Below are 46,607 nucleotides of genomic sequence, written 5' to 3' on the forward strand. Positions count from 1 at the left end.
GCCTGTTTGTTTGTGACAATAGTGTATAATTCTCCATTAGACAAGGCTGTTTCATCAATACTCAAATGGCTACCTACATTATCACAGAATAACATCCAATCTTCTGCATGTTCTTTTTGGGACCATCCGCTATAGTCACTAATGTGTTCTTTGTACTGGTGTTGAAGCTGTTTACCATCAACTTGGAAATACTCACCAAGATGATAACAACTGATGGGATAATTATCCAAATATTCCTTTTAAAAAAAGACCGAATTCCGTAGTCATTCGAGCTCCTTTTATTACTAAATCCCAATCTCTGCTAATGATATCTCCTGTCTTCTTAACTGTCCAGCGACGCCTCTTAATTCGTAAAGCGACTTTTTGCCCACGGATTGGAAAGTCTTGGATGCTTACCTCTGGAAAGAAACCTTTAGATTCAAGGTCTTCTTTCTGATAACCCGAGGGTACAGTATTCTTTTCTTCAAGATAAATCTGAAGCTCTTTGTGCTCCTTTTCAACTTTGGTCAATTCGAAATATTCCAGAATGCCTTCTGGTAAGAAAAAACTAATGAGACTTTGTTCGGATGGATTCAAGGGAAATTAGTATTGGTTTACAATGCAAAGAAAAGAAATTATTCGATGCCCCCAAATATTTGACTTGACCCTAAAAGACACAAGACTAGGTAAGTACAGGGGCATATTGCATATGACCTTTTGAGACAACAAATAGCAAAGCTACTTCTTGAACAAGTAAGATGTGGCGCTAATTTTTCTATTAGCGGGTGACTTAAGTCCTAATGATTACCCACATCTTTTAAAAAGTTGAAATGAAGATGTGATTATTGATAAAATAGGCTTAAATCGCCTTTCAAACTGAGCTTTTGTCGCATCTTGTCACAGACTGAATACCTGAAACTCTTATTCCTAGCGAGGGACTTAAGTCCCTCGCTAGGAATAAATCCCTTGATTATCAACTATTTATATGCTTGTGGGTAATCATTAGACTTAATTCACCCGCTAATAGAAAGGATGAGTTCATAATTATCTTCTAGTCTTTAAGTCCAACATCCTTTAGTCCAACATTCATCCAGTCCTAAAGTCCTTTTTCAATGCCCACCACCACTCGCTGGTATTTCCAATCCTTCTTTTATCTTCTCAGATTTCATCAGCATGGTGGCGCCGCAAGCTAGTAGTAAAAAGACACCTGCAAAAGTGATAGCCTTACCAGCATCATTATTTAAAAAGTGTTCTAATACATAGCCAAAAGTTAGGTTCTGGATAATCATAGGTATCACAATCATCATGTTGATAATTCCCATATATACCCCATAACGTTCTTTAGGAATCTCTGAAATTACCATTAAATAAGGTATCCCCATCATACTTGCCCATGCTATTCCAAAGCCTGTCATGGGGGCAAATAATAAATATTTGTTTTCAATATGTGGAAAGATGAGTAAGCCAACCCCTGCTATTAATAAACAAATTGTGTGGACTGACTTCGGTGTGAATCTTTTAGCAAGCCCTACCAAAGCAAATGCCGATAGGAAAGTGGCAATATTATACCAACCGTTGACCAAGCCAGTCCAACCTACTGCCTCTTGATATAACTGTTTGTTATCGTTTGGAGTAGTATGCCAAACCGACTGTGCAATGCTTTTAGAAGCATTCTGCCAATAGCAAAATAAAGCATACCATTGAAATAAATAAACAAGTGCCAATTGCCACATTATCTTTGGCATATCTTTAATAGCTTCAGCGATTTCAATAAAAGGAGAAAAGATGCCCCTGTTACTTTGTTTGATATGCGCTAATTCTTCAAGAGTTGGCGGAATTTCAGGCGTTTTAGCCATAGACCAAAGCACAGAGCTTATCGAGCAAACAGAACCCAGAAAAAATGAGCCAAATACCCAATAAGGAATACTGCCATGTTCGCCAGTAATGAATTTCTGAAAAATGAATAAGGATACATTGGCTAAGGTAATGCCAAGGCCAGTAAAAAAACTTTGAGAGAGAAATCCTGTAGCTTGCTGATCGGCGGGTAATTTATCAGCAATAAAAGCCCTATAGGGTTCCATTGCTGTATTATTTCCTGCATCAAGTATCCATAATAACCCCGCAGCCATCCATAATGAACTACTAAAGGGATAAATAAACAAAGCAATGCTACATAATAAAGCTCCTATTAAAAAATAAGGTTTGCGTCTTCCCCAACGTGGATGCCACGTTTTATCGCTCATTGCTCCGATAATTGGTTGGATTAAAAGACCCGTCATAGGTCCCGCTAAATTGAGAAGGGGTATTTCATCAGGACTAGCCCCTAGAAAATCATAAATGGGATTGATGGCACTTTGTTGCAAACCGAAACTGTATTGAATGCCAAAAAAACCGACATTCATGTTAATGATTTGAGAAAATGATAACCTTGGTTTGGTAATGTTCATAAATTATGATTGATAAAAATGGTCAATATTACTTGCAATAATACTAATTAATTTAGAATAATTTATATTTAATCATGATGGAGTCATTAATTATTTCCATCTCTTGAACAGATACAATATTTTTGAATTTAGCAATAAGAACATCAGTATGATACTAATGGTATGAAGATTGCTTGAAGTATCTTATGGGGATAATTGCTTAACTTTGATATATGCTACTTTTCACTTTTCTTTTTTCTTTACTGAGCACTTCTTTTAAGCCTATTCAGGCGGATTCTATTGTGGTGGTGAATGAAATTGTTCTTAATGGCCATCATAAAACAAAAGAGAGTATTATTTTTCGTGAATTGGACTTTAAAATAGGCGATACATTATTCATCAATGATGTCAATAAGCGTTTAGAAATCAATAGACGAAAAATTGTTAATACTAACCTCTTTATTTCGGTTGAAATTCATCATCAAATTACTGAAAATGGGCAATTGAATATCCAGATTCAACTGCAAGAGCAATGGTTTTTGTTAGGGTATCCTGTTTTTCTATTGGCTGATAGGAATTTTTCGGAGTGGTGGGATAGAGGACATGATTTTAATCGTACCATTTATGGAATAGATTTAATCCATAGTAATTTTAGAGGACGGGCTGAGAGACTTTCACTACATCTAGAAAATGGCTTTACAAAACGTGTAGATGTTGGGTATAGAATTCCATACATCAACAAAGCCCAAAAAACAGGAATGGGCTTTAGCATATCATATATGACAAATAATAACGTGGCTTTTAGGAGTTTGAACGATACGTTGTTTTATTTCAGAAGTAGTGGGCATACCATGCGAGAACGCTTTTCTACGGCTATTTTTTTGAAAAAAAGAATAGGTTTTTATGATAATCATACTATTGAACTAAGGTATAATAGTATCGGCATCAATGATACTATCAGGAAACTGAATCCTAATTATTTTGCTAACCATGGAACCCTACAACGTTATGCCCAGCTTAGTTATTCCTTTAATCATGATTTCAGAGACAACGTAGCATATCCCTTACGTGGAAAACGCTATGGAATATTAATTAATAAATTAGGTATTTTACCTAACGATGACATTAATCAGCTAGAAATTACGGGCGACTATTCTTATTATAGACCGCTATCTAGAAAGTGGTTTTTCGGGATGAGTATTGAAGCGAAAATATCGTTTCCTGATCGTCAACCCTTTTATAATACCCGTGGCTTGGGGTATGGGAGTCGCCTTGTAAGAGGGTACGAATTGTTTGTAGTAGATGGCAGTAAGTATTTTTATGGCAAGCAGACACTGAGATACGAGCTTTTTAATAAAAGAATCAATTTGAAATTCCTTAAGACAAAGCAGTTTAATAAAATACCTATTGGTTTATATCCAACGCTTTTTGGTGATTATGGATATGTTGAAAATCGCTTTTCGGACGAAAACAAAAGTAAGCTTGCGAATAAGATGCTCTATAGCTATGGTTGTGGGCTAGATGTAGTAACCTACTATAATTTAGTAGTTCGCTTTAATTATGCCATTAATAGCTTTAATAAAGGGCACTTTGTGTTCAATATAGGACGAGAGTTTTAGGAAAAAACTGTTAAGTACTAATTTTTTCTATTAGCTGGTGACTTAAGTCACCAGCTAATAGAAAAGGCTTTATTAAAAAGATCAACAAAATCAGAACTTAATCGATTTTAGGAGGGCTATAAAAGACAAAAGGAGACGTTAAAAACATCCCCCTGTGCAAATTAATAGTTCTACACCTATTATCTTTAATATTTTTGAAGATTAGGAATTAAAAACGTGGGGCAACAAAGTTCACCCCCGTTTCATAAATACCTAACCACTAATTTCTTTTTAACTGATTCGAGAATATCCAAAGTGTTTTCTCACTCTATCAATAAACTCTTTCTTTTTTCTTCTCGAAATAGAAATTTTACTACCATCCCTTAATTGTACAAACATTTCTTCTTTAATGTCAAATTGAGAAACGTAGTTCAAGTTGATTGTAAAAGACTTATGAATCCTCACAAACATTTCGGCATCTAATTTAGGCAAAAAAACTTTCATTGTACGAGAAACTAGCAATTTTTTTCCATCAGTGAAGTAAAACATGGTATAATTGCCGATTGCTTCTAAGTGACTAATGTCTTTCCAAGCTACAATAATGTTCTTTTTACAAGAAATCGATAAAATAATGTTCGATTCATTACTAAGAATATTTTCTCTTTTAAAATGTAAATCACGACTTAAATTATTGATTAAATATGTATTGTTTGTTAACGATGGACTTGCCATGATAGTTATTTAGTTAAGGTTATTCCATAAATTGATTCTATAGCATGGTTGGTTTCTTGATTACAAAGGTGGGGACTAATTTAACTATTGTCAATCACATGAAAGGATGATATTGATTATACAATTCTTTCATGAATAGCCTTCGCAACGGCCTCTGTTTGTGAATGAACGTGAAGCTTATCATAGATTTTTTTGATGTGCGACCGCACAGTGTCTATGCTAATACTACATTTATCGGCAATCATTTTATAACTATTGCCTTTTACTAAAAGATTTAATATTTCGCCTTCTCGTTCTGTTAATTTATAATCGTTGTTTTCCGTAATTTTTTGTTGAGCAGGCAACATCTGCAAAATTTTACGGGCAATACTCGAAGTCATGGGCGCACCGCCATTATTGGCATCCTGAATTGCTTCAAGCAATTTAATAGGAGGAGTCCTTTTTAATAAATAACCCACTGCTCCTGAACAGATTGCCTCAAAAATGTTTTCATTATCTTCAAACACCGTAAACATGATTACATTTACTTGTGGTGCCAATTGTTTGATTACTTTGAGTCCCTTTAATCCATTTGCAATAGGCATATCAATATCCATTAATACAACATCTGGCCTTAAATCAATGATTTGTCGGGCTACTTGCTCACAGTTTACAAAGGCACCGATAAGTTCAAAACCAATTGACCCTCTGAGTAATACAGAAAGGCTTTCTCTTAAATCGGGGTTATCTTCATAAATCACGATTTTAATGGATGGCTGGTTCATTGGTTGCGTAAAATTTAGAGACATGACGTTGACGCTATTGGTTTTGAATAAATGCTTGATTAAGGAGGATACTATTTTACTACTAAGTTTATTGTAAATTTACAAAATATATTTATCAGGTGGTATCACATGATTGGGTGAGGAAACTTATATCATCAATCAGAATGTGGTAGCTACTCAGAAAGTTTTTGTATTTTTGTATTTAGAAATCTTAATACATACAATTCGTGAAAAAATATAATCTTTACTTCCTTTTATTATTTATACTATTGATTGCTTGTCAAGATAAAAAAGAAAGTACTCAAACCGAAACAAGCAGTCCCGTAAGTAGTGCGGCTGGCTCGTCGTCTGCTTTAGAAAATTATAGCTCAATTTTTCAGGCAATTCTTAAAACCGATGCTGGCATGGCTCGTGGTGTGAAAATAGGGGATAACATTGATACAATTAATGAAACAACTTTGCCTTCTGAAACGCCAGCTGAAAATGGAAAAAGCTTTACGGAGTATTTTGATGATACAGATTTAAACTTTGCTGATATTTTGTATGTAAGGAGTGAACAAAACAAAGTAGAGGCTATTACAATTGATGTATATATCGAACGTCAAACGGCCGTAGATAGCCTAATGACTGAGTTTAAAGGTTATTTCAATACCAAATATGGCAAAGGAACTAGCACCGAGAAAGCTACGACTTGGCAATTGGCTGATGGCAAAAATAATTTATTACTTCAAAATGTAAGTACTGAAAAAGACCCAGGCTTAAAGATAATTTTCGCCAATAAAGAAAATAAGATTTTACAGTAAGAGATATAAGCAAAAACAGCCTTTAGAAGTTTCTAAAGGCTGTTTTTATTTGTAACCAATAATGAAAACTATATTTTCATTACCCATCCACGTGTATCATCTTTTTTACCTAAACGAATGTCATTGATTTCCTCAAATACTCTTTTAGAGAATGCGTCGTCTTTGCGTTCTGGTAATTGGTAATCAACACCTTCGTAGCCAATCGTTGCGATAGGGGCAATTACAGCGGCCGTACCAGCACCAAATGCTTCAGTTACTTTACCAGACTGAATGCCTTCTACCAATTCTTTTACAGAAAGTTGTCTTTCTTGAATTTCCATTCCCCATTCTTTAGCTACTTGTAAAATTGATTTACGCGTAATACCATCAAGAATTGTATCGCCAGTCGGAGCCGTTACTAAAGCACCATCTATTACAAACAAAAGGTTCATCGTTCCTGCTTCTTCCACAAAAGTATGCGTAGCGGCATCTGTCCAGATAATTTGGTCATAACCAGCATCCATCGCTAATTTAGTTGGATACAACGACCCACCATAATTACCTGCATTCTTAGAAAAACCAACACCACCATGGGCAGCACGAATATATTGTGTTTCAACACGTACACGTAGAGGCTTAGTATAATAAGAACCTACTGGGCAGTTGAAAATAATAAATTTGTATGTTTTTGATGGACTAACGCCAACGTATTCATCCGTAGAGAACATAAAAGGACGAATGTACATCGAACAACCCTCTTTCGCAGGAATCCAGTCGGCATCCAAGCGTAAAAGTTGTGAAAGACCTTCCATAAAAATATCCTCTGGAATTTCAGGAATACACATACGGACAGCAGATTTGTTGAGACGTTTCCAGTTCTCTTCTGGACGAAAGACCAGTATTTCACCCGCTGCATTTTTGTAGGCTTTCATGCCTTCAAAAATCGCTTGTCCGTAATGAAGAGACATCATCGCTGGAGAATATGAGATAGGCCCATAAGGCACAATTTGTGGCGTTTGCCATTCTCCATCTTTAAAGTCGACCACCAACATGTGGTCGGCAAAAGAACGCCCAAAAACAAGGTTGTCAAAATCAACCGCATCAATCCTAGATTTTTCAATCTGATGGATATCAATCTGCAAGGTATCTGTCATATATATATACTATTTGTTATTCTAATATTAAAGTCATGAATCTTGAGTCTTGAGTCAAAAGTCAAGCGTTTAAGGTCTAAAGTCAAGAGTCAAATGTACTTAAGTCCAATGTCTAAAATCTAGTATCTTAAAGCCCTAATTCCTATAATCCTAAAGTCTTATATCTTAAGTCTAACATCTAAAATCTCTACTCTAGAGTCTTAAAGTCCTAATTCCTCCAGTCCTAAAGTCTTAAATCTTAAGTCTAAAATCTAGCACCTAAAATCTTGTGTCCTCCAGTCCTAAAGTCCCCTAATCCTAAAGTCTCAAGAAGAAACCCTCGGCTTCCAAGCTACCTCCTCTATCTCAAGCTCCTTTGCCATCATCCTGCACAATACAAAAATATAATCAGATAGTCTGTTTAAATACCTGATGACTAAATCGTTTACCTCAGATTCCTCCGAAAGTCTAAGCACAATTCTTTCCGCTCTTCGGCAAACTGTTCTGGCCACATGTCCAAACGAAACAGATTGGTGTCCTCCTGGTAAAATAAAATATCGCATAGGTTCTAAATCATTATCCATTTTGTCCATTTCATTTTCCAGTAGCTCAATGTCACTTTCTAATAAATCAGGCAAACGCTTTTTGGTTTGTTCAGGCTCAGAAGCCAGTATTGAACCAATGGTGAATAATCTATCTTGAATTTCCTTTAAAATATTTTTACGCTTTTCATTTACCGTTTGATCACGCACCAAACCAATGTATGAATTTAATTCATCCACTGTGCCATAAGCTTCAATCCGCAACTCGGTTTTAGATACTCTTGTGCCACCAACTAAAGAAGTTGTCCCTTTATCGCCAGTTTTGGTATAAATTTTCATAATGTTACTCATATTCAAGGCTTTCTAGCCCTTGAAGTCGTTCATTTTACAAAGCTAATTTTTTTTGAGAAGTTTTACTCATTAATCCTTAAAAAAATAATTGTCATAACAAGTATTTTTTAGGGTTAAAAAGATGATGTTTAGTCTAAAGAACGATTTTTATTCTTGATTAATCAGTCATTTCATTAGAAATCCTGCCTTTTCTAGCGTAATTTTGCACCCTGAAACAACCAATATCAATGAGTATAGAATTTTTCATTTCCAGAACTTGGCGTTACTTATCAATTTTAGCCTTCATCCTTGTCTTATTATTTACCTACCGTGGCTTGCCAGACACCACTGCCGTGCATTTTGGGCCAAATGGTAGAGGAGATGGCTTTCTTCCCAAAAACGAAGTTTTCTACCTTTTTGGAACAGTTATGTTCGTTTTCAATATATTATCAATTTTGTTAGCCAATAGCGTAAAACGTGTTCCCGCAACTGCCTTTGCTTGGATTCCGAACAAAGTATGGTTGAAAGAGGGTGAACAACTAAAAGTTGCAATAGTAAACTGGCTAAATTTTTTGCCTGCCATTGTGAATACTTTTTTATTGCTTATTCTCAGAGCATTATTGATTCTAAATGATGAACGAACTTATAAAACAGATTATTCTTATTTATTAGTATTAGGGATTACTTTGATAACCGCTTGGCTGTTTTATCTGCCTATCAAATTGTTATTTACAAGTCCAAAAATTGAAGTAGAAGAAGATTAATTGATGGATATTCAAGATTTAAAACTTGCTGATTATACATATCATTTGCCCGACGAGAGAATTGCCAAATTCCCCTTAGAAAAGCGTGATGAATCTAAATTACAAGTATATCAGCAAGGTAATATTACCCATACCGTTTTCAAGAAAATCAATGAGTATTTACCCCAAAATACCCTCTTGGTTTTTAACAATACTAAAGTAATACCTGCCCGAATTCATTTCCAGAAATCAACTGGGGCTGTCATTCAAATTTTTTTATTGCATCCCATTGCTCCCACGTCAGTCATTAATTTAGCGATGGAGGCCAGTGATGAATGTGTGTGGGAATGCATGATTGGAAATAGAAAACGTTGGAAGAAGGAAGATGTTTTAGAGAAGATACTAAACATTGCAGGGGAAACTATCGAGGTAAAAGCCGAATTGTATGATGTTGAAAACAACCAAGTGAAACTATCTTGGCGAGTAATTTCAGAAGATACTACCATTCCTAACCCGAAGTTTGTTGATATTATCCAAGCCTTGGGCGAAATACCATTACCACCATACCTAAACCGAGAAGCCGAAGCAGCAGACTACGAAACGTATCAGACTGTTTATAGCGAGAAAAAGGGAGCAGTTGCCGCACCTACTGCGGGCTTGCATTTTACTGATGAGGTACTACAGAATCTTTCGGCACAGGGCATCAAAGAGGAGTTTATTACGCTTCATGTGGGTGCTGGTACTTTTCAACCCATCAAAGTTGAAAATATCGTAGAACACCGTATGCACAATGAACAAATTGTGTTTACCAAAAAGAATATTGAAGTCTTATTAGCAAATATTGGCAGTACTATTCCCGTAGGAACGACATCAATGCGAGCTTTAGAGAGTTTGTATTGGTATGGTGTAAAACTGACTAGGGATATTTCAAGCGATTTTTTCATTGAAAAATTATATCCTTATCAGCACGTTGTGGAGGATTTACCAAGTACAGCTTCGTCTTTAAAGACAATTTTATCGAAAATGGAAGCTTTGGGCGAAACAGAAATTACGGGCGAAACCGAAATATTTATTTTCCCTGGCTATCAGTTCAAAATCTGTAAAGGTATTGTTACCAACTACCATCAGCCCGAAAGTACGCTGATTCTACTCATAGCAGCTTTAATTGGAGAAGACTGGCGAAAGGTGTATAAAGAAGCCATGATAAACGATTATCGTTTTTTGAGCTATGGGGATTCATCTTTGTTGTTGCCGTAAACCTTTTATCTCTAGCGAGGGACTTAAGTCCCTCGCTAGAGATAAAAAAATCTAAAAAAAACTTCCTTATTCCTATTAAGGAAAGATTAGCCCCTACACATAACTTAACCACCAATACCTCTGATTTTTTTGCTTGTAAGCCCCATACCAACGACATATTGGGTAAGTAGCCACTACTATCACAATCCACAATAAATACACAAAGCTTAGACTGAAACCGTAACCTTGCAATCGCGGCGACATATAAACCCATGTATCTAAAACCATGGCATCAGCACCAAATCCCGTTAGGCTTGCTGCCAACATCGCCAATGTGTGGATGACATAAATATGTAGAATATAATAAAACATCGATACCTTGCCGTAAACCAATATTTTGTTCCAGAATACCCCTTTGGCATTTTCAAGAAAAGCTAATAGTAAAAGTGCAGGGCCAATCGTCAATAAGATGTATAATAACGAAGGCGGATATTTGCTTACATTAATAAACGAAAGCAAAAGATTAATACCACTAGCCTGAGTATCCCACAAACGAGTGTCTCCATATAAATTCGTACTGCGAATAATAATAAACAGCACTATACTAAGCCATCCGTATGTTAACAAAATTTTTCTACGCGCTTCTGCTTTAAATTTAGACGTGTAAATTACCCCAAAAACATATCCCAAAGCCATCACACCACCCACGGAACAACTGGATATCCGATATAAATAACGTGGTCAGGAATCCAGTTAAACATTCTTTGTTGGTGGATAAGCGACCAAATAAAAGCCAGAAAATTATCCTCTTTAATGGTAACACCATCTAAAAGGTTATGTCCAAAAATCATGAGTAAGCTCCCTCCAATAATCCAAGGCATAGGTAAATAAACAATAGCCGAAAGCAACACCATGCTTAAACCTATCGCACCGATTACCTGAAAAGAAATAATGCCAAAATTGGGGTTAAAGAACCAAGCAATATTCATAACGGTTAATTCTAAGATAATCAACCAAATACCTCTTTTTAATAAATAGTTTGATAATTCGCTAAGTCCTTTTTTCTGACCGACTTGGTATGCTGATGTTCCCGCCAAAAAAATAAAAATTGGCGCACAGTAATGTGTAATGATGCGGGTTAAAAATAGTAAGGGATTGGTTTTGCTTAAATCTGTAGGGTCGAATAAGTATGCATCAGCGTGAAAAAAATCACGCACGTGGTCTAACGTCATAATAACAATGACGATGCCTCTTAATAAATCTATCGACTCAATTCTCCGATTTTGTTGTATAGTTTCCATCTTTATCGTGAAAAATAAAATTATCTTTTGGAATTTTGTTGAAACAAAGATACCTTGCTGATATAAGATAAATGCTTTGTAAACCATTGAACTTGATGGTAATAACCTTTGATTCAATGTTTATTTAATTAAAATACCTTCGATTATGGAGTTAGATAAATTGCATTGGAATATTTTAGCTTTATTACAGGAAAACGCTCGTTTTTCCTTTGCCGAAATAGGCAGAAAAGTAGGACTTTCGGCACCAGCCGTTGCTGAGCGTGTTCAGAAGTTAGAAGAAATAGGTGTCATCAAACGTTTTGGGGTAGACCTCGACTTCGGAAAGCTGGGTTATTCCCTAAAGGCAAGTATTTTATTTAAAGCACAAAATGGCAAAATGCAATCTTTTTTGGCACACATCAGCCAAATGCCCGAAGTGTATCAATGCGATAGAATTACAGGCGAATATTGTTTGGTGATGAAAGTAATCGTAAAACATCCCAATGATTTAGAAAACATCATTAATCAATTCTCAGAATATGGCGAACCTACCACTTCTGTCATCTTATCGAGTCCTGTTGAATATAAAGTGGTAAAACAGGGTTCTTGACATCAATAACCGTATTCGTCGCCCCAATCTTGGCGGAGTTTCTGTTTGATTTTCTCCTCAGCAGGATTTTGTTGAGGCTCAAAGAATTTTGTGCTTTTTACTTCGTCAGGCATAAATTGTTGTTGTACAAAATTGCCTTCATAACCGTGAGCATACTTGTAGTTTTTGCCGTAATCTAACTGCTTCATCAATTTGGTGGGGGCATTTCTAAGGTGTAGCGGTACGGGCAAGTTTCCAGTTTCACGCACTGTTGCCAAGGCTTGGTCTATCGCCAAATAAGCAGAATTACTTTTGGCAGAAGTAGCCAAATAAATAACGGTTTGCGACAGTACAATACGGGCTTCGGGCATGCCTACTGCTCGGATGGTCTGAAAACAAGTATTGGCCATCAATAAAGCGTTCGGATTCGCCAAGCCAATATCTTCGGATGCTAAAATCATCATTCGTCTTCCTATAAACTCTATGTCTTCGCCACCTTCTAGCATTCTTGCCAACCAATACACGGCAGCGTTTGGGTCGGAGCCACGGATAGATTTGATAAAAGCCGAGATAATATCATAATGTTGTTCGCCGTCTTTGTCATAGAGGGCTATATTTTGTTGGAGTTTTTCAACAACCATTTCATTCGTAATTTCCAGTCCTTCGCCCTCAGGAATAAAATTGCAGACCAGCTCTAAGATGTTGTACAACTTTCGCCCGTCGCCCCCCGAAAACTGCAAAATAGCCTCGTACTCCTTTACGACAATGCCTCGATTCTTCAAGAAGACATCTTTCTCTAGTGCCTGATTAATCATATAAATTAATTCATCTTTCACCAAAGGCTTAAGTACATACACCTGACAGCGAGAAAGCAAGGCAGAGATTACCTCAAAAGAAGGGTTTTCGGTGGTAGCGCCAATTAGCGTAATAATCCCTTTTTCCACTGCGCCGAGGAGGGAGTCTTGTTGTGATTTTGAAAAACGGTGGATTTCGTCGATGAACAAAATAGGAGAGGGCGTATCAAAAAACTTCTGCTTTTTGGCCGTCTCAATGGTTTCACGAATGTCTTTTACCCCTGCACTAATGGCAGACAATACATGAAAAGGACGTTTCAGGGTCTGAGCCACAATACTTGCCAAGGTAGTTTTGCCAACGCCCGGAGGCCCCCACAAAATAAAAGAAGGAATCCTGCCAGATGCTACGGCACGGCGTAAAACGGCTTTTTCTCCTACTAAATGTTGTTGTCCCACGTAATCATCAAGCGTTTGTGGGCGCATTCGTTCGGCTAATGGTTGCATAATAGTATCGTTAATTCTTATAGCAAATATACATTCATTTCAAGACGCTAAGGTTAATCCAAAGCTTTGTGCCAAAGAAATATTATCTTTGTAAAATATTTTCATCCTAAAATAATTACATGACTTTCGCATCACTTGGTTTATCAGCATCTCTTTTAAAGGGAATAGAAGCAAAAAATTATACCGAACCTTTCCCGATTCAAGAACAGGCTATTCCCGCAATTTTAGCAGGAAAAGATATCCAAGGAATTGCCCAAACGGGTTCTGGAAAAACTGCGAGTTTTGTATTGCCTATTTTAGAGATGTTTCAGCGTAAGAGTCCCACCAGAAATTTACACCTAAAAGTATTAATCTTAGTACCTACGCGCGAACTCGCTATTCAGATTAAGGAAGTGATTGATTCGTTTTCTTTGCACTTAAATAATCCTGTAAAAAGCATTGCCGTTTTTGGAGGTGTACCCCTCAATCAGCAGATGGTGAAGCTAAAAAATACGGAAATTTTAGTAGCTACCCCAGGCAGGTTATTAGATTTGGTTTCGACGCAATCAATTAATCTAGCTAAGATAGAAATCTTGGTACTGGATGAAGCTGACAAAATGTTGGATTTGGGGTTTAAAGAAGAAGCCAACAATATTTTTAAGTTATTACCCAAAAAACGCCAGAACATTTTGTTTTCGGCAACATTAGATACTGATTTAGAGATTATCAAGGAAAGCCTTTTGAGCGAACCTGTAAAAATAGAGATTGAACCAGAAGTACAGAACCTTGACCAAATTAAGCAAATTGCCTATTTGGTAAGTCCCGAAAGAAAAGGACCCTTACTAAGATACCTTATCAAAACCCAAGCCATGCCACAGGTATTGGTATTTGTTTCGGCGGTAAGGACGGCGGATAATTTGGTAGATAAATTAAAGAAAAATGGCATCAATGCCTTGGCGATTCACAGTAAGAAAACACAAGGAGCCAGAACCGAAGCATTGAGGAATTTTAAAGCTGGAAAAACTACGGTATTGGTGGCTACAGATTTGGCTTCGCGGGGGATAGATATTGAGTTTTTACCTTTTGTGATTAATTATGAGTTGCCACGTTCACCAAAGGATTATGTACATAGAATTGGTAGGACGGGGCGTGCTACGGCCTCTGGAGATGCCATTTCACTGATTTGTCCTGAAGACCAGCACCATTTTCATATCATCCAGAAAAAAATGAAAAGGAAGGTAGAAACAGTAGATACTGCTGATTATGACCTGGGTAAATTTTAAGTGAAAATTCAAAGAATCAAGCACCTTGTTGTCTCTATAAACAAACGTAATATGCTGTTTTAAGGGTGTTATAAGATGCTTGATTATCAGCTTTTTGAGGAAATCTTAGGAAAAACTACCAAATAAAAATAATTTGCTATGGTATATGGTTATTTCAAGATTTTAATTATATTTGATAAATAATTCCCAAAACTAACCACACATTAACCCCTTAAAACGTCATGAATCTAAGATCGATGCTTCGAATTTTGTTTATTAGTTCACTGGTAGTTTTCTTAGGATACATTTTTTTGAAAAGTTTTGATTCATTTGCACATCACGTAGTAGCCTTTAAAAAATATTAAAGGCTCTTTATTAAATTACAAAAGCTACTTCTTGGAAACCATAATATTCGACTAGCCCGTCGGACTCAATACCCAATTGTCCGCTTTCGTCGATACCGACTATTTTCCCCAGAAATAGTTGCCCGTTCTTTTTGAAATGATGAAATTCGTTTATTCTGAAAAGATTAGACAAGTACCTTTCTTTCAATACTTCATAATCTCCGTTTTTTACGGCCAAATAATTTTTCTCAATACAAGCTAATAATTCAGAAAGTAGGTCGGATAAATCATATTTTAGCGGATTCGTCGTTACATTCCTCAGTGAGGTAGCATTGGGTACTGGAAACTGGGTTTGATTGATGTTTAATCCGATACCAATCACAGAAAAACCAATCTGATAACCTTGCAGGGTATTCTCAATAAGAATGCCGCCCATTTTTTGATTTTGAAAATAAATATCGTTCGACCACTTTACTTTTAGGTCGTCGTCGATATATTCCGATAGGCAGTCTAAAACCCCCAGCGAAACCGCCACATTGAGTTTGAACTGTTCGCTGGCTTTTAAAAAATTGGGCTTTAGGATTAATGAAAACGTTAAATTTTCGCCTACAGAGGCTTCCCAAACGTTGCCTCTTTGTCCGCGACCAGCCGTTTGATTATCGGTAATTATGACCATTCCCTCAAAAACGTTATTACCCGACTGAATTATTTCAGCCGCTATGTCGTTAGTAGAGTGACAGACTGGCATGTATTTTATTGTTTTGCCAGTAAATAATGTATTGGGTTGAATTTTGTACAAGGTTATTTTGTAATTTTAAAGTTCAAAATATTTTTTGTGTTATTGATTGATGAAGTTATGAGATTTATCTCTAAACATTGTGACAAACACTTGTGAATTTACAAACAACAAAGCATGGCAGAAGTTAAATTAAAAAAAGAAATTAGTTCACAAGAACTTAGCCAATTGGTGGTGAAAGGGATGCAGGAAAGAAAGGCAACCAATATTATAGTAATGGATTTAAGAAAAGTAAAAAATGCTTTTACTGATTTTTTTGTCGTTTGTTCTGGTAATTCTGACACGCAAATTGATGCTATCTCAGAATCTGTTGATAAAGAAGTATGGGAAGCAACTCGTTCTCATCCCAAAAGTATGGAAGGAAAAGCCAACCGTGAATGGATATTAGTTGACTATTATGATGTAATAGTACACGTATTTAAAAAAGATAAACGAGAGTTTTATAAACTAGAAGAATTGTGGGGTGATGCTGAATTTACTTATATTGACGACGATGCCGTTTAAAGTAATAACACTCCTTTCATAAATTTATCATACCACTTTTCATGAAAAACATAAGTTCGAAACAAAGTTATCAGACCTTGTGTTCTCAATATAGATAACCAAAGTTTACAATTTATCTCCAATTATGTAAAACCAATTACTTTTTAGAATAAATTGGATACTGTTTAAAAGTTAATTAAAGAAAAAATGGCAGAAAATAATAGTGAGAATAATAAACCTCAAGGCTTTCCGAAGCGTCGCCCAAATGCTTCTGGCAATGGTTTTCAAGGATGGTTGGTTATAGGATTGATAGTTGCTTTAATCAGTATTTACTTTTTGAGTAAAACAAAAGTTCTAAAACCTATTCAGCAAACCGAGTACGAACAAATGGTGCTCAATCAGGAAATTGCTAAATTATCCATTATCAAAGGAAAAGATATTGTTGAGGTTACCCTCAAACCAGAGGCACTTCCTAAATATAAGAATGAATTAAGCGATCAACCAAACGCTGTGGTTAATCAGAATGCAGGACCTCAATTCGAAAAAGAGATTACTTCTATCAATTCTTTTGAAACAGAACTCAACGAATTACAGAAAGATATTCCTCGTGATAAGAGAGTGCATGCTACTACGGAAGAACATTATGGAATTTTTGAATTCTTGATGGGTCCAGGTTTCTTTATCGTGATGTTCATCGCTATTTACTTCATGTTCTTTAGAATGGGTGGTGCTGGCGGACCGGGCGGACAAATCTTTAACATTGGTCGTTCTAGAGCAACATTGTTTGACGGCGAAGCTAAAGTAAAGATTACCTTCAACGATGTAGCTGGTTTGGATGAAGCTAAAGAAGAGATTCAAGAGATTGTAGAGTTTTTGAAGTTCCCGAAAAAATTCACTGACTTAGGTGGTAAAATTCCAAAAGGAGCGTTATTAGTAGGCCCTCCGGGAACAGGTAAAACCTTGTTAGCAAAAGCTGTTGCTGGAGAAGCAGGCGTACCTTTCTTCTCGTTGTCAGGTTCAGACTTTGTTGAAATGTTTGTGGGTGTGGGTGCGGCACGTGTAAGAGATTTATTCAAACAAGCGAAAGAAAAAGCACCATGTATCATCTTTATTGATGAGATTGATGCTGTCGGTCGTTCGCGTGGACGTGGTGCGATGCCAGGCTCAAACGATGAGCGTGAAAATACATTGAACTCATTATTAGTTGAAATGGATGGTTTTGCTACTGACTCAGGTATTATTATCATGGCAGCAACCAACCGCCCTGATGTATTAGACTCAGCTTTATTACGTCCAGGACGTTTCGACCGTCAGATTTCAATTGATAAGCCAGATATTATCGGAAGAGAAGCTATTTTTAAAGTACACTTAAAACCTTTGAAATTAGCGGCTGATATTGACCCTAAAGAATTGTCTGCTCAGACTCCTGGTTTTGCAGGTGCTGAAATCGCTAATGTTTGTAACGAAGCAGCTTTAATAGCGGCACGTCGTAGCAAAACAGCGGTTGATATGAAAGACTTCCAAGAGGCAATGGATAGAGTAATTGGCGGTTTAGAGAAAAAGAACAAATTGATTTCTCCAGAAGAAAAGAAAATTGTTGCTTATCACGAAGCTGGCCATGCGATTGCTGGATGGTTCTTAGAACACGCCAATCCATTGGTAAAAGTAACGATTGTACCACGTGGTGTAGCTGCTTTGGGTTATGCACAGTATTTGCCTAAAGAACAATTCTTGTATAGAACAGAGCAATTGATCGATGAAATGTGTGTTACCTTAGGTGGTCGTGTAGCTGAAGATATCGTTTTTGGTAAAATATCAACAGGAGCACAAAACGATTTAGAGCGTATTACCAAATTGGCTTATAGTATGGTAACCATTTATGGTATGAACGATAAGCTTGGAAATGTTTCATTCTACGATTCGAAAGGCTCGGAATATAATTTTAACAAACCGTATTCTGAACAAACAGCCCGCGAAATTGATGAGGAAGCACGTAAGATTATTCAACAAGCTTACGAAAGAACAAAGGCTTTATTGACTGAAAAACAAGATAAGTTGGAAATTTTAGCACAAGAATTATTAGTAAAAGAAGTGCTTTTCCAAAATGATTTAGAGCGTTTGGTAGGACCAAGACCTTTTGAGCAATTGACAGCTTATCAGGAATTTACCAGAAACGAAGATAGAAAAGCAGCAGATTTGGAAGCGAAAGAAGCCGAAAAAGCTATTGCAAAAGAAAGTGAAGAACCTGCTGAAAAGTAATAGACGGTTTTAACCTCAACCCTAAGCCCCCTTTCTTAATAGAAAGGAGGCTTTTTTTTGCTGTTTTGTCTTATTAGGACGCAACAAGCTTTTAGTTGATGGGTCTCTTACCTAGCGCTTAGATTTGTTGTATATTTGTCTTTTAAATATGTTTCAATGACTACTATTAATTTACAAGCCGACAAGAAAATATACTTTGCCTCTGATTTTCATTTAGGATACCCCGACCATCAAACTAGTTTGATGCGTGAACGAAAAATCATCGCTTGGCTCAACCAAATCCAGAAAGATGCACAAATGATTTTTTTGATGGGCGATTTATTCGATTTTTGGTTTGAATATAAAAATGTGATACCCAAAGGTTTTGCTAGGTTTCAAGGCAAATTAGCAGAATTGTCGGATGCAGGCATTGAAGTCATTATTTTTAAGGGCAATCATGACCTGTGGATTTTCGATTATTTTGAAGAAGAAATGGGGATTAAGGTATTGAGAGAACCCACTGAATATGTTGTTAACCAAGGCAGTAATAGTACGTCTTTTTACCTAGTTCATGGTGATGGATATGGCCCAGGAGATTATGGGTATAAAAAGCTGAAACGTGTTTTTGAGAGTAAGCTTAGTCAATGGGCATTTGGCTGGGTACATCCACAAGTTGGCATGAAACTAGCCATGGCGTGGTCTGCTTCCAAAAAAGATGAAGAAAGGCTCAAACGAGAATTACAGTTCAGAGGCGAAGGTGAATGGCTGTGGTCTTATGCCAAAGAAGTAGAAAAACAAAAACACCATGATTTTTATATCTTTGGGCATCGCCATTTGTTATTAGATTTAAAAGTAGGTGAAAATAGCCGTTATATTAATTTAGGCGAATGGTGTTATGATAAACCAGCAAGTAATCATTATGCCATATTCGACGGGATTAATTTTAGTGTAAAACAATTTCAGGGATGAAAATCATAGCGATACTTTTATTATTTATTAATTGTACAGTGTTAGGGCAAAACGTTGCTTTTGATACACTAATTCCAAAAAATACTTACCGATATTTCGAAAAGAAAAAATTTGTAGTTGCTAAGGAAATAGCCCTCAATGGCGCTGATCTTTTTTCTAAAAATAATTACCTGATAGAGGCAGAATTAATTTGTAAATCAGCTAAGCATTTTGGGTTTAAGGTAGCCCAATGGAGAGACAAAGCTCATCCTAATAAAGTACTTGAAGAGTTGACACTTGGCTATAATGTGCACCATAAAGAAATATACATTGATAGAACAAAGTCGTCAATACCTGTTAAGAAAGATTTAGTAGCATCTTATCACCTTGTTAATAAAAAGATAAAAATGCAGATAATTGTCAAGAACAATTATGTTCGCTTTTATGCCAATAATAATGAAGTAATGTTGGCAGATTCTATCGCCCCGAGTCCCGACGCACTAATATTTTCAATTTTTACAAAGCGAAGAAAAGTATTTGTTGAATCTTTAAAAATTTGGGACTTAGAGGATTTTCCGACTAAAAAATAAACTAGTCATTACATTCCATCATCAATAAATCACCAGACTGATAGGTGATTTTAACCAAGCCGTCTTCTTTTACCTCATTACTACTTCCAGTACGATAGCCAATGGTGAGGTTTTCGGCTGATAATTCATACTTTAGGTTGTGTGTAGTAATGCCCGATACTTCACCTACAGGAATCAAGGAAATATTGGTTTTGGCTGGATACCACTTTTCGTAAGAGTTAGGTAATACAAAAATCTTCGAGTAGTCGTCAATCACCACTATTTTTAGTTGTTCTCTAAACCGCACGATGTTTGTAATATTGGTGATAGTATGGTCAGCCCTTCTGCCTGTAGCCCAAACAACATTGACGGCAGGAAACCCTTTTTCTACTAAATAATCAAAAGCCTTTTCCAAGTCGGTTTTATCTTGGTCTGGTGTATGAACAATCTCGATAGGGTACTGGTCTTCTCTGATTTTCTCTAAATTAATGGCTCTTTTAAGGTTTTGTTCGTCTAGTAGGGAGATGTCAGAAGTATTTCTAAGAATATCAAAATCGCCCAAGAGTACATCAACCTTAATGCCCAATTCTAGCACACGATTAATAGCAGAATCAAGGACAATCACTAAAGGTGACCATTCAAGGAGTTGACCCAATAATTCAAAATTACAGGCTTCGCCGTTGGCAATAATAAGAGCAGGCTCTTGTTGTTCTCTGATAACATGATGTGATGACATACTATAAGTAAGAGTTATGAGTGATGAATTGTGAATTTAAAGTGTTTTATAACGATATTTTATTCATAATTCATCACTCATAATTCACAACTTTTACTTACTACCAGAATGTAGCATAAAGAACCACTAAAATAGTTAAGATAACAATAGCACCAATCGTAAAGCTTTTAGTTGTTTTAAACATAGAAGCATCTATTACTAAAGCTTTAGGGTTTTCTCTAGTAGATGAATCTGCTAAACCAAAAATAGCCATAACAAGAACACATATTACAAAAGTAATAGCCATACGGTCTAGGAATGGAATAATGTGTTTGCCTTCGCCATCTAAGAAAGAAGTATAGATTGGTGTCTCGTACAAGCCTGTCCAATCTGGGAATTCTTTTAATACTAAAGAAATAACCACCGAACCAATAGTAGCCACCATAGCACCAGCAGAGTTGGCACGTTTCCAGAAGAAACCTAATAAGAACACTGCAAAAATACCTGGCGAAACATAACCAGTCATTTCTTGAATAAAGTCGAAACCACCTTTTTTGTCAATACCCAAGAAAGGAGAGATAAAAATGGCAAGAATCATGGCAACAACGATCACAATTCTACCAGTTGTAACCAATTCTTGTTCAGTAGCATTTTTCTTAAAGAATTTCTGATAAATATCAAGCGTAAAGATAGTTGAGATAGAGTTTGCTTTACCAGCCAAAGAAGCCACGATAGCAGCCGTTAAGGCAGCAAATGAAAGTCCTTTTAACCCAACAGGTAGTAAGTTTAATAATACTGGGTATGCGTGGTCTGGGTTTACAGTACCGTCAGCACCCAACATTTCTTTTTGGAACATTCCGTTTTGGTATAATACATATGCTGCAATACCCGGAATAACTACGATAAGAGGCATTAATAATTTTAAGAAACCTGCAAATAAAAGTCCTTCACGAGCCACTGGAAGCGAAGCACCCAAGGCACGTTGCGTAATGTATTGATTACAACCCCAATAGTTTAAGTTTACAATCCACATACCACCAATCAAAACAGCTAAGCCTGGTAGTGAAGTATAATTAGGGTTATCCTTTTTCAAAATCATGTGGAAGTGGTCGTTAGCACGAGTAAACATTTGGTTCATACCCTCGATAGCACCAACTTCGCCAAATTGTTGTGATACCAACGTAAGCGCTAAATAAGTAGTACAAAGTCCACCCAAGATTAAGAAAAACACTTGGATAACGTCTGTAAAACCGATAACTTTCATACCACCTAATGTAATGATTACAGCAAAAAACGCTAAGCCCCACATACACAGCGTGAAGTCAATCCCAGAAATAGTAGTAATCGCTAATGCTCCTAAGTACAAAATAGAAGTAAGGTTTACAACAACATATAGAATCAACCAGAAAACAGCCATAATGGTACTTACTGTTGAATTATAACGCTGTTTCAAGAACTGAGGCATTGTGAAAATCTTATTTTTCAAATAGATTGGCATAAAAAATACCGCCACAATTACGAGCGTCGCTGCAGCCATCCATTCGTAAGCAGAAATAGCTAAGCCCATTTTGAAACCATTACCAGCCATACCGATAAATTGTTCGGCTGAAATGTTTGAAGCAATCATCGATGCTCCGATTGCCCACCAAGTAAGTGAACCTTCGGCAAGGAAGAAGTCTGTAGATGATGCTTGTTTTGATTTTTTCTGTTGGTAAATCCAGTAGCCGTAACCTGCTACAACGATAAAATAAAAGAAGAATACTAAATAATCAATGGATTGCAGTCCTTTTTGCATTGGGTTTATTTATTTTTTAGGTTATATATTATTTTTCATTCCGAAAGATACTGCATTAATTCAAAATTAAATAGATTAAATACTATAAAATATATTACAAAAACTATATTATGTTTAGCAATAAATTTATAATTATCTGATTTTTAGTATGTTATGTTGTGTTTTAATCATGTCAAATTGACACATTTGCCCTTATTTTTTTTCAATAAAGTACGTAAATAATACTATGTTTTTGGTTAAAAATAGTAAAGTCTGCAAAATTGGTGAATTGTAAGCCCTTCTCTTTAAAAAATTTGGTTTGTATTATAAAAAACAAAATATCCTTTTGTGAAATATTGCTTTTAAGGGTTTGAATACCTGTATCACCCTAAAAACTAAAATGCAACCAATTTTTTGTTGCAAAGAGCTACCATCGTTATAAAATCAGTAGAATTTGCTGAAAGGTTTAAGCAAATAATTAAAAAGAGGTAGAAGGTTAGCTGTATATCTGTTAATAAGTGTATTAATTGCCAATACAAAAAAGACTTTGATAAAAGTTGATTGGAATACTAAAATGACTTATAGTTACTAATATTATTAAGGGGTATTAGTAACAACAGAATTATCATTCTTGTTAGTTTTAGGAAAGCGCCTTGATACAAAAACATAAGCTAAGCCTATTAGAACACTACTAGCTACTGAACCTGCTACGATAGCTTGTTGCAAATAAGCTAAATAAGAACAAAAGCCTATAACAACACAGATTCCGAGGAATCCTACAATTATTTGTAAGCGTTCAGTATTTAATTCTTTTTCTTCAAGAATTTGTTTTCTGTCCTCGCGAGCTAGTCGTTTGTTTTGTTCTTTCTCAGTGATTGTTAAAAGTCTTTCTGCAAAGCCAGGTTGAACTTTTTCATATTGGAGAAGAATTTCGGGAGAAGGTAAAAAGCCCCTGTGGGCAAGCATAGTGTTTTCGGTAGATGTAGAGGTTGACTGAACACTCTGAAAAGACGAATCTGTCATTTTTTAGGCAATTTTTTTAAAAGAAGTATTAAAGTCTCCAACAATGTTTTGCCAATCTCCAAGCAACATTTGCCTGTCTTTTTCAAGTCCTTCTTCAGTAGAACTCAAAAAAGTATCACTAGCAGATGAACTTCTTTTTTTAGGGTGTTTGCGTAAACTAAACAAAAGAATAATTGCACCTAAAGCAGCACCTATAGCCAATATGATGAACAATATTTTTTTCATTTTAATTAAAACGTTTATTTATTAATAAGATAAATTTACTAAAAATAATTCATTTTGCTTTAATATTAACTCATAAATAATCCACAGTATTAATTTGTAATTGATTAATAATAGGCTTATTGCACAATACTACCTACAAACTAGGCTCAATCATTATTACCTCTTCTTTATCGATGATTACTTGCCCTTCGCCCAAATCTCTGGTTTTCCTGACATATTTTTTGGGTGTAACTATCACAGGACAAAGGGTATCAGTTTTGCGTTTTGAATAAAAAGCCGCTAGCCCCGCTGCCTTCTCGATGACATTTACAGGGAAATTCCTACCTGCCTGTTTACGAACTACAACGTGCGAGCCTGCCACATCACGAGCGTGTAACCACAAATCTTCTTTTCGAGCAAAGCGTTGTGTAAGTAAATCGTTGTTTTTGGCATTTCTACCGACTAATATTTCATACCCTTCAAATTGGTAGTATTTAAAAAGCGTTTGCACCGTATCAACAACTTTTTGAGAAGGTTCTAGCTGATGAGCCTTTAGGTATTTCCTGAATTCCTTCAAGGTTTCAAAGCCTTCAATGTCCTTTATCTGTTGTTCAATTTCAGACATATCCATTTCTTTGGCCTCCAGATTCTCCATCAATTTCTCGATTTCAATTTTCTCATTTTTGGACTTTCTGTAATAATTCTCTGCACTCTTTTGCGGACTTAAATCTGGTTTTAGGCGTACCTTAATGGGCTGGTCACGATAAAAATCATACAATTCTATTACCTCAGTTCGCTCAGGAATAGCGTGAAGGTTCGCCATGATAATATTCGCAATTTCATCATGTTTTACGCCTGTATCCAAGCTATTCAACTGTTGATAACACTTATCGATATAAGCTTGTGTCCGTGTTTTTCGCTTCTGGAGTATTTTAATGATTACGCCTTTTTCTTTATCAATTACATTGATTTTGTTGTGGGCATAATAAAAGGCATTACTAGCCTCTAGCGGGTCAGTAAAGGTGTTGACAATCTCGCCATCTTCTGCAATTAATGATAAAACAGGCTGATAGTCTATCGTTTTTAAGTAATAAGTGGGGTTTTCTAGTTGTGTTGTAATGGCTTGAATTTGTTCCCAAGTAATGGCTTCTTGACCATTTTTGCTCAAAAACTTGGTGATTTCTTTGCCAAAAGTAGGGAAGAGGGTCTTCCAACCTTTTTCCTGAAAAGCTTCAAAGCTTTGATCAATCGGACGGTCTAGTTTATCTATTGCTACATTATTATCAATCACCAGTTTATTCTGAAACAAATCAATCACTTCGTTCTCTTGAAAAAGAATAATGTTTGAACGATTGCCATACATTTTAAACAGTAATACAAAGTTATTTTCAAAATAAAGGGCAAAAGCACGTTCGTTTTCAAACTGGCGGACACTCAACACTTTTAAATTGATGATTTCTTTAAAAAGATTGGCCGAGTTGCGTCCAGCTCTTTTAAAGTCTTTCGGGAAAGCTAAACAAGCAAAATCTGGATGAAGAACAGCTTTAATATAAAAATCTTTTTGGTCGCGCCATTGTTTACCTTCGCTACAAAAGCCTAATAATATTTCGTCTTTTTCTTGGGTAAAACATTCTGCCAACACTAAACCGGTCAGCTCGGTTGAAAGCTTGTTGGATAATTGACGAAGAAAATAATAATTGGTTTGCATAAAATTATGGAAAGCACAAGGCTTTTTATTGGATAACAAAGGTAGTTGATTTACGTATTGTATCGATGAACGGATAAATACGTTAAATAACTTATTATTTAGTTGTAAAACTGAAAAATAAGTTATAGTTTTGATTCATGGAAGAATTGACAAAAACAGAAGAGAAAATCATGCAGGCACTTTGGGAGTTGAAAAGTGCTTTTGTAAAAGATATTATCGAGAAAATGGACGAAGACCCCAAACCTCCATACAATACAATTTCGTCGGTGGTCAGGATACTTGAAAAGAAAGGTTATGTGGGGTATAAGGCTTATGGAAAGACTTACGAATATTTTCCGATAATTGCCAAAGCAGAATATGCCAAAAAGACTTTTAAGAAAATATTGAATAATTATTTCGATAATTCTGCAAGCAGTTTATTGTCATTTTTGGTAAAAGAAGAGTCTATTTCTTCGGAAGAACTGGATGTGTTGAAAAGTATTATTGATGGGAAAACGGATAAAATGTCATAATTTTTAAAGCGACAAACCATGAATTATCTAATAGAATCAAGTATCTCGATGATGCTTTTGTATGGATTGTATTTCTTTGTTTTTAGAAGTTTCACCTTTATACGGCTGAATCGAGTGTACTTATTACTCAGTTTATTGTTTAGTTTGCTCATTCCAACCTTTACTTGGGAAGTAAAAGAAGTGGCTTATAGCGCTGAAGAATTAGCCAATTATGTAAGAATTTACTCTTTAAAACAATTCAATGAATTCGGAAATATTGGTTCAGAAGTAACTGCAACTAAAAGCGTAGTAGGGTTTAATTGGATGAATTTACTGTTTGTATCTTACTGGTTAGGCTTTGTGTTGATGTTAGGAAGAATAATTGTTTTACTTTTTAAGTTGATAAATCTTAAAAAAGAACCTTCTCAAGCTTATATCTCAAATGCAGGCAAATTTGCCAATTCATCATTTTTTAACCTGATTTTTATTGATGATAGTCATTTGGAAAAGGCTGAAATAGCACAGGTTTTAGCACACGAACGTTGGCATGGTCGCCTCTTTCATTCTTATGATTTACTCTTTGTCGAGCTTGTAAAAATAGCTTTTTGGTTCAATCCTATTGTTTGCTTCTATCAGCGTTCATTGGCAGAAGTGCATGAATATGAAGTAGATAGCCGAATGATAGAACAGTTTCACCCTCAGACTTACGCACACTTATTGTTGAAATTAGCAGGCTTGAAGGTTCAACCCATGATAATACACTCTTTTAGCAGAAAACCCCTTTCCGACCGCATTCATTTTTTATTTACTAAACAAAAATCAATACCTATGAAAAAGTTTGCTTACTTATCCGTTCTGCCCATTTTGGGACTAATTATGATGGCGTTTTCTTTTGAAACTGTCGTCAAGAAATTTCAAGAAAAGCCTAATAAAAATGTTGAAAGCCCACAACATAGTGCTTTGAATAACTATCCAGATGTTAAAGTTTCTGATAACAAAGAACTTTTCACGGTGAACACAAATGATAAAAAAGGCCAAATTTTTATGACTTTAAGTCCTAGAAAAGTTACTCCAGATTTAGTCAATGGAATCGTTGCCGAACATTTTAAAAGCTACGGTTATTTGATAAAAGTAAAAAATGTAGCGTATAATAAAGACAAAAAGCTAACCCGCATTGAAATTAGCCTTGATGAAAATGAGAAGAATAAAAATGCAAGAGATAAAAAGAAAGTAAAAGTAGCTGATTTGCCATCCCATTTCAATTTTGACCTTAGCAAAATGGTTAATAAAAATCCTAAAGAATTAGATGCTATGATTGTCCTTTTTGCTGATAAAAACACTGGCGAACATTTTGTAGCTCCCCTTGGTCCACCACCTCCGCCGCCGCCAATGCCACCATCGCCACGACCAATGCCAACGAAAGTAAAAAAATAAATATAGAAGCTTGATAGTATTATCTATCAAGCTTTTTTTTGATTCAAACATTTTGTTTTTTTATCAAGAAATGTCCTCGTTTACATACCGCTTTTACCGTTCCCAAAAATAAAATACCATTCTTCCTAAGTATTTTCTTATTGCAAAAATCCAGAATATCTTTGATGGACAAACCAAAATAACATTTCACGATTTTTATAATCGTTATCAAAGACAATGACGCCCTTACGCAAAAGTTCATTTATTCGCAAAGTCAAAGATATAACCGTCGGAAGTACTTTGGCCTTAGCTGTGTTGGGTAATACCGTGATGCTACAAAGCTGTGGAAGTTCTAATGAGGAGGATGAAGGCGACTACGAAGAAGTGGAAGTTTATACAAAAGGAGTAAAAACTTATATTACAGAGACTTCTAAAGGTGAATTCAAAATTACGGATGAAGTAGAAGTGCCTGCCGATAGTTCCGTGGCTATTGTTACGTATTTGGATGGCAAAAAAGATACACTTTCACCCCGAGCAGTAAAGGCATTGATTGATAATGAAATTGCTACTAATCAAGCGAATGTAGGACATACCAATAATCTATCGAATGCTTTATTATATGGTGGAATGGGCTATTTATTAGCCAAAACGTTGAGCCCGACGTACACTAACTATCGCCCAGATATGCCGAATGGTTTTAATTCATCAAGTTCATCTTATAGCAGTGCAAACCAAGACAGCTCACGAAGAAGACGCCATGTTGGATATTACGGAGGAGGTTTGGGTCGTTATTATGCCACAGCAAGTGCTTTCCAAAAATCAAATACTATTCATCAGAGCATCGGGAATTCAAGGACAATTACTTCCAGACCAGTATCGGGAAGAAGTGGTTTCTTTCATAGTTCTAGTCATGGGGGGTATCATGGATAAGCTTTAAGCTATGAGTAGTGAGCTTTAAGCTGTCAGCTTTTTCCCACTCTTCAATCATTTTTAGTGGCATAGATTTTATAATGATTAAGCAATCAGCTATGAGCAGTGAGCTTTGAGTTTTTTATTTAAGCTTTAAGCTATGAGCAGTGAGCTTTGAGTTTTTTAATTACATTGTAATGTATAAATTTCCCGTATTCAATAAAGAAGCTGATAACTCAAAGCTAATGACTCATAGCTTTATCGCATATTAAATTTCCCGTATTCAATAAAGAAGCTGATGGCTCAAAGCTGACGACTCACAGCTGTTAGCTGACAGCTCAAAGCTATTAACAATGAAGCTCAAAAAATTAAATATTTCACCTACGCGCACCTTGCAAAATGCTGGTTGGGAATGGATGCTTGGCGAAAGTACGCTTCCATACATTACGGATGAGATGATTATCGTTTCAGAAAAAGAAGCAGAAAACTATTATGATGCGGTGATGCAATTGTACGAAATGTATATTGAAGCTGCACAGCATGTGGTTGAAAATGAGCTTTTTAAAGAAATAGGCATTCCCGAAAACCTAATCAAGCTAGTGAAATACTCTTGGGAAAACGATAATCACTGGCATATTTACGGTCGTTTTGATTTGAGCGGAGGTTTAGATGGCAAGCCCATCAAACTGATAGAATTTAATGCCGATACTGCCACCTGTATTCCAGAAACTGCCATTGTACAGTGGGCTTCTTTAAAGGCCAATGGGCTGGATGAAAGCTCCCAATTTAATACCCTCTATGAATCTTTGATTGAACAATTCAAAGAACTAAAACGCCAAAATCCTGTATTGACACCTTCATTGTTGATTTCAACGATGGAAGGTTTCCCCGAAGACGATACCAATATGCAAGTATTGGGCGAAGCAGCTATGGAAGCAGGTTTTGAAATAGCCTATGAGAAAATCGAAAATGTAGAGTTTTCGCCGATTGATGGTATCTTTCAGCAAAATAAAGGAAATGGTAGTTTTACAAAATATGATTTCTGGTTTAAGCTAGTGCCGTGGGAATACATTGGATGGGACGAACCCGAATTGGCTGATATCCTCACTAAAATAGTGTATGACAACAAAGCCATTGTATTGAATCCTGCTTATACATTATTGTTTCAGTCGAAAGGACTATTGCGTATTTTATGGGAATTATTTCCCAATCATCCGTTGTTATTAGAAACAGATAGCAAACCTTTGGCTAATAAAGCCTCCGTACAAAAGGTGCTTTTTGGGCGAGAAGGAGCCAATGTAAAAATACTTTCGGCAGCAGGTGCAACAATTGATGCAAAAGACGGAGAATATTTTGAACAAGCAGCCGTTTATCAAGAATATACCCAATTTCTAAGCGACCATACTGGGAATTATTACCAAGCAGGTGTTTTTTTTGCTGGCGAAGCATGTGGTTTAGGTTTTAGAAAAGGTGGAAAAATCATCGACAATACAGCCCAATTTTGTGGGCACATTGTTGTATAAATATTATTAATATGCCCATTATTCAAACGTCTTACAGAACTTCACATATCTGGAAGGATGCTCATTTTTCAACAATTTATCCAAGTACACTCAGAAAAGTAACTGGAATTGAATACGACCGCGAACGATTAGAACTATGGGATGGCGACTTTCTGGATTTAGATTGGTCGAAAGCTGGAAAACCTACTAAAAAAGTAAAAACAAAAAAGAAGGCCGTAGCAGCAGTAGAGGAGCAAAGAAACATACAGCCTAGTAAATCCTTGGCGATACTATCCCACGGTTTTTTAGGCAATACCACTCGCCCTTATTTATTAGGAGGTGTAAAAGCATTTAATTCTATTGGTTGGGATGTGTTGGCTTGGAACCACCGAGGACTAAGCGGAGAAAAAAATCGACTAGAGCGCATGACCATCCACGGGGGTAGTGATGAACTAGAAGCGGTAGTAAACCATGCTTTAGTCAAAGGTATTTACGAAGAAATTGTATTGGTAGGCTACAGCAAAGGAGCGAATATCGCGCTGAAATATGCAGGAGAGAAAGGGGAGGGGATTTCTGATAAAATCAAGAAAGTAGTCGCCATTTCTTGCCCAACTGATTTGCAGGGAAGCATCGTAGCGATGGGAAAAGCAGGATTTTATGCCGAAAGGTTCAAAGTGAAATTGCTAAAATTTTTGAAAAATAGATGGGAGTTGATTGATAGTCAGATATTTAAAGAATTTGAAAAATATAAATATTTAGAAGACTTTACCAATAATTACATAGCACCCTTGCATGGTATGAAAGATGCGGAGGAGTATTATGAGCAATGTGCTGCGATGCCTTATGTAGATAAAATAAGGGTGCCTTCGTTTATCCTGAATGCCAAAAACGACCCTGTATTGTCTGAAAGCTGTGCGATGTTAGACCTTGCCAAGCATTCAGATTATATCTTCTCTGAATACCCAAATTACGGCGGACATTGTGGCTTTTACCTTTCTAATTCAGAAGGATTATATTATGGAGATAAGCGGATGTTGGAATTTGTGGAGGGGAAGATTGTTGTGTAATAGCTATAAGCAGTAGGCTATAGGCTTTAAGCTTTTTGGTAGGGAGCAAATTCAAATTCAATATTGCTAACTTACTGTCGTTATAAAGCTTACAGCCTACTGCTTATCGCTTAAAGCCTACCTCCTAAACCCCACAAACCCAAACACCTCCCCAGTTTTAAACACTTGTTTATCTGCTGGTAATTCCACAAAACCATCACAATCAGTCAGGTTGGCGAAGTCGGCAGAGCCACTGCCTTCAAAAGGAGTAGCCATCATTTTACCTGCTTCAAAATACGTTTTTACAGGTACAAAATAGCTTAAGTCAGGCTTGAAAACAATGTCTTTATCCAATATTACCTCCTCACTTTTTATGCCTGCTTTAAGCGTAGGCAATACATATTTGCAAAAACATAAAAAGGTAGAAACAGGATTGCCGGGTAAGGCAAAAACGATTTTCCCTTCTTGGGTTTTGCCAAACCACATGGGCTTGCCTGGTTTTTGAGCGACTTTATGAAATAGCTTTGCTAATCCCAAGTCGGCTAAAATAGCAGGAACATAATCTTTTTTACCTGCCGAAACTCCTCCGCTCAGTAACAGAATATCATGTGAAGTAATAATTTCTTGTAGTTTTTGATAAAGTACCGCTTCTTCATCAATCAGGTGAAAAGTAGAAGTGTCAATCCCGATTTGTTGTAAAGCCGCCGCCAACATATAGGCATTAGAACTACGGATTTGATAAGGTAAAGGTGAAGTGTCAATATCAACCAATTCATCTCCTGTGGAAATAATAGCGATTTTTGGTGTGTTATTTACCTTTACTATGCTTTTTCCTACAGTAGCCATTACCGCTATTTCGGCAGGACTAATTTTTATGCCTTTTTGCAACAAAACGTCATCCGCTTTTCGGTCAGAGCCTTGAAGGTGCACATTTTGTCCTTTTTTGATTTCTTCCTTAGCAATCGTTATTGAAGCTACCTTTATGTCATCAATTGACTGAATATTAATGTCCTCATAACGTAGCACAGTGTCACATCCTAACGGCAAACTTGCTCCTGTCATTACCTCAATGCCCTTTGTGCTGTCTTGTAATGCCTTTTGAGCTTCGCCTGCAAACTGAATATTTTCAATGATTATCTTTTGAAAATCTACTTCATCAAAACAAAATGCTAAACCATCCATCGCCACTCTATTAAAGGGAGGAAAGTCGCGGTCAGCAAGAATATCTTCGGCTAATGTCTTACCTACGGCTGATAACAACGGTACCGCTGAAACCGTAGTTTGGTAGGGGTTAGACATCACGATGTTGAGGGCTTCTGCTACTGAAATCATAAATATTTTTGAGATTTTGGTCGAAACTGTATTTCAACTAAATGTAGGGAATCAAGATTAGATATTTACCTTTGTGCAAAAATAAACAGGATTCCTTTGGGAATCGTTTATTCTTTTGAATTTGTTCAAAACGAATTTCTTGATCAACATTATATGAAAACCTTTACTCATTTAGATGCCGACAACCAGCCTGCGATGGTTGATGTTTCTGAAAAAGCTATTACCAAGCGTACTGCTACGGCACAAAGTATTGTGGTGTTGACGGACGAAATAATGGCTAACTTCCAAGACGGCGACTTGAAAACTAAAAAAGGTTCTGTCATCCAAACGGCTATTATTGCGGGAACAATGGGTGCTAAAAAGACATCTGAGTTGATTCCACTTTGTCATCCATTAGGGTTGGATTCATGTAAGTTTACTACTGAAATAGCTGGCAATGAGGTGATTATTACCTGTACATGTTCGCTAACAGCTAAAACAGGGGTAGAAATGGAGGCTTTGACAGGTGCAAGCATTGCTGCGTTGACGATTTATGATATGTGTAAAGCATTTTCGCATGATATTGTTATTAAAGAAACAAAGCTGATTTTGAAGACTGGAGGGAAGAGTGATTATAAGGTATAGGCTGTCAGCCTTCGGGTTTCGGTCATCGGCTTTCACTCATGGCATGACTTTAAGTCATGCCATGAGTAAGTCAACCCCAACGACGCAATCTATAGCGAGGGACTTAAGTCCTACTGATTACCCATAAGTATATAAATTATTGATAATCAAGGTGCTTATTCCTAGCGAGGGACTTAAGTCCCTCGCTAGGAATAAGAGTTACAGGTAGTCAGGCTGTGACATGAGGCGACCAAAGCTCAGTTTGAAGGACGATTTAAGCCGATTTAATCAATAATTATATTTTCATTTTAACTTTTTAAAAGATATAGGTAATCTATAGGACTTAAGTCCCTCGCTATAGATTGGATAAATAATAAAAATGCCTTCCCCAAATGCCATTCAACAATAAAACAAACATAAACGGCTTAATTCTCTCTGGCGGGCTGAGTAGCCGAATGGGAACAGAAAAACGTCTTCTGAATTATCACGGCAAAACTCAGGAGGAATATTTGTATGAATTGATGAAGCCTTTTTGTGATGAAGTATTTGTATCAATCAACGAAAATCAACAAACAACTTTACCTGCGATTCAGGATGTACCCGAGATTAGTGTGAAAAGCCCGATAGTGGGTATTTATTCGGCTTTTAAAAAAAATCCTGACTCAGCTTGGTTGATAATAGCTTGCGATATGCCTTTGGTAAATCAGGAAACGATTACTTTCTTATTGGAAAACCGTAATGCTGAAAAGTATGCAACGGCTTTTGAAAACCCAGAAGAGCATTTTCCTGAGCCCCTGTTGACAATTTTTGAGCCTAAATTTTATCAACCTTTGCAAGAATTTCTTAAGCAAGGTAAAAAAGCTACGATACGGCTTTTACAGAGTTTAGACATAGCATTATTACAAGTACCCGACATACAAATGTTAAAAAATATCAATACAACAGAAGAGTATAATAGCTTTAAGCTGTCAGCTATGAGCAGTGAGCCTTGAGCCATGAGCAGTCGGTTATGAGCCACGAACAAGTAGCAATGAGCCATGAATATTTAATTTAGCGTAAAAAAACAAATTTCATAGCTTAGAGCTATGAGACTTGAGCAGTCAGTTATGAGCATTTAATTTAACGAAAAAAATCTCACAGCTCAAAGCTGAAGGCTCACAGCTATCAAAAGCTATCCACAAATGAACATACAACCCAAACATAAAACACTCATCATCATCGTAGGGCCTACAGCTGTTGGAAAAACAGACCTTTGTGTAAAACTGGCCAAGGAACTCGATACAGAAGTAGTTTCAGCAGACTCTCGTCAGTTTTATCGTGAACTAGCTATCGGAACCGCCAAGCCAACTGTTGAAGAAATGGACGGCGTACCTCATCATTTTGTAGATTCACATTCTATCCATGATTATTATTCTGTAGGAGATTTTGAACGAGATTGTTTGAAGGTTTTAGAAGAAATCTTTACTCGAAAAGATACTGCCATTCTTACAGGAGGTTCGGGGATGTTTATAAAAATGATTACAGACGGAATCGATGAAATGCCTGAGGCGGATTTACAAATACGTCAGCAACTAGCTGAACGTTTTGAAAAAGAAGGATTAGGTTTACTAAAAGAAGAATTACGTACCCTAGACCCTGTATATTTTGAGCAAGTAGACGACCAAAATACACAAAGAGTATTAAGGGCTTTGGAGGTATGCATGGCTACGGGGAAACCTTTTTCGAGTTTTAGGAAGAATCAGAAGGCAGAACGCCCTTTCAAGATGCTAAAAATAGCGTTAGAACGACCACGAGAAGAACTCTATACCAGAATAGATACTCGTATGGATTTGATGTTAGGTGCTGGCTTGGAAACAGAAGCAAAAGCAGTAATGGACTATCGCGAACATTATGCCCTAAAAACAGTAGGTTATCGTGAAATCTATGAGCATCTGGATGGCAATTATGACCGTGAAGAGATGGTAAGGTTACTCAAAAGAAATTCAAGGCGATATGCCAAAAGGCAAATGACATGGTTTAAGAACCAAGACGAATTTCATTGGTTTGATGCCAAGAATGTAGCAGAGATTATGGATTTTGTGACAAACTCCCTAAAATGAAAACTAAGCATTAAAGAGTATAAATAGATTACTGAGTTTATCAGGGAATAAGTTTGAAAATCTGTTCAAGCTCTTTATCAGCGAAGGATATTTTTTAGCAAGCCTTTTTGCTTGTTTATCAAAAAGCGGAATGGAAGATATACTATAACTCATTGAGCAAGTCTTTTGCGGGGCGAGCTTTCAACTTTCCCTGCTCTACCAATTTAAGCTCCAAAACAGCTTCTTTAAGTTCTTGCAAAACTTGTTCTTTGGTTGGTTCTTGGTATTCCAACGCTTCTAAGTCTCTATATTGTTTTTTGAGCTCCTTCCATTCATTGATAGGGATATATACACCAGTGGTTTTTCCCTTACCGTCTTGTATCATCTGTAACCTCATATCTTAAAAATATTTTAAAAATTACCAGTCTTTTAATTTAGAAAAGAAACAAACCCATTATAACCATATTTGTGTTTTTCGACAGCTTCTAATTTTGTGTGTTAACTACTACTTATCAAATTTACACAAAGCACATAAAAAATTGTATAAGACTTGTCTCTTTTTAGTAAATCAGTATTTTAGGTATTTGTTAATGCCATATTACTTCACCCCAAAACAAATGTAGCGAAACCTAAAAGGCTTCGCTACAAATCATCCTTAAACCAAAACTAAATAGATAATGTGTTCTAAAAAATGCCAAAACATGGCAAATGTTGGCTTTCGCCTGATAATATTATTGTTAGTCTTCGCGTCTGAACGCTAGGAGTAAAATTCTACTTCCGATACTTAATAAACGACTTTCTTTTTCAGTTATTGTTTTTTTTTGAATTTCTGGAACAATATTTTTAGATTTTCCTTCTTTTCTTTCCACTTTCTTTCCCGACAACAAATTATGTGGAAACCCAATGGCTAATGCGTTATTAGACAGAGCGGTAACCGTAAATAATGTAAGAGCAATAGTAAAAGATTTCATCGTTATGATAGCTTTAAATGTTCTATATATGTGTCGCAAGTGTGGCTTTTTAATTACAATACAAAGTTAAGTGTTTTGTTAGGTACTATGCAATACATAATACCTTAAATTTTCTTAAAATCTATATAAATGGTTAAGAAAACGGATGAATGGAGTTAGGTTTGTCTATAAGATGAAGAAAAAGTATAAAACGTTGCAGCTAAAATATTTTTTTTGAAAATTTTAATATTTTTTTTTCTCATAAAAATACCATGCTTGCTAATTTTAGCATAGCCTAAAATTTTTTAGACTTGGAATAGTAATATTTTTATCGATGTGCTACGTATATTGATAAGAGTTGTTTTGCTTGCAAATTAGAATAATTGGGCATAGATTTCGGAAAAATCACTATTTGTTAATATTCTATCTAGGGTATTCATTCTTAGAAAAATTAAATAAATCAGCCTGAAAAAGGTTGGGGTTTTCATCATGCAAACTATTTTAGAAAAATTAGCGATTAAGCCAATCAATTTTGGAACGAGCACGGGTTTAAACGCTTGGGCATCGGAAGGAGAGTTGCTTAGTTCTTTTTCGCCTGTGGATAATCAATTAATCGCCAAGGTTACACAAACTACCTTTGAAGATTATCAACAGGTGATTACAACCGCGAAGTCTGCTTTCACAACATGGCGGAATATTCCTGCACCCCGACGGGGTGAGATTGTTAGACAAATGGGAGAGGCTTTTAGAGTCAACAAATCGGAGCTTGGGAAATTAGTTTCTTATGAAATGGGCAAAAGTCTGCAAGAAGGTTTAGGGGAAGTACAGGAAATTATAGACATCTGCGATTTTGCGGTGGGACTTTCCAGACAACTATACGGACTTACGATGCACTCTGAACGCCCCGAACATAGAATGTATGAACAATATCATCCTTTGGGTATCGTTGGCATTATTTCAGCCTTTAATTTCCCAGTAGCTGTTTGGTCATGGAATGCAATGCTGGCATTGGTTTGTGGAGATGTTTGCGTGTGGAAGCCTTCTGAGAAAACACCTTTAACTGCCATTGCTTGCCAAAATATCATTACTGCTGTATTGAGGAATAATCAAATACCCGAAGGCGTATCGAGCATTATTACAGGCAACTATCAAGTAGGCGAGTGGCTGACTGCCGATACGCGCATTCCTTTGATTTCAGCCACAGGCTCGACCCGAATGGGGAAAATAGTAGGAGCCACCGTTGCTACTAGAATGGGAAAAAGTTTGTTGGAATTAGGGGGCAACAATGCCATCATCATTACCCCAAATGCTGATTTATCGATTGCCATTCCCGCAGTAGTTTTTGGGGCAGTTGGTACGGCAGGACAACGTTGTACTTCTACCAGAAGGTTAATCATCCATGAGTCTATCTATGAAACGGTTAAAGAACGGTTAGTAAAAGCTTACAAACAGTTAAGGATTGGTAATCCTTTAGATGAAAACAACCATGTCGGTCCGCTCATAGACACCAAGGCAGTAGAAGCCTATCAGTCGGCTATTGAAGCCGTAAAACAAGAAGGGGGAACTATGTTAGTAGTTTCAGAGGTTTTATATGGTGAAGGGTATGAGTCTGGCTGTTATGTAAAGCCATGCATTGCGGAAGTGAAACCTGATTTCAGGATTGTAAAGCATGAAACTTTCGCGCCGATTTTGTACCTTATGTCATATTCTACGGTAGAGGAAGCCATTGTTATACAGAACGATGTGCCACAGGGTTTATCATCTTCAATTTTTACCTTGGATATGCGAGAAGCAGAGTTGTTTTTATCTGTCAATGGTTCAGATTGTGGTATAGCCAATGTCAATATTGGTACTTCTGGTGCAGAAATAGGAGGAGCTTTTGGTGGTGAAAAAGAAACAGGTGGAGGAAGAGAGTCAGGTTCGGATGCGTGGAAAGTCTACATGAGGCGACAAACCAATACCATCAACTATGGTAAACAGTTGCCTTTGGCACAAGGAATTAAATTTAATATAGAGGGGGATAGTTAGTGATTGAGTGAGTTGTGATTTAGTGATTGTTTTTAGTTGTGAATTGTGAGTTAGTGAATTTTATAGTTGTGGGTTAGTGAATTGTGAGTGGTGGATTAGTTTGTTGATTTATCCCAATGAGTTTAAACTACTTGTCAATCTATTAGCAAAACATAGTCTCTCAAATTCGCATTTTGACCTATTACATGATGACCATTAACAAACACTAACTCACAATTCACTAACCCACAACTATAAAATTCACTAACTCACAACTCACTCATTCACAATTCACTCAATCACAATTAATTCGCTCAAAATCATTTGAAAATATGAAAACGCAAGAAACTATCACAAAATCTTTGATGGAGAAGCTCTGGGAGGGCTACTACAAAAGAGTAACTTATGCAAAACAATATGTTGATTTGGTGTTATCAAAAGGAGGGAATGTCGTAAATGATCACTGTGCTTTTAGAACATTTAATACCCTCACGGGCAAACAGCCTGCTGGTATTATGGCTATTGCAGAAATATTAGAAGCGTTGGGTTATGAAAAAATATCACCTTATTCTTTTCCTTCAAAACATCTAAATTCTTTTCATTATCAACATCCGACTAACATCAATTTTCCAAAATTCTTTGTAACGCAACTAGAAGTAGCGGAACTTTCAGAACCAGTACAGGTATTGATTAATGAAGCCGTAAAAGACACGCCCGATTTATTAGCTGGCGAAGCTCGCCAATTGTTAGCGTCCTTGAAGCACAACAAAGAATTGATAACTGCCGAAGCCGACCGTTTGGTAGAGATGCTCGTGAAATACTTTGTTCGTCCTTGGGGACCAGTGAAAAAAGAAACGATATTAACGGTTAACCAAGAGTCCCAATTTGCTGCTTGGACACTCTTGCATGGTAATTCGGTAAACCATTTTACGGCTTATATCAATCACCAAAATATACCAGAATGGAGTGGCATTGAAGCAACAATGTCAGCTTTATCTGGTGTGGGTGTGCCTATTAAAAAGACTATTGAAGGAGATAAAGGAAGCAAATTACGCCAAAGCTCAACCGAAGCCATTGATGAAGACTGCGAAGTAATAGAAGCAGATGGAAGCGTGGGTGCCCTTCGTTGGTCGTATGCTTACTACGAATTAGCGGAAAGAAACTATATGGATAATGACGGTCAAAAGATTTGGTTTGATGGTTTTCTAGGGGAACAAGCTACCAATCTTTTTGAGATTACTAAGCGGTAGCACTAGCTGACAGTTGAATATGCTATTAGTGAAAAGCAACCTTTCCACATTGGTGGCGGCTGATGTGTGGGAGGTTGTATAATAAAATTCTTCTCCCAGATAGTAATAACTCTTTCTATTAGTTGGTGACTTAAGTCCTACTGATTACCTATAAGTTTGTAAGTTGTTAATAGTCAGATACTTATCTCTAGCGAGGGACTTAAATCCCTCGCTAGAGATGAGGGCTTCAACGCTTGGTTTTAAAGACTATTTATGTACATTTAAGCTAATTTGATCAATAATAACATTTCTATTTCAACTTTTTAAAAGATGTGGGTAATCAGTAGGACTTAAGTCACTAGCTAATAGAAAATGATTTTGAGGATTTTCTTATCAAAAAATATTAACGAAATAAAAACGTAGCAACCCTGCTTTCATACAAGCAGCGCTGGATAAGTATTGCGTAAAAAAAGAATAATCATCAACCAATTAATCACATTAAATGCTCTTCAATAGCTATCCTTTCTATGCGAAAGGGGCTAAGGTTGAGTTTACAATCATGAAAAATATCTTAGTAATCGGTATGGGCAAGGTAGGCTCATTGGTAGGAATCCTATTGTCTAAACGTTTTGAAGTAAAGGGATTAGATAAACAACAACCTTCCACAGACGTTCCTTTTGAAATAATAAAAGGAGATGTGACAGACGTCGCTTTTCTGGAAAATATCATTCCTCATTATGATGCGGTGGTGTCGTGTATGCCTTATAATCTGAATTTGATGATAGCCCAAACTGCCCATAAAAATGGCAAACATTATTTCGACTTAACCGAAGATGTACCCACTACTAGTGCCATTAGAATCATGGCAGCACAAGGTAGTTCCGCTGTTTTAGCACCTCAATGTGGACTAGCACCGGGGCTGATAGGCATCGTTGGGGCAGATTTAGCCAAGCGGTTTACCAAACTCCGTGATATAGAATTGAGGGTAGGAGCATTGCCAAAATACCCCAACGGACTGCTTGGATACTCTTTTACGTGGTCGCCAGCGGGGGTAATCAACGAATACATCAATGACTGTGAGGTAATCCATAACGGAAAACTGAAATTAGTATCTGCACTAGATGGCCTCGAAACCATCAATATAGAAGGCAATGAATTTGAAGCCTTTAGTACTTCGGGAGGACTGGGCACGATGTGTGAAACCTTTGAAGGGAAAGTAGACACCCTCAATTACAAAACCATTCGTTATCCCGGTCATGGTAAATTGATGAAGTTTTTGTTGTATGAATTAATCCTGAAAAATCGTAGAGAATTGTTGGAAGAAATCCTGACAGAAGCAAAACCTCCCGTACAAGAAGATGTAGTGTACGTATATGCTGTAGTGGAAGGTTGGAAAAACGGCATCATCGAACGAGAAGAATTTTACAAAGCCTATTCGCCCATATTAATTGACGGCAAGCCGTGGCGCGCTATTTCATGGACTACAGCAGCATCAATCGTTAGTGTGATTGAAATGGTAGCCGATAAAACATTACCCCAACAAGGATTTATCAAACAAGAAGACATTAATTTTAGTGATTTCCTATCGACCACTACGGGACGTTTTTTCCTATAAATATACTATCTTCAAATAATTGGTTTTCAGTTGACTATTCTATTATGTGTATAGTCAATTGAAAACTTTTTTTATTTTTGTATGCTAAACAGCTATTCATTGCTTTACTTTGCTTTTCTGCACATCTAAAAGATTTCTTCAAAATACACCCATCTCATTTATTTATACATTTCTTCCTACAAACTCAATTAAAAAATCGCTTAAACAACCATTATTAAAATGAACATTTTTGCTCGTGGTACAGTGCCTGATGATAAGATTTTATCGGGAATTTTGGGTGATTCAGTGCTGAAAAGAGCTACTGAAAATAAGTTGTATGAGCAGTTCGCTTATTTAATCAAAGATGCTACTTTCAAGCACCAACTCACGGAAGATGATGCAGCAAGTTTATACGCTGATGCTATCCTTGTAATTATTGAACATATCCAGAAAAAACGTTTCGAGGGTAAATCTTCTTTAAAAACCTATCTTTTTCAAATTTTTTCAAACAAATGTGTTGACTTTATTAGAAAAGCTTCGACTAACAAGATGAGCGTCTATAAAACAGCGTCAATTGATGACTTGTTGATAGGCGTTCCAGATGAAACCAGAAGCATTTTACAAGAAATGATTTCTGAAAACGAAGTAAATGTTCTAAAAACCAAGATTAAACAAATAGGTGAAAAATGTCAAGAAATGATGATGTCTTGGAGCGAAGGGCTGTCGGATGAAAAAATAGCTGCCGAAATGGGTTATCAGTCGGCAGGCGTAGTGAAAACGAGTCGACTAAGATGTCTGGAAAAACTAAGAGCCTTGTATAAATAAGGTTGAAGCGTATATAATTTATTCTTTGACAGCTACTAAAGCTAAATGCTATTAATCATTTGTAAAAATTGAACCAAAATGTTAGAAAGAATAGAATCATATTTTAACCATACGTTAAGCGAAGAGGAGCGCCAATTGTTTGAAAAACAACTGGCAACCGATAAAGAACTCGCAGACGAAGTAGCATTTTACTTAAATACTAAAATTGCTGCCCGCGAAAATGCTAAAGAAAAACGCAAGCTAGCCTTTGAAGAGCTAAGAAAAAAACTATCGACGACTAGAAAGATAGGTTTCAACCCTTGGACGATGGGCATTGCGGCCTCCATCTTTATTGCCTTGATTACATGGGTATTAGTTCAAAATAATACGGGTAATCCAGCAGAGATTGCCGATGGATATATCCAAGAGCATTTCGAGAACCTGCCGGTTAAAATGGATGGCAATGCCGATAGCTTGCAAATGGGAGTGAGGTCTTTTAATAAAAAGGACTATTCAGATGCCAAGTTGATTTTTGATGACCTATTAGTTCGTAACCCCGATGCCCCTGAAATACTAAGGGTAGCAGGAATTACCGAATTGAAATTAGCACATTATGCAAAAGCCGCCGAACACTTTCATGAATTAGGCACCCAGACCAACTTGTTTGCTAATCCGGGCAAATTTTATGAAGCCTTAAGCTTGATGAAAATCGAGCCTTTTGATAAAAAAACTGTTGAAGGATTATTAAAAGAAGTAGTGAACAACGATTTGGAAGGAAAAGAAAAAGCGATAGAAATACTGAAACAATTATAAATCAAAACTTAATTCATAACCAACGCTGATTACTATGAGACCACTTCTAATATTTCTAGTTTCCATTGCTCTTTTAATAGGGTTGTTTTTTTTCTTTATGGGACTAAAACCTAGCAATTCCAGAAAAGAAATAGTAGCGCCTATCAAAACGAAAATAGATTCGCTTATTCAGGAAAAGCCCGAGGTTTTTCCGTACTCTTATGTAGATGGAGCGGGTTATGTATTGAAAGACAAGCAGGTTGTATATTTTGGCGAAGCCGATACTACAGAAGCCAGAAAACAAGAAATCATTGATGCCTTTCAAGCAGAATTGGAGGCATATTGGAAATGGGAAATTTTATTAGGAAACAAAAGTCTAACAGCGGATTCTAGTAATGTTAATAGAAATGAGGTTGCTAACAATGAATCTCCAGCGATAACCGACCGAGTAACTCAACTTTTTGATGTGTCAGATTTAATTAAAGTATCCATTGATACCGTTAATAACTGTAAATGTGATAACAACTTTATTTTACTAACAGGTAATGATTTACACCTGATTAGAACAAACCCTAATCCAGATGGCGGAGGTATTGGTAGTGGTCCGCCCCATACCATTATCCCTATTGAAGATTTAGCAAGTATTCCGCTTGACCCTACAAATGTTACTAAAATAATAGCCAAAGGTGCTAATGATGGCACACCGAGCAGTACTGATGGTAAAATATTAGTGGGCATCATCGATACAGGTTTCAATGCCGAGGCATTGAATAGTGGGTATTTTAGTACAGGGCTAGACTATAATTTTTTGAACAATACCACTGATATTAAAGATACTAATCCCGAAATACACGGTACTAAAATATCAAGAATCATTATTCAAAATGCAGGTAAAAACGATAAAATACAGTTGGTTGGGTTAAAAACTTTTGACGAAAACTATGCTGGCGATTTATACCATAATGTTTGTGCTTTGATATATGCTTATAAAAATAACATCAAAGTGGTAAATGCTAGTTGGGGAACTTATATCAAAGAGCCAGATGGAATTTTCACGAAAGTATTGAATGATTTGAAAAAGAAAGAAATGGTTTTAATAGCCTCTGCTGGAAACGATAACCTAGATATTGATGATGAAAAATATTGGCCAGCTTGTTATACAAAGGATAATGAATTAGGCTCAAACGTCATTACCGTAACCAGTAAAAGTGGTACTATTTGTCAAAATCAATCAAAATCAGGGAAATATATCGACTTTACGGTAAGAGCAGATGCCAATTGTATGCATGATATTCCTAATAGTCCTGCACAAAGTGGGTCATCCTTTGCAGCTCCTTATGTTACATCGGAAGTAATAAAATATTTTTTAACTAATCCGGGTATTTTTAACAAGAAGACTTTTACCAATGCCCTAATTGCTACTCCACCCGCCAGTGGAATTTCGGTCTATCAAAATCCATAAGATTAGATAGATGTCAATAGTCTGATTATCTTCTGAGGAAGATATTTCAGACTATTTTTTTACACCTCCACCTTTAGCAATTCAAGGTAAGGGTCGCCTTCTAAACCCAATAATTTTGCAAAAGCAGGCTCAGTTTTTAAGCCTGCTTTTTTTAATGCAATGATTTCAGCCCTAAAGGCTTCGCCATATTTCAGCAATAATTGATATTCAATCATCATATGTCGATAAGCGAATTGGTCTTTTGTTGCTACGTTTTGTCCGAAGAATTCAATCTCAAAATCCTCTATCATAAAGCTAGCGATAACAGCATCATGCTGATGTACCTCACGAGTCCATTGCTTAAAACCCACAAAATGCCCGAAATGATTTGTCAAAAAATCTATAAAGATTTGCTTATCTGCCCATTGGCAAATAATATCTAAGTCGCTACTTTCAATATCAATTTCTATGGGAATCGTTCCTACTAAAATAGGAGCAAAGGGCATTAGAAGCTCCATCACCTTATGTTGCGTAAGAATCCTAAAAGCCTTCTGTTGCTTTGTATTGCCATTTTTTAGGTAATCTATCGTCTCAAAATTTATCATATTAAGCCATTACTGCCAACATATCAATGATCTTTTCGCCTAATAATAGGTTACCTTTAATACTGATATGTTTTGCTGCCCTTTGTTTGATGATTCCCTTCGTAAAAATCCTCCATGCTATTTCACCCTCAATCGTTACTTCGGTAACGGGCGTTTTACTAGCTTTATCTGTTAAACCCCATACACTACCATCATACTCCAGAAACCAGTCGCCCCCGCCTTCGCCAGTGATATGAAAATGGATGACATCGCCTTTCTCACTTTTTACATTTTTATAATGATGAGGCAATGCTCGCATAGAGGTATCTAAATAAGGGAAATAAAATTCCTTACGATAAAGTTCAGCCGTTTGTCCAACCGCAAACCTAATTTGTTGCTGGTGATGCCATTTTTCGGTGTATTCCCGAGCAATATGAAACCAGTTAGACGATTCCTCTTCGCCTGCCCAAGCTACCGAAAACGTTGCGGGTGCCAGTGGGTCTAACGTTGCTAGATAGTCGTTATATTCTTTGCCTGTGGAGGTTAGTAATTCAATAATAATGGCAGGGCTTACTCTTTTCATCGCCGTTACCCAGTCATGATTTAGCTTATTAAGGTAATCTAGCAAATCTTGATAAGAAGTAATGCTTTCGGGAACTACTCCGAAATACTTATCACGAAGCATGGATAAGGTACGGATGTTGCCGTCTAGCAAATGTACTGCAATATCTTTCACTCGCCAGAGCGGTGCAATACTCTGTTTTTCCCAGTCTTGGGGTGATAGAGATGTTAATACTTCAATTAATTTTTCATCAATCTTTGGAAAAAGCTCAATGGTTTGAATTATATTAGTTTGTTTCATGGTAGGGAGATTTAGGGTTTGAAGATAGTGAAAATCTTTTTAACCTTTCCCAAACCTTTTATGTCGTTGTTCGTGTTTGTTCACCAACAACATGGGCGACAGCAACGTATTTCCTCGATTTGTTGGTGGAATAATACCAACAAAGGGAAAACCTATTAAAAAATGGAGATAGATAGAAAACAGATTATTTTTTTTATTATGGCTTTTATTGGTTTTTTATTATTCAAAGGACTTATTTATTTATTAGATAAGCGTCAAATAAATGATTTTCTAGAAACACAATATGAACTTATCCTAAATAATAAACCTATTAAAGACGATAGCAATAAAGGACTTTATTTCTATGATTGTACAGACTTAAAAGGAAATAAAGAATTACAAGGAATTTCTAGTAGAGTTATTTATAATGCAGTGTTAAAAGGCGATACAATACAAAAGATAAAAGGTGATACATCTATTATAATAAAAAGGAAACATTTAGTATTAAAATTTACTTTTGACGGAATTTATACTGGCAATGAAGATACTATTTTGGTTAGATGAGATGTGTTTCACTATACTTTTACTCTTCGAGATATTCACCCGTTTTTTGCTATTTACGTCGTTGATGGTATTTGTTCACCAACAACTTGAGCAACAGCAACGCATTTCCTCGATTTGTTGGTGGAATAACACCAATAAAGGCATAACTTTCATTTTTTAAGTAAATTCGCTTTTATACAGGCAGATATTTACAAAGCATTTTTCCATTTTTGTAGGTAACAGTACGCTCTAATTTCAGAAACCTTGTATCGTTAAAAATTGAAAGTCCTGTACCGATTGCCACGGGATTTCTGAAAATATAATACTCATCAATAAGGTTTTGGCTAATGAGTGAACTTACAAAATTGGCTCCGCCATAAACAAGAATATCCTTGCCTGATTCTTCTTTTAGTGCTTGTACTGCCGTAACGAGGTCTCCATTTTCTACTTCTAAATTTCTGCCCGTAATTACAGTCTCTGTTTTACTGAAAACAATCTTCTGCATATTTACCATTCGTTGCGCCAGTGGGTGTTCATTACTATCGGGATGATTGTCGAATATATTTTCCCAATGGTCAACGAAGCCTCGCGTCATTTTACGGCCAAGCAAAATAGTATCACAACTATCGGCTATGTCAATGATGTCTGTAAAAACGGCTTCATCCCTTCCGCCAGGAATCCACATCCAGTCTAGCTGACCATCTGGTCTACCTACGAAACCATCGATAGTCATTTGTACCTGTAATTTTAATTTTCTCATAACCATAGTTTTTAAGAAATCAATACCATTTAAGCAACGTTTTCATTTATCATAAACAACCGATAACTAGGAATTTGAAATACTACTGCGTCGGTGTGCTTGCCTAAAATAGGTTGACAGATTTATTATCCTGTTTAATTTACTTAAAATTGTAATATAGTTTGATTTGGGTCTGTTTTTTTTGTTCCATCGGATGTCCAAATGTTTAATTTA

The 46,607-nt window shown here is 36.4% G+C and carries 46 protein-coding genes and 1 pseudogene; 25 read left to right on the plus strand and 22 right to left on the minus strand.

The features are described 5' to 3' along the window. The 3 genes and pseudogenes from VB264_RS19850 to VB264_RS19860 all read right to left on the minus strand — a co-directional run. Positions 1-230: pseudogene (locus VB264_RS19850) on the minus strand (ISAon1 family transposase); the annotation flags it as partial. Next, positions 223-576, minus strand: a complete 354-nt coding sequence (locus VB264_RS19855) for an ISAon1 family transposase N-terminal region protein (protein WP_323252226.1) — start codon at positions 574-576, stop codon at positions 223-225. The gene VB264_RS19855 and the pseudogene VB264_RS19850, both read right to left, overlap by 8 nt. Positions 577-1,088: 512 nt before the next feature. Then, complete coding sequence (locus VB264_RS19860; RefSeq protein ID WP_323252228.1) at positions 1,089-2,426, minus strand: MFS transporter; 1,338 nt, start codon at positions 2,424-2,426, stop codon at positions 1,089-1,091. 212 nt (positions 2,427-2,638) lie between these two features. On the opposite strand from VB264_RS19860, the gene VB264_RS19865 reads away from it, so the two are divergent. Continuing rightward, entirely contained in the window at positions 2,639-4,024 is a 1,386-nt protein-coding gene (locus VB264_RS19865) for a BamA/TamA family outer membrane protein (RefSeq protein ID WP_323252231.1), read from the plus strand. Between the two features lie 270 nt (positions 4,025-4,294). Here VB264_RS19865 and VB264_RS19870 read toward each other — a convergent pair whose 3' ends face one another. Next, complete coding sequence (locus VB264_RS19870; RefSeq protein WP_309923324.1) at positions 4,295-4,735, minus strand: LytR/AlgR family response regulator transcription factor; 441 nt, start codon at positions 4,733-4,735, stop codon at positions 4,295-4,297. A 116-nt stretch (positions 4,736-4,851) separates the two neighbouring features. Next, positions 4,852-5,523 carry a response regulator transcription factor gene (locus VB264_RS19875; RefSeq protein WP_323252234.1) on the minus strand — a complete coding sequence of 224 codons (672 nt, stop codon included), beginning with the start codon at positions 5,521-5,523 and terminating at the stop codon, positions 4,852-4,854. Positions 5,524-5,726: 203 nt separating this feature from the next. On the opposite strand from VB264_RS19875, the gene VB264_RS19880 reads away from it, so the two are divergent. After that, the gene (locus tag VB264_RS19880; RefSeq protein WP_323252236.1) at positions 5,727-6,302 is read left to right on the plus strand and encodes a hypothetical protein; all 576 of its coding nucleotides are present in this window, start codon (positions 5,727-5,729) and stop codon (positions 6,300-6,302) included. A 68-nt stretch (positions 6,303-6,370) separates the two neighbouring features. Here the strand turns inward: VB264_RS19880 and VB264_RS19885 are convergent, their stop codons facing one another. Then, the gene (locus VB264_RS19885) at positions 6,371-7,435 is read right to left on the minus strand and encodes a branched-chain amino acid aminotransferase (protein WP_323252238.1); all 1,065 of its coding nucleotides are present in this window, start codon (positions 7,433-7,435) and stop codon (positions 6,371-6,373) included. A gap of 305 nt (positions 7,436-7,740) precedes the next feature. After that, positions 7,741-8,295, minus strand: coding sequence for a cob(I)yrinic acid a,c-diamide adenosyltransferase (locus VB264_RS19890; protein ID WP_323252240.1), 555 nt, complete (start codon positions 8,293-8,295; stop codon positions 7,741-7,743). 239 nt (positions 8,296-8,534) lie between these two features. On the opposite strand from VB264_RS19890, the gene VB264_RS19895 reads away from it, so the two are divergent. Both VB264_RS19895 and VB264_RS19900 read left to right on the plus strand, forming a co-directional pair. Beyond that, a complete protein-coding gene (locus VB264_RS19895) occupies positions 8,535-9,050 on the plus strand; it encodes a DUF1648 domain-containing protein (RefSeq protein WP_323252242.1) in 516 nt (171 codons plus the stop codon). A gap of 3 nt (positions 9,051-9,053) precedes the next feature. After that, positions 9,054-10,286, plus strand: coding sequence for an S-adenosylmethionine:tRNA ribosyltransferase-isomerase (locus VB264_RS19900; RefSeq protein ID WP_323252245.1), 1,233 nt, complete (start codon positions 9,054-9,056; stop codon positions 10,284-10,286). Between the two features lie 93 nt (positions 10,287-10,379). Here the strand turns inward: VB264_RS19900 and VB264_RS19905 are convergent, their stop codons facing one another. Both VB264_RS19905 and VB264_RS19910 read right to left on the minus strand, forming a co-directional pair. Further along, entirely contained in the window at positions 10,380-10,961 is a 582-nt protein-coding gene (locus VB264_RS19905; protein ID WP_323252247.1) for a hypothetical protein, read from the minus strand. Continuing rightward, positions 10,961-11,566, minus strand: a complete 606-nt coding sequence (locus VB264_RS19910; protein WP_323252249.1) for a DUF1624 domain-containing protein — start codon at positions 11,564-11,566, stop codon at positions 10,961-10,963. Before VB264_RS19910 ends, VB264_RS19905 begins: the two co-directional genes overlap by 1 nt. A gap of 145 nt (positions 11,567-11,711) precedes the next feature. On the opposite strand from VB264_RS19910, the gene VB264_RS19915 reads away from it, so the two are divergent. Beyond that, positions 11,712-12,155, plus strand: coding sequence for an Lrp/AsnC family transcriptional regulator (locus tag VB264_RS19915; RefSeq protein ID WP_323252252.1), 444 nt, complete (start codon positions 11,712-11,714; stop codon positions 12,153-12,155). Positions 12,156-12,157: 2 nt separating this feature from the next. Here VB264_RS19915 and VB264_RS19920 read toward each other — a convergent pair whose 3' ends face one another. Then, positions 12,158-13,432 (minus strand): replication-associated recombination protein A, encoded by a 1,275-nt coding sequence (locus VB264_RS19920; protein WP_323252254.1) that lies wholly within the window; start codon positions 13,430-13,432, stop codon positions 12,158-12,160. A gap of 119 nt (positions 13,433-13,551) precedes the next feature. Here VB264_RS19920 and VB264_RS19925 point away from each other — a divergent pair, with 119 nt between their 5' ends. After that, on the plus strand, positions 13,552-14,694 hold the full coding sequence (locus VB264_RS19925; protein WP_323252256.1) for a DEAD/DEAH box helicase: 1,143 nt from the start codon (positions 13,552-13,554) through the stop codon (positions 14,692-14,694). A gap of 354 nt (positions 14,695-15,048) precedes the next feature. On the opposite strand, the gene VB264_RS19930 is transcribed toward VB264_RS19925, so the two are convergent. Further along, a complete protein-coding gene (locus tag VB264_RS19930) occupies positions 15,049-15,816 on the minus strand; it encodes a biotin--[acetyl-CoA-carboxylase] ligase (protein ID WP_323252258.1) in 768 nt (255 codons plus the stop codon). Between the two features lie 114 nt (positions 15,817-15,930). Between VB264_RS19930 and rsfS the strand changes: the two genes are divergently transcribed. From rsfS to VB264_RS19950, 4 genes are all read left to right on the plus strand, one after another. After that, entirely contained in the window at positions 15,931-16,317 is a 387-nt protein-coding gene (gene rsfS / locus VB264_RS19935; protein WP_323252260.1) for a ribosome silencing factor, read from the plus strand. Positions 16,318-16,503: 186 nt separating this feature from the next. Then, on the plus strand, positions 16,504-18,555 hold the full coding sequence (ftsH, locus tag VB264_RS19940) for an ATP-dependent zinc metalloprotease FtsH (RefSeq protein WP_323252262.1): 2,052 nt from the start codon (positions 16,504-16,506) through the stop codon (positions 18,553-18,555). A gap of 156 nt (positions 18,556-18,711) precedes the next feature. After that, entirely contained in the window at positions 18,712-19,503 is a 792-nt protein-coding gene (locus tag VB264_RS19945) for a UDP-2,3-diacylglucosamine diphosphatase (RefSeq protein WP_323252264.1), read from the plus strand. Next, positions 19,500-20,072, plus strand: a complete 573-nt coding sequence (locus tag VB264_RS19950; RefSeq protein ID WP_323252266.1) for a GH32 C-terminal domain-containing protein — start codon at positions 19,500-19,502, stop codon at positions 20,070-20,072. The genes VB264_RS19945 and VB264_RS19950 overlap by 4 nt, the downstream gene beginning before the upstream one ends. 1 nt (position 20,073) lies before the next feature. On the opposite strand, the gene VB264_RS19955 is transcribed toward VB264_RS19950, so the two are convergent. The 5 genes from VB264_RS19955 to VB264_RS19975 all read right to left on the minus strand — a co-directional run bounded on the left by VB264_RS19955 (position 20,074) and on the right by VB264_RS19975 (position 25,475). Further along, positions 20,074-20,787, minus strand: a complete 714-nt coding sequence (locus VB264_RS19955) for a thiamine diphosphokinase (RefSeq protein ID WP_323252268.1) — start codon at positions 20,785-20,787, stop codon at positions 20,074-20,076. A gap of 100 nt (positions 20,788-20,887) precedes the next feature. Further along, complete coding sequence (locus VB264_RS19960; protein WP_323252270.1) at positions 20,888-22,561, minus strand: sodium/sugar symporter; 1,674 nt, start codon at positions 22,559-22,561, stop codon at positions 20,888-20,890. A 576-nt stretch (positions 22,562-23,137) separates the two neighbouring features. Beyond that, the gene (locus VB264_RS19965; protein ID WP_323252272.1) at positions 23,138-23,563 is read right to left on the minus strand and encodes a DUF2335 domain-containing protein; all 426 of its coding nucleotides are present in this window, start codon (positions 23,561-23,563) and stop codon (positions 23,138-23,140) included. Positions 23,564-23,566: 3 nt separating this feature from the next. Next, entirely contained in the window at positions 23,567-23,788 is a 222-nt protein-coding gene (locus VB264_RS19970; protein ID WP_323252274.1) for a hypothetical protein, read from the minus strand. Positions 23,789-23,921: 133 nt separating this feature from the next. Further along, positions 23,922-25,475 (minus strand): NFACT RNA binding domain-containing protein, encoded by a 1,554-nt coding sequence (locus VB264_RS19975; RefSeq protein WP_323252276.1) that lies wholly within the window; start codon positions 25,473-25,475, stop codon positions 23,922-23,924. 137 nt (positions 25,476-25,612) lie between these two features. Here VB264_RS19975 and VB264_RS19980 point away from each other — a divergent pair, with 137 nt between their 5' ends. The 5 genes from VB264_RS19980 to VB264_RS20000 all read left to right on the plus strand — a co-directional run bounded on the left by VB264_RS19980 (position 25,613) and on the right by VB264_RS20000 (position 30,857). After that, the gene (locus VB264_RS19980; RefSeq protein WP_323252278.1) at positions 25,613-25,987 is read left to right on the plus strand and encodes a BlaI/MecI/CopY family transcriptional regulator; all 375 of its coding nucleotides are present in this window, start codon (positions 25,613-25,615) and stop codon (positions 25,985-25,987) included. 18 nt (positions 25,988-26,005) lie between these two features. Continuing rightward, positions 26,006-27,400: a M56 family metallopeptidase gene (locus VB264_RS19985; RefSeq protein WP_323252280.1), complete on the plus strand. Its 1,395-nt coding sequence runs from the start codon at positions 26,006-26,008 to the stop codon at positions 27,398-27,400. A gap of 216 nt (positions 27,401-27,616) precedes the next feature. After that, positions 27,617-28,309, plus strand: a complete 693-nt coding sequence (locus VB264_RS19990) for a hypothetical protein (RefSeq protein WP_323252282.1) — start codon at positions 27,617-27,619, stop codon at positions 28,307-28,309. 332 nt (positions 28,310-28,641) lie between these two features. Further along, entirely contained in the window at positions 28,642-29,811 is a 1,170-nt protein-coding gene (locus tag VB264_RS19995) for a glutathionylspermidine synthase family protein (RefSeq protein ID WP_323252284.1), read from the plus strand. A gap of 11 nt (positions 29,812-29,822) precedes the next feature. Continuing rightward, positions 29,823-30,857 carry a YheT family hydrolase gene (locus VB264_RS20000; protein ID WP_323252286.1) on the plus strand — a complete coding sequence of 345 codons (1,035 nt, stop codon included), beginning with the start codon at positions 29,823-29,825 and terminating at the stop codon, positions 30,855-30,857. Between the two features lie 117 nt (positions 30,858-30,974). On the opposite strand, the gene VB264_RS20005 is transcribed toward VB264_RS20000, so the two are convergent. Further along, positions 30,975-32,168 carry a molybdopterin molybdotransferase MoeA gene (locus tag VB264_RS20005; protein ID WP_323252287.1) on the minus strand — a complete coding sequence of 398 codons (1,194 nt, stop codon included), beginning with the start codon at positions 32,166-32,168 and terminating at the stop codon, positions 30,975-30,977. A gap of 153 nt (positions 32,169-32,321) precedes the next feature. Between VB264_RS20005 and moaC the strand changes: the two genes are divergently transcribed. From moaC to miaA, 3 genes are all read left to right on the plus strand, one after another. Beyond that, complete coding sequence (gene moaC / locus VB264_RS20010; RefSeq protein ID WP_323252289.1) at positions 32,322-32,792, plus strand: cyclic pyranopterin monophosphate synthase MoaC; 471 nt, start codon at positions 32,322-32,324, stop codon at positions 32,790-32,792. Between the two features lie 371 nt (positions 32,793-33,163). After that, positions 33,164-33,763 (plus strand): molybdenum cofactor guanylyltransferase, encoded by a 600-nt coding sequence (mobA, locus tag VB264_RS20015; protein WP_323252291.1) that lies wholly within the window; start codon positions 33,164-33,166, stop codon positions 33,761-33,763. A gap of 189 nt (positions 33,764-33,952) precedes the next feature. Beyond that, the gene (miaA, locus tag VB264_RS20020; protein WP_323252293.1) at positions 33,953-34,870 is read left to right on the plus strand and encodes a tRNA (adenosine(37)-N6)-dimethylallyltransferase MiaA; all 918 of its coding nucleotides are present in this window, start codon (positions 33,953-33,955) and stop codon (positions 34,868-34,870) included. Between the two features lie 142 nt (positions 34,871-35,012). Here the strand turns inward: miaA and VB264_RS20025 are convergent, their stop codons facing one another. Together VB264_RS20025 and VB264_RS20030 are read right to left on the minus strand one after the other, a co-directional pair. Further along, positions 35,013-35,246, minus strand: coding sequence for a hypothetical protein (locus tag VB264_RS20025; RefSeq protein WP_323252295.1), 234 nt, complete (start codon positions 35,244-35,246; stop codon positions 35,013-35,015). Between the two features lie 340 nt (positions 35,247-35,586). Then, complete coding sequence (locus VB264_RS20030) at positions 35,587-35,820, minus strand: hypothetical protein (protein ID WP_323252298.1); 234 nt, start codon at positions 35,818-35,820, stop codon at positions 35,587-35,589. Between the two features lie 468 nt (positions 35,821-36,288). On the opposite strand from VB264_RS20030, the gene amaB reads away from it, so the two are divergent. From amaB to VB264_RS20060, 6 genes are all read left to right on the plus strand, one after another. Continuing rightward, positions 36,289-37,827: an L-piperidine-6-carboxylate dehydrogenase gene (gene amaB / locus VB264_RS20035; RefSeq protein WP_323252300.1), complete on the plus strand. Its 1,539-nt coding sequence runs from the start codon at positions 36,289-36,291 to the stop codon at positions 37,825-37,827. A 311-nt stretch (positions 37,828-38,138) separates the two neighbouring features. Continuing rightward, positions 38,139-39,056, plus strand: coding sequence for a DUF1338 domain-containing protein (locus tag VB264_RS20040; protein WP_323252302.1), 918 nt, complete (start codon positions 38,139-38,141; stop codon positions 39,054-39,056). A gap of 538 nt (positions 39,057-39,594) precedes the next feature. Then, entirely contained in the window at positions 39,595-40,650 is a 1,056-nt protein-coding gene (locus VB264_RS20045; RefSeq protein ID WP_323252304.1) for a saccharopine dehydrogenase C-terminal domain-containing protein, read from the plus strand. Between the two features lie 219 nt (positions 40,651-40,869). Continuing rightward, on the plus strand, positions 40,870-41,454 hold the full coding sequence (locus tag VB264_RS20050; RefSeq protein WP_323252306.1) for an RNA polymerase sigma factor: 585 nt from the start codon (positions 40,870-40,872) through the stop codon (positions 41,452-41,454). Positions 41,455-41,532: 78 nt separating this feature from the next. Then, positions 41,533-42,246: a hypothetical protein gene (locus VB264_RS20055; protein ID WP_323252308.1), complete on the plus strand. Its 714-nt coding sequence runs from the start codon at positions 41,533-41,535 to the stop codon at positions 42,244-42,246. 34 nt (positions 42,247-42,280) lie between these two features. Next, positions 42,281-43,687, plus strand: coding sequence for a S8 family peptidase (locus VB264_RS20060; RefSeq protein WP_323252310.1), 1,407 nt, complete (start codon positions 42,281-42,283; stop codon positions 43,685-43,687). A 59-nt stretch (positions 43,688-43,746) separates the two neighbouring features. Here VB264_RS20060 and VB264_RS20065 read toward each other — a convergent pair whose 3' ends face one another. Together VB264_RS20065 and VB264_RS20070 are read right to left on the minus strand one after the other, a co-directional pair. Further along, complete coding sequence (locus VB264_RS20065) at positions 43,747-44,271, minus strand: DUF4269 domain-containing protein (RefSeq protein ID WP_323252312.1); 525 nt, start codon at positions 44,269-44,271, stop codon at positions 43,747-43,749. 1 nt (position 44,272) lies between these two features. Further along, on the minus strand, positions 44,273-45,112 hold the full coding sequence (locus VB264_RS20070; protein WP_323252314.1) for a maleylpyruvate isomerase N-terminal domain-containing protein: 840 nt from the start codon (positions 45,110-45,112) through the stop codon (positions 44,273-44,275). A gap of 162 nt (positions 45,113-45,274) precedes the next feature. Between VB264_RS20070 and VB264_RS20075 the strand changes: the two genes are divergently transcribed. Further along, the gene (locus tag VB264_RS20075) at positions 45,275-45,655 is read left to right on the plus strand and encodes a hypothetical protein (protein WP_323252316.1); all 381 of its coding nucleotides are present in this window, start codon (positions 45,275-45,277) and stop codon (positions 45,653-45,655) included. A 172-nt stretch (positions 45,656-45,827) separates the two neighbouring features. On the opposite strand, the gene VB264_RS20080 is transcribed toward VB264_RS20075, so the two are convergent. Then, positions 45,828-46,394, minus strand: coding sequence for a dihydrofolate reductase family protein (locus tag VB264_RS20080; RefSeq protein WP_323252318.1), 567 nt, complete (start codon positions 46,392-46,394; stop codon positions 45,828-45,830). Positions 46,395-46,607 lie beyond the last annotated feature (213 nt).

The organism is Arcicella aquatica, assembly GCF_034928825.1.
GTDB classification, from domain to species: Bacteria; Bacteroidota; Bacteroidia; order Cytophagales; family Spirosomataceae; genus Arcicella; species Arcicella aquatica.

What these genes read in the sequence shown, in the direction of transcription:
- VB264_RS20050 (WP_323252306.1), top strand. Translation starts at nt 40,870, where the DNA reads ATGAACATTTTTGCTCGTGGTACAGTGCCTGATGATAAGATTTTATCG.
- VB264_RS19865 (WP_323252231.1), top strand. Translation starts at nt 2,639, where the DNA reads ATGCTACTTTTCACTTTTCTTTTTTCTTTACTGAGCACTTCTTTTAAG.
- VB264_RS19980 (WP_323252278.1), top strand. Translation starts at nt 25,613, where the DNA reads ATGGAAGAATTGACAAAAACAGAAGAGAAAATCATGCAGGCACTTTGG.
- VB264_RS20070 (WP_323252314.1), bottom strand. Translation starts at nt 45,112, where the DNA reads ATGAAACAAACTAATATAATTCAAACCATTGAGCTTTTTCCAAAGATT.
- ftsH (WP_323252262.1), top strand. Translation starts at nt 16,504, where the DNA reads ATGGCAGAAAATAATAGTGAGAATAATAAACCTCAAGGCTTTCCGAAG.
- VB264_RS19960 (WP_323252270.1), bottom strand. Translation starts at nt 22,561, where the DNA reads ATGCAAAAAGGACTGCAATCCATTGATTATTTAGTATTCTTCTTTTAT.
- VB264_RS19975 (WP_323252276.1), bottom strand. Translation starts at nt 25,475, where the DNA reads ATGCAAACCAATTATTATTTTCTTCGTCAATTATCCAACAAGCTTTCA.
- VB264_RS19890 (WP_323252240.1), bottom strand. Translation starts at nt 8,295, where the DNA reads ATGAAAATTTATACCAAAACTGGCGATAAAGGGACAACTTCTTTAGTT.
- mobA (WP_323252291.1), top strand. Translation starts at nt 33,164, where the DNA reads ATGCCATTCAACAATAAAACAAACATAAACGGCTTAATTCTCTCTGGC.
- VB264_RS19925 (WP_323252256.1), top strand. Translation starts at nt 13,552, where the DNA reads ATGACTTTCGCATCACTTGGTTTATCAGCATCTCTTTTAAAGGGAATA.
- VB264_RS19875 (WP_323252234.1), bottom strand. Translation starts at nt 5,523, where the DNA reads ATGTCTCTAAATTTTACGCAACCAATGAACCAGCCATCCATTAAAATC.
- VB264_RS19990 (WP_323252282.1), top strand. Translation starts at nt 27,617, where the DNA reads ATGACGCCCTTACGCAAAAGTTCATTTATTCGCAAAGTCAAAGATATA.
- VB264_RS19995 (WP_323252284.1), top strand. Translation starts at nt 28,642, where the DNA reads ATGAAGCTCAAAAAATTAAATATTTCACCTACGCGCACCTTGCAAAAT.
- VB264_RS19965 (WP_323252272.1), bottom strand. Translation starts at nt 23,563, where the DNA reads ATGACAGATTCGTCTTTTCAGAGTGTTCAGTCAACCTCTACATCTACC.
- VB264_RS19915 (WP_323252252.1), top strand. Translation starts at nt 11,712, where the DNA reads ATGGAGTTAGATAAATTGCATTGGAATATTTTAGCTTTATTACAGGAA.
- VB264_RS19910 (WP_323252249.1), bottom strand. Translation starts at nt 11,566, where the DNA reads ATGGAAACTATACAACAAAATCGGAGAATTGAGTCGATAGATTTATTA.
- VB264_RS20065 (WP_323252312.1), bottom strand. Translation starts at nt 44,271, where the DNA reads ATGATAAATTTTGAGACGATAGATTACCTAAAAAATGGCAATACAAAG.
- VB264_RS20075 (WP_323252316.1), top strand. Translation starts at nt 45,275, where the DNA reads ATGGAGATAGATAGAAAACAGATTATTTTTTTTATTATGGCTTTTATT.
- VB264_RS19955 (WP_323252268.1), bottom strand. Translation starts at nt 20,787, where the DNA reads ATGTCATCACATCATGTTATCAGAGAACAACAAGAGCCTGCTCTTATT.
- moaC (WP_323252289.1), top strand. Translation starts at nt 32,322, where the DNA reads ATGAAAACCTTTACTCATTTAGATGCCGACAACCAGCCTGCGATGGTT.
- VB264_RS20005 (WP_323252287.1), bottom strand. Translation starts at nt 32,168, where the DNA reads ATGATTTCAGTAGCAGAAGCCCTCAACATCGTGATGTCTAACCCCTAC.
- VB264_RS19970 (WP_323252274.1), bottom strand. Translation starts at nt 23,788, where the DNA reads ATGAAAAAAATATTGTTCATCATATTGGCTATAGGTGCTGCTTTAGGT.
- VB264_RS19945 (WP_323252264.1), top strand. Translation starts at nt 18,712, where the DNA reads ATGACTACTATTAATTTACAAGCCGACAAGAAAATATACTTTGCCTCT.
- VB264_RS19950 (WP_323252266.1), top strand. Translation starts at nt 19,500, where the DNA reads ATGAAAATCATAGCGATACTTTTATTATTTATTAATTGTACAGTGTTA.
- VB264_RS20060 (WP_323252310.1), top strand. Translation starts at nt 42,281, where the DNA reads ATGAGACCACTTCTAATATTTCTAGTTTCCATTGCTCTTTTAATAGGG.
- VB264_RS19895 (WP_323252242.1), top strand. Translation starts at nt 8,535, where the DNA reads ATGAGTATAGAATTTTTCATTTCCAGAACTTGGCGTTACTTATCAATT.
- VB264_RS19900 (WP_323252245.1), top strand. Translation starts at nt 9,054, where the DNA reads ATGGATATTCAAGATTTAAAACTTGCTGATTATACATATCATTTGCCC.
- VB264_RS20055 (WP_323252308.1), top strand. Translation starts at nt 41,533, where the DNA reads ATGTTAGAAAGAATAGAATCATATTTTAACCATACGTTAAGCGAAGAG.
- VB264_RS20000 (WP_323252286.1), top strand. Translation starts at nt 29,823, where the DNA reads ATGCCCATTATTCAAACGTCTTACAGAACTTCACATATCTGGAAGGAT.
- VB264_RS20045 (WP_323252304.1), top strand. Translation starts at nt 39,595, where the DNA reads ATGAAAAATATCTTAGTAATCGGTATGGGCAAGGTAGGCTCATTGGTA.
- rsfS (WP_323252260.1), top strand. Translation starts at nt 15,931, where the DNA reads ATGGCAGAAGTTAAATTAAAAAAAGAAATTAGTTCACAAGAACTTAGC.
- VB264_RS20080 (WP_323252318.1), bottom strand. Translation starts at nt 46,394, where the DNA reads ATGAGAAAATTAAAATTACAGGTACAAATGACTATCGATGGTTTCGTA.
- amaB (WP_323252300.1), top strand. Translation starts at nt 36,289, where the DNA reads ATGCAAACTATTTTAGAAAAATTAGCGATTAAGCCAATCAATTTTGGA.
- VB264_RS19885 (WP_323252238.1), bottom strand. Translation starts at nt 7,435, where the DNA reads ATGACAGATACCTTGCAGATTGATATCCATCAGATTGAAAAATCTAGG.
- VB264_RS20030 (WP_323252298.1), bottom strand. Translation starts at nt 35,820, where the DNA reads ATGAAATCTTTTACTATTGCTCTTACATTATTTACGGTTACCGCTCTG.
- VB264_RS20040 (WP_323252302.1), top strand. Translation starts at nt 38,139, where the DNA reads ATGAAAACGCAAGAAACTATCACAAAATCTTTGATGGAGAAGCTCTGG.
- VB264_RS19905 (WP_323252247.1), bottom strand. Translation starts at nt 10,961, where the DNA reads ATGGCTTTGGGATATGTTTTTGGGGTAATTTACACGTCTAAATTTAAA.
- VB264_RS19860 (WP_323252228.1), bottom strand. Translation starts at nt 2,426, where the DNA reads ATGAACATTACCAAACCAAGGTTATCATTTTCTCAAATCATTAACATG.
- miaA (WP_323252293.1), top strand. Translation starts at nt 33,953, where the DNA reads ATGAACATACAACCCAAACATAAAACACTCATCATCATCGTAGGGCCT.
- VB264_RS19870 (WP_309923324.1), bottom strand. Translation starts at nt 4,735, where the DNA reads ATGGCAAGTCCATCGTTAACAAACAATACATATTTAATCAATAATTTA.
- VB264_RS20025 (WP_323252295.1), bottom strand. Translation starts at nt 35,246, where the DNA reads ATGAGGTTACAGATGATACAAGACGGTAAGGGAAAAACCACTGGTGTA.
- VB264_RS19920 (WP_323252254.1), bottom strand. Translation starts at nt 13,432, where the DNA reads ATGCAACCATTAGCCGAACGAATGCGCCCACAAACGCTTGATGATTAC.
- VB264_RS19985 (WP_323252280.1), top strand. Translation starts at nt 26,006, where the DNA reads ATGAATTATCTAATAGAATCAAGTATCTCGATGATGCTTTTGTATGGA.